The 57,671-nt window shown below is 69.7% G+C and carries 45 protein-coding genes (2 of these 45 cut by a window edge); 25 read left to right on the top strand and 20 right to left on the bottom strand.

The features are described 5' to 3' along the window. The 5 genes from OG782_RS35030 to OG782_RS35010 form a co-directional block, all read left to right on the top strand. Positions 1-738, top strand: partial view of an NUDIX domain-containing protein gene (locus OG782_RS35030; RefSeq protein ID WP_406458031.1) — the 3' end only. The gene continues 894 nt to the left of window position 1, outside the view; 738 of the gene's 1,632 nt are visible here — the last part of the coding sequence; its start codon lies beyond the left edge, outside the window; its stop codon occupies positions 736-738. 70 nt (positions 739-808) lie between these two features. Next, positions 809-1,219: a VOC family protein gene (locus tag OG782_RS35025; RefSeq protein ID WP_406458029.1), complete on the top strand. Its 411-nt coding sequence runs from the start codon at positions 809-811 to the stop codon at positions 1,217-1,219. Between the two features lie 292 nt (positions 1,220-1,511). Beyond that, entirely contained in the window at positions 1,512-1,976 is a 465-nt protein-coding gene (locus OG782_RS35020; RefSeq protein ID WP_406458027.1) for a helix-turn-helix transcriptional regulator, read from the top strand. A 5-nt stretch (positions 1,977-1,981) separates the two neighbouring features. Then, positions 1,982-2,608 (top strand): glyoxalase, encoded by a 627-nt coding sequence (locus OG782_RS35015; RefSeq protein WP_406458025.1) that lies wholly within the window; start codon positions 1,982-1,984, stop codon positions 2,606-2,608. A gap of 163 nt (positions 2,609-2,771) precedes the next feature. After that, complete coding sequence (locus OG782_RS35010) at positions 2,772-2,984, top strand: hypothetical protein (protein ID WP_406458023.1); 213 nt, start codon at positions 2,772-2,774, stop codon at positions 2,982-2,984. Between the two features lie 165 nt (positions 2,985-3,149). On the opposite strand, the gene OG782_RS35005 is transcribed toward OG782_RS35010, so the two are convergent. Both OG782_RS35005 and OG782_RS35000 read right to left on the bottom strand, forming a co-directional pair. After that, a complete protein-coding gene (locus tag OG782_RS35005) occupies positions 3,150-4,364 on the bottom strand; it encodes a TerD family protein (protein ID WP_406458021.1) in 1,215 nt (404 codons plus the stop codon). A gap of 92 nt (positions 4,365-4,456) precedes the next feature. Further along, on the bottom strand, positions 4,457-4,693 hold the full coding sequence (locus OG782_RS35000; protein ID WP_406458019.1) for a DUF6059 family protein: 237 nt from the start codon (positions 4,691-4,693) through the stop codon (positions 4,457-4,459). Positions 4,694-5,109: 416 nt separating this feature from the next. On the opposite strand from OG782_RS35000, the gene OG782_RS34995 reads away from it, so the two are divergent. From OG782_RS34995 to OG782_RS34975, 5 genes are all read left to right on the top strand, one after another. Then, positions 5,110-5,736 carry a hemopexin repeat-containing protein gene (locus tag OG782_RS34995; RefSeq protein WP_406458017.1) on the top strand — a complete coding sequence of 209 codons (627 nt, stop codon included), beginning with the start codon at positions 5,110-5,112 and terminating at the stop codon, positions 5,734-5,736. Between the two features lie 90 nt (positions 5,737-5,826). Beyond that, on the top strand, positions 5,827-11,100 hold the full coding sequence (locus OG782_RS34990; protein WP_406458015.1) for a hypothetical protein: 5,274 nt from the start codon (positions 5,827-5,829) through the stop codon (positions 11,098-11,100). Further along, the gene (locus OG782_RS34985; protein ID WP_406458013.1) at positions 11,097-14,195 is read left to right on the top strand and encodes a hypothetical protein; all 3,099 of its coding nucleotides are present in this window, start codon (positions 11,097-11,099) and stop codon (positions 14,193-14,195) included. Before OG782_RS34990 ends, OG782_RS34985 begins: the two co-directional genes overlap by 4 nt. Positions 14,196-14,479: 284 nt before the next feature. Beyond that, positions 14,480-15,700 (top strand): hemopexin repeat-containing protein, encoded by a 1,221-nt coding sequence (locus OG782_RS34980; RefSeq protein ID WP_406458011.1) that lies wholly within the window; start codon positions 14,480-14,482, stop codon positions 15,698-15,700. Next, the gene (locus OG782_RS34975; RefSeq protein WP_406458009.1) at positions 15,697-16,047 is read left to right on the top strand and encodes a hypothetical protein; all 351 of its coding nucleotides are present in this window, start codon (positions 15,697-15,699) and stop codon (positions 16,045-16,047) included. Before OG782_RS34980 ends, OG782_RS34975 begins: the two co-directional genes overlap by 4 nt. Before the next feature lie 185 nt (positions 16,048-16,232). Here the strand turns inward: OG782_RS34975 and OG782_RS34970 are convergent, their stop codons facing one another. Continuing rightward, complete coding sequence (locus OG782_RS34970) at positions 16,233-16,982, bottom strand: ribonuclease activity regulator RraA (RefSeq protein ID WP_406459438.1); 750 nt, start codon at positions 16,980-16,982, stop codon at positions 16,233-16,235. An 815-nt stretch (positions 16,983-17,797) separates the two neighbouring features. Here OG782_RS34970 and OG782_RS34965 point away from each other — a divergent pair. The 4 genes from OG782_RS34965 to OG782_RS34950 are packed head-to-tail and all read left to right on the top strand — an operon-like array spanning position 17,798 to position 22,806. Beyond that, entirely contained in the window at positions 17,798-18,928 is a 1,131-nt protein-coding gene (locus OG782_RS34965; RefSeq protein WP_406458007.1) for an ABC transporter substrate-binding protein, read from the top strand. Continuing rightward, positions 18,907-19,836, top strand: coding sequence for a carbohydrate ABC transporter permease (locus OG782_RS34960; RefSeq protein WP_406458005.1), 930 nt, complete (start codon positions 18,907-18,909; stop codon positions 19,834-19,836). The genes OG782_RS34965 and OG782_RS34960 overlap by 22 nt, the downstream gene beginning before the upstream one ends. Before the next feature lie 9 nt (positions 19,837-19,845). Further along, positions 19,846-20,757 (top strand): carbohydrate ABC transporter permease, encoded by a 912-nt coding sequence (locus tag OG782_RS34955; protein WP_406458003.1) that lies wholly within the window; start codon positions 19,846-19,848, stop codon positions 20,755-20,757. A 57-nt stretch (positions 20,758-20,814) separates the two neighbouring features. Continuing rightward, complete coding sequence (locus OG782_RS34950) at positions 20,815-22,806, top strand: right-handed parallel beta-helix repeat-containing protein (RefSeq protein ID WP_406458001.1); 1,992 nt, start codon at positions 20,815-20,817, stop codon at positions 22,804-22,806. 62 nt (positions 22,807-22,868) lie between these two features. Here the strand turns inward: OG782_RS34950 and OG782_RS34945 are convergent, their stop codons facing one another. From OG782_RS34945 to OG782_RS34935, 3 genes are all read right to left on the bottom strand, one after another. Then, positions 22,869-23,636, bottom strand: coding sequence for a GntR family transcriptional regulator (locus tag OG782_RS34945; protein ID WP_406457999.1), 768 nt, complete (start codon positions 23,634-23,636; stop codon positions 22,869-22,871). 67 nt (positions 23,637-23,703) lie between these two features. Beyond that, a complete protein-coding gene (locus OG782_RS34940) occupies positions 23,704-24,690 on the bottom strand; it encodes an acetylxylan esterase (protein WP_406457997.1) in 987 nt (328 codons plus the stop codon). A 106-nt stretch (positions 24,691-24,796) separates the two neighbouring features. Then, on the bottom strand, positions 24,797-25,636 hold the full coding sequence (locus OG782_RS34935; protein ID WP_406457995.1) for an amidohydrolase family protein: 840 nt from the start codon (positions 25,634-25,636) through the stop codon (positions 24,797-24,799). A 109-nt stretch (positions 25,637-25,745) separates the two neighbouring features. Between OG782_RS34935 and OG782_RS34930 the strand changes: the two genes are divergently transcribed. Next, positions 25,746-27,692, top strand: a complete 1,947-nt coding sequence (locus tag OG782_RS34930; protein ID WP_406457993.1) for a hypothetical protein — start codon at positions 25,746-25,748, stop codon at positions 27,690-27,692. Then, on the top strand, positions 27,689-28,636 hold the full coding sequence (locus OG782_RS34925) for an aldo/keto reductase (protein ID WP_406457991.1): 948 nt from the start codon (positions 27,689-27,691) through the stop codon (positions 28,634-28,636). Before OG782_RS34930 ends, OG782_RS34925 begins: the two co-directional genes overlap by 4 nt. A gap of 133 nt (positions 28,637-28,769) precedes the next feature. Here the strand turns inward: OG782_RS34925 and OG782_RS34920 are convergent, their stop codons facing one another. Then, positions 28,770-31,235 carry a beta-glucosidase H gene (locus OG782_RS34920; RefSeq protein ID WP_406457989.1) on the bottom strand — a complete coding sequence of 822 codons (2,466 nt, stop codon included), beginning with the start codon at positions 31,233-31,235 and terminating at the stop codon, positions 28,770-28,772. Positions 31,236-31,468: 233 nt separating this feature from the next. Next, positions 31,469-31,633 (bottom strand): hypothetical protein, encoded by a 165-nt coding sequence (locus OG782_RS34915; protein ID WP_406457987.1) that lies wholly within the window; start codon positions 31,631-31,633, stop codon positions 31,469-31,471. Positions 31,634-31,837: 204 nt separating this feature from the next. Here OG782_RS34915 and OG782_RS34910 point away from each other — a divergent pair, with 204 nt between their 5' ends. From OG782_RS34910 to OG782_RS34870, 9 genes are all read left to right on the top strand, one after another. Beyond that, positions 31,838-32,857, top strand: a complete 1,020-nt coding sequence (locus tag OG782_RS34910) for a LacI family DNA-binding transcriptional regulator (RefSeq protein WP_406457985.1) — start codon at positions 31,838-31,840, stop codon at positions 32,855-32,857. A gap of 205 nt (positions 32,858-33,062) precedes the next feature. Continuing rightward, positions 33,063-33,959 carry an aminoglycoside phosphotransferase family protein gene (locus OG782_RS34905; protein ID WP_406457983.1) on the top strand — a complete coding sequence of 299 codons (897 nt, stop codon included), beginning with the start codon at positions 33,063-33,065 and terminating at the stop codon, positions 33,957-33,959. 86 nt (positions 33,960-34,045) lie between these two features. Further along, positions 34,046-34,669: a DUF6000 family protein gene (locus OG782_RS34900; protein WP_406457981.1), complete on the top strand. Its 624-nt coding sequence runs from the start codon at positions 34,046-34,048 to the stop codon at positions 34,667-34,669. A gap of 541 nt (positions 34,670-35,210) precedes the next feature. Then, complete coding sequence (locus tag OG782_RS34895) at positions 35,211-36,422, top strand: FAD-dependent monooxygenase (RefSeq protein ID WP_406457979.1); 1,212 nt, start codon at positions 35,211-35,213, stop codon at positions 36,420-36,422. A 22-nt stretch (positions 36,423-36,444) separates the two neighbouring features. Further along, entirely contained in the window at positions 36,445-37,515 is a 1,071-nt protein-coding gene (locus tag OG782_RS34890) for a cupin domain-containing protein (RefSeq protein WP_406457977.1), read from the top strand. 33 nt (positions 37,516-37,548) lie between these two features. Beyond that, positions 37,549-38,415: a fumarylacetoacetate hydrolase family protein gene (locus OG782_RS34885; RefSeq protein WP_406457975.1), complete on the top strand. Its 867-nt coding sequence runs from the start codon at positions 37,549-37,551 to the stop codon at positions 38,413-38,415. Between the two features lie 101 nt (positions 38,416-38,516). Then, entirely contained in the window at positions 38,517-38,966 is a 450-nt protein-coding gene (locus OG782_RS34880; RefSeq protein ID WP_406457973.1) for a MarR family winged helix-turn-helix transcriptional regulator, read from the top strand. 113 nt (positions 38,967-39,079) lie between these two features. Then, the gene (locus OG782_RS34875; RefSeq protein ID WP_406457971.1) at positions 39,080-39,898 is read left to right on the top strand and encodes an IclR family transcriptional regulator; all 819 of its coding nucleotides are present in this window, start codon (positions 39,080-39,082) and stop codon (positions 39,896-39,898) included. A gap of 246 nt (positions 39,899-40,144) precedes the next feature. Then, positions 40,145-41,452 (top strand): MFS transporter, encoded by a 1,308-nt coding sequence (locus tag OG782_RS34870; RefSeq protein ID WP_406457969.1) that lies wholly within the window; start codon positions 40,145-40,147, stop codon positions 41,450-41,452. A gap of 119 nt (positions 41,453-41,571) precedes the next feature. On the opposite strand, the gene OG782_RS34865 is transcribed toward OG782_RS34870, so the two are convergent. The 12 genes from OG782_RS34865 to OG782_RS34810 all read right to left on the bottom strand — a co-directional run. Beyond that, positions 41,572-43,560, bottom strand: a complete 1,989-nt coding sequence (locus OG782_RS34865; RefSeq protein WP_406457967.1) for a hypothetical protein — start codon at positions 43,558-43,560, stop codon at positions 41,572-41,574. 72 nt (positions 43,561-43,632) lie between these two features. Continuing rightward, positions 43,633-44,304, bottom strand: a complete 672-nt coding sequence (locus tag OG782_RS34860) for a ThuA domain-containing protein (RefSeq protein WP_406457965.1) — start codon at positions 44,302-44,304, stop codon at positions 43,633-43,635. 86 nt (positions 44,305-44,390) lie between these two features. Next, complete coding sequence (locus tag OG782_RS34855) at positions 44,391-45,362, bottom strand: hydroxyacid dehydrogenase (RefSeq protein ID WP_406459436.1); 972 nt, start codon at positions 45,360-45,362, stop codon at positions 44,391-44,393. Positions 45,363-45,422: 60 nt separating this feature from the next. Then, on the bottom strand, positions 45,423-46,385 hold the full coding sequence (locus OG782_RS34850; RefSeq protein ID WP_406459434.1) for a carbohydrate ABC transporter permease: 963 nt from the start codon (positions 46,383-46,385) through the stop codon (positions 45,423-45,425). Between the two features lie 8 nt (positions 46,386-46,393). Beyond that, on the bottom strand, positions 46,394-47,290 hold the full coding sequence (locus tag OG782_RS34845) for a carbohydrate ABC transporter permease (RefSeq protein ID WP_406457963.1): 897 nt from the start codon (positions 47,288-47,290) through the stop codon (positions 46,394-46,396). Between the two features lie 114 nt (positions 47,291-47,404). Next, positions 47,405-48,709, bottom strand: a complete 1,305-nt coding sequence (locus tag OG782_RS34840; RefSeq protein ID WP_406457961.1) for an ABC transporter substrate-binding protein — start codon at positions 48,707-48,709, stop codon at positions 47,405-47,407. A gap of 114 nt (positions 48,710-48,823) precedes the next feature. Beyond that, positions 48,824-49,912 carry a substrate-binding domain-containing protein gene (locus OG782_RS34835; RefSeq protein ID WP_406457959.1) on the bottom strand — a complete coding sequence of 363 codons (1,089 nt, stop codon included), beginning with the start codon at positions 49,910-49,912 and terminating at the stop codon, positions 48,824-48,826. A 109-nt stretch (positions 49,913-50,021) separates the two neighbouring features. Beyond that, complete coding sequence (locus OG782_RS34830; protein ID WP_406457957.1) at positions 50,022-52,043, bottom strand: hypothetical protein; 2,022 nt, start codon at positions 52,041-52,043, stop codon at positions 50,022-50,024. 60 nt (positions 52,044-52,103) lie between these two features. After that, entirely contained in the window at positions 52,104-53,048 is a 945-nt protein-coding gene (locus OG782_RS34825; protein ID WP_406457955.1) for a heparin lyase I family protein, read from the bottom strand. Positions 53,049-53,387: 339 nt separating this feature from the next. Next, positions 53,388-54,773: an NAD(P)/FAD-dependent oxidoreductase gene (locus OG782_RS34820; RefSeq protein WP_406457953.1), complete on the bottom strand. Its 1,386-nt coding sequence runs from the start codon at positions 54,771-54,773 to the stop codon at positions 53,388-53,390. Positions 54,774-54,823: 50 nt separating this feature from the next. Then, positions 54,824-56,164 (bottom strand): MFS transporter, encoded by a 1,341-nt coding sequence (locus tag OG782_RS34815; RefSeq protein ID WP_406457949.1) that lies wholly within the window; start codon positions 56,162-56,164, stop codon positions 54,824-54,826. A gap of 53 nt (positions 56,165-56,217) precedes the next feature. After that, positions 56,218-57,671, bottom strand: the 3' portion of a protein-coding gene (locus OG782_RS34810; protein ID WP_406457947.1) for a hydantoinase B/oxoprolinase family protein. It continues 214 nt past the right edge of the window; only the last 1,454 of its 1,668 coding nucleotides appear in the window; its start codon lies beyond the right edge, outside the window — the gene reads right to left on this strand; the stop codon is at positions 56,218-56,220.

Below are 57,671 nucleotides of genomic sequence, written 5' to 3'. Positions count from 1 at the left end.
CGGCCCGATGACGTCGTCCTGCTCGGCACACTGCTCGACCACGTCGGCGGGACCGTGCGGATCACCGTGCCCGCAGTCGTGACCGCGTGGGAGGGGGAGCCCTCCGGGCAGCCCGGAGAAAGCGTGGATTCCTGGCGCTGGTATCCGACACGGCAACTGCCTGACGGTCTCTTCGAGTGCAGCGCCCAGATCCTCACCGCCTGGTGCCCCGACCTCCCCGTCGATCACCCGCCCGCCGCCTTCACCTCCTTTCTGCCACCGCACGAGAAGCCCGCCCGGCCGACCGGCGAAGACCTGTACTCGTCCGCCCACGCACCCGGCGCCGCCGATGCCCGCAGCACGGCCGTCCTGCTCGTGAACGACGAGGGCCGGTATCTCCTGCATCTGCGGGACGCGAACAAACCGATCTGTGATCCGGGCACGTGGTCCCTGGTCGGCGGCGGGCGCGAAGGCAGCGAGACGCTCGACGAGGCCATCGCCCGGGAGATCTCGGAGGAGACGGGGCTGGTCATCTCCGATCTGGCGCCGTACTCACGAGCCGAGGCGACGGGCCCGTACGTCACGGAGGGAAACATCCAGGTCTACCTCGGGCACTGGAACGGCGACGCCGAGACCCTGCCGGTCACCGAAGGGATCATGTTCCGTTGGTTCGACGTGGCCACGATGCAGCATCTGACCATGTGCGGCTGGGCGCACGAGGTGATCCTCGCCCACCACTCCGAACAGGCCGAGCGGTAGCAGCACAGGCAGCCGGATCGGTCAGGATTCGAGAAGCGCGGGTCCCGGGGCCGGACCTAGCATGATGTTCATGGACATCACGATTCACACCAGCGTCCTCCCCCATGACGACCCGGACGCCTCCGTGGCCTTCTACCGCGACATCCTCGGCTTCGAGGTCCGCAATGACGTCGGACAGGGCAAGATGCGCTGGATCACGGTCGGCCCCGCCGGTCAGCCCAGCACCTCGATCCTCCTGGCTCCGCCGTTCGCAGACCCCGGAATCACCGAGGACGAGCGCCGCACCATCGCCGAAATGATGGCCAAGGGCACCTATGGCTGGATCCTGCTGGCCACCCGGGATCTCGACGGCACATTCGAGAAGGTGCAGGCCGGCGACGCCGAGGTCGTCCAGGAGCCGACCGAGCAGCCGTACGGGATCCGTGACTGCGCGTTCCGCGATCCTGCGGGCAACCTGGTCCGTATCCAGGAGCTCGGCTGAGTCGTCATCCAGGAGCTCGGCTGAGTCGTCCGGGCGCATCGGCTCGGCCCCGACGGCCGCCGACATCGCGACCACCCGCGAAGGACCGGGCGGCCGGCGCTCTCGGCCACTGTCCTCACCCCCTTCCCCGGCGGTCACCTCATCGCGAAATGACTCGTGGTGAGGCGACCGCCGGGGCTGCGGCGTTCCCGCAGGTCGTTCCCCGGACCGGAGGCCGCCACAGGCCCCGCTCGCGCCACCGGGTGCTGCTGGGCCTGCCGGTCTGCCGGCCACCGACAAAAGGAGTTCCCACATGTGTCATCCCTCGTGGGGCGCCGCGCGCGCCGCGGCGCAGCGCCTGAGCGGCCTCACGGAGTTGCGCCGAGTGCGCGACCGCATGGACCGGGAGTACGCGCAGCCCCTGAACGTGGAGACGCTCGCCCACGACGCGCACATGTCCGCCGGGCAGCTCAGCCGCCGGTTCCGGTCGGCGTACGGGATATCGCCGTACGCGTACCTGACGGCGCGGCGCATCGAGCGTGCGACGGCGTTGCTGCGCCGTGGCGACCTCTCCGTCATCGAGGTCTGCCGCGCGGTCGGCTGCGCGTCGCCGGGCATCTTCCGTGCCCGGTTCGCCGAGCTGGCCGGCATGCCGCCCCACGCCTACCGAGGCCTCACAGCGACCGTTGGGGTAGGGGCGCCGCCGCGCGTGGCCGGACAGGTGACACGACCGGTCAGGAATCAAGAAGCGCAGGCCGCCGGGGCGCAATTAGCGTGAAGACCATGACTTCCATCGAATCCGTCACCCTCGAGGTGGCCGACACCGCAGCCGCCCACAGCTTCTACACCACCGCCTTCGGTCTGGACACGCAGATTCGCCTGCGGGCCTCGGACGCGCCCACCACCGGCTTCCGTGGCTTCACGCTCTCGCTCACGGTTTCCCAGCCCGCCACCGTCAATGCCCTCGTCGGCGCCGCTCTCGAAGCCGGCGCCACGCCGCTGAAGCCCGCGGCGAAGTCGCTCTGGGGTTACGGCGGTGTGGTGCGGGCTCCGGACGGCACGATCTGGAAGATCGCGACCTCCGCGAAGAAGGACACCGGACCGGCGACCCGGCAGATCGACGAGATGGTGCTGCTCCTGGGGGTCGCGGACATGGCCGCGAGCAAGCGGTTCTACACCGGGCAGGGCCTCACCGTGACGAAGAGCGTCAGCCGCATGTACGTCGAGTTCGCCAGTGGGCCGAGTCCCGTGAAGCTGGCGCTGTACCGGCACCGGGCCCTGGCCAAGGACGCCGGTGTGACTCCCGACGGCACCGGATCGCACCGGCTCCTGATCGGCGGCGACGCCGGGCCCTTCACCGACCCGGACGGGTTCGCCTGGGAGGCTGTGAAGCCGGCCCTCGCGCCCTGAGGTTTCGCTGCCACCCGCCCTGCCGAGGAGAACAGCCGCCGGATGCCGGGTTTCATGAACTCCGTCGGCTGACAACGGACGACGGCCGGAATTGCGCTGTACGTCACCGGACATGCCTCCATAGGGTCTCCCTTCGGCCTGCCCGCCCGTCTCAGGAGGTGCCGTGCCACGCGGTGACAAGTTCTGCTACACCTGCGACTCCGACGAACAGCATCGCCCCCTCACCGGCCCCGAGAAGACCTGGCTGAAGCAGCACACCAGCCGGAAGAACGTCGAGGGCTTCTTCATGTGCAAGGCGCCGGACTGCCGGAATGTGCGTACCGGCTTCGACAAGCGCCCCTTCGACCCCGTCGTCCGAATCCCCCTGCCCGACTGAGCACACCGCCGCACCTGCGCGGCCGCCCCGGACCACCGGACCACCCCCGGACCGTCGGCAGCGGCCGTCCGGGTGGCGGCCCGCCTCTCCTGAAGCGGCCGGTCCCCGGATCCCGCTCTGCTGACCTGTGCAGGGCCCGCACGGGTCAGCAGACCTCGCCCTTCGTCAGTCCTTACCGGCTGCGCGCCAGGTCAGTCCCCAGCCGTATTCGATGTCCGCTGCCTGCTGCTTGAGGACGCCGGGTGGCAGCACAAGGTATTTCGCCTCTCGGCGGACGATCAGTTCGCCGCCGATGTTCTCGATCAGTGCGATCGCAGCCACCTGGGACTCGTCCAGGAGTACCTCGATCGGCGGACCCGCGGGCGGATACAGCGTGGCGACCCCGTGCAGTCCCGCGAAGCTCGACGCCCCGGAGTAGATGACCACGAACACCAGGAGACGCTTGATCTCGACTGTGTGGTCAAGATTGATCATGAGGTTCTCGCCGGCCTCGCTCGAGCCGGTCCGGTCGTCCTGGCCGAGCTGGATGTAGGGCGCCTGGTCGAACGAGCCGAACTGATTGTTGATGGGGTGAACGATCCCCATCGCTCCGTTCTGGAGCTCCCACAGGCAGGAGAGGTCCAGGTCGATGTCCTCCAGCCGTACGGCGTCCTTCCCCTTGTTCATCCAGCCGCGCGGCGGCTGGGCAGCGCTCCATGAGAGATTGACCCGCATTCCGCCTGAGGTCGCGCCCTGCTTGGTCAGCGACACCGCTGGCGCCGCCTTCGTCAACGTGATCTTCGACAGTCGCACCGGCGTGGGCGCGGGCGGTCGCACCGGCGTGGGCGCCGCCCGGTGCACCGGCGCCGGCGCGGCGGGCTCGTCGACGGTGATGCCGAAATCGGTGGCCAGTCCGGCCAGACCGGTGGCGTATCCCTGGCCCACCGCGCGGAACTTCCATGCACCGTTGCGCCGGTACAGCTCACCGAGCACGAATGCCGTCTCCGTCGTGGCGTCCGTGGCGTCGAACCGCGCTGTCTCGACACCGCTCCGCGCGTCCAGCACACGCACGTACAGGCCGGAGACCCGGCCGAACGTACCGTCGGCGGAAGCCGCGACGACCACGGTCCCGATCTCCTGCTCCACCGCGGAGAGCGCCACCCCGATCGTCTCGACCGTGCCGGCGCCGTCCTGGCGTCTGCCCTCATGCCGCACCGCACCACTGGGATGCACCGGCTGGTTGCAGAACACGAAGTCGTCGTCGGACCGCACCTTGCCGGCCGATGTCAGCAGCAGAGCCGAACCGTCCACATCAGGAGTTCCATGGCCTGCGCGCCACCCCAACTCGACCCGGACAGTGGCACTTGGCACCGGTACGTTGGCGCCCTTCTGCAAGGACATAGGGTTCCCCTCCCTGCCCCTCCGACTCCCGCGGCGTACGAAACTCTGGCATGCCCTCCTCGCCGATGACGGGAACTGCCTCTGCTTCACCGTCACTTCTCACGCGGACGCGGATCAGCCCCGGAGGGCTCGAGCAGCTGCCTCCTCCAGGCCATCTCCGCCTCGCTGAGCGGGATTTCGGGGCAAAGCCGTTCGGGGTGGCCCGCCGGTGGCCCCGCGACGGGAACGCCGCCCGGCTCGGTGACCGGCGGTATGTGGACCCAGATGTGACCGAAGGCAACCACCGCGTCCATGACGGACCGCAGGTACCGGGCTAGGAGGATACGCATGCTCCCAGCCTTCCCACCGTCGCCGGAACTTCACCACCGTCGCCGGAACTTCACCACCGTCGGCCGACCGGAAGCAGCGCGCCGCCGGGCGGGGCCGGCGGCCGCGACCGGCCCGGACGGCAACCCTTCGCCCTCCCCGGGGTCGTCATCTGCCGCCAGGACGAGTGAGCAGTCGTGTGCCGGCCGCCCTCATGCACCGGGCAGACCGGTTGAAGCAGCAACGGCACAGCATCCGCGCTGAATTCCAGTCGCGCAGGCGGCCGTCCGAGGTGCGCCGCAGAGGCTTGGGTGAGACCGTGGAAACAGGGAATCATCGACCGGAAAGCTGCCGTCCGACTGGCAGTATCGGGTGAGTGACACTGCTCAGCGGGTAACCTCCCCTCCGGATTCGGCCGCCGCACGCTGAAGGGCGAGTCATGAGTGACCGAGCTGCCTATTTCTTCAAGGGCGACCGCTACCTCCGTTACGACATCACCACCGACACCGTCGACGTCGGACCCACCCGGATCTCCGACAACTGGCCCCAACTCCCCACCGAATTCCAGAGCGACCTGGACGCAACCATCAACTGGGGAGACGGCAACGCCTACTTCTTCAAAGCCGACCGCTACCTCCGCTACAACATCACCACCGACACCGTCGACGTCGGCCCCACCCAGATCTCCGACAACTGGCCCCAACTCCCCACCGAATTCCAGAGCGACCTGGACGCAACCATCAACTGGGGAGACGGCAACGCCTACTTCTTCAAAGCCGACCGCTACCTCCGCTACAACATCACCACCGACACCGTCGACGTCGGCCCCACCCAGATCTCCGACAACTGGCCCCAACTCCCCACCGAATTCCAGACCGATCTGGACGCAACCATCAACTGGGGAGACGGCAACGCCTACTTCTTCAAAGCCGACCGCTACCTCCGCTACAACATCACCACCGACACCGTCGACGTCGGCCCCACCCAGATCTCCGACAACTGGCCCCAACTCCCCACCGAATTCCAGAGCGACCTGGATACCGCCGTCGACTGGGACCAGGTCTGACCGGGACGCGCACCACCGGGCCGGTCGCGGCGCATGACTCTTGGCACATGACTCGCGGTGCGAGCGGGCGGGCACCAGAAGGGCAAGGCCATGACCACGCCGCTGCTCGACTTCGTGAAGCCGCTTCTGCCCGGTGTCTTCGACCGCATCGTCCTTCCGCCCGAGATCAGGGTTCTCCTCGACCACCTCTCCACGGATCTGCCGCTGCCGGCCGGTCCGTCGGCCGCACCGCTCTCGGGTGAGGCCCGGGCCACTGCCGACGATTCGGCCGGTGGGTTCGCGCAGCTCGCGATCGGCCCGATGGGCCCGCCGATCCCGTTCGATCTGCACCTGACCGGCCCCGCCGCCGCTCCCACCGGCTTCCGGCTCGACCTGTTGCCGGCGGACGGACTGCTGGAGCTTCCGGCCGCCTGCGTGCCGGCCGAGCCCCGGGTCGATGCCTCCGGCACGCGTACTCTCGTGGCGCGGCCCGGGGGCGGACGGGTCGCCCTCACGCTCAACGGTGCCGACCCGCTGGCGATCCGGATCGAGGGCGGCGTCGGTGTCCCCGCGACGCAGGGCATCGTGGCGCTCGACGCGGCCGGTGAGGGTCTGGGGACGGTCGGGACCAGCCCGCCCGCATTCCTCCTGGGCACACAGGGATTCGGCCTCCATCTCCCCGGCGGACTGACGGTCGATTCCTCCCCGGTCCTCGCGCCGGAACCGGTGACGGACGAAACCGGAGGTCCGGCACCCTCCGGGACGCCGGGCTGGCAGGGTGTGGCGCTCCGCAAGGCAGAGCTCTTCCTCCCGGAGACGACTCCGCTGGTGGGCAGCGGTCCGATCCCCGTCGAGCTGGACCTCGGCATGCCCAACGGGCTGTACGGACGGACGGAGGCGCACGTCCCCGCCCTGGGGTCGCGCCCCGCGTTCGACGTCACCCTCGTCTGGGACGATCCCGGCGCGACCTCGCTCGCGTCCGCGCTTCCGGCGTCGATCGAGATCCGTACGGAATGGAACCTGGGCGAAGCCGCGGGGCCGCCGGGTCTGGGCACCATCGAGTTCCTGGGCGGACGTCCCCTGCGCGTCACGGGCCGGTTCTCACGCAGGCCCGGGACGAGCGACTTCGACTTCGGCCTGGTGGTCGAGGCCGGAGGCGATCAGGGGCTGCTCTCCGTGTCGGGGCAGGGCGCCGCAGGGAAGGTCGTGGTCACGGCGGCAGCCCTGGCGACGGCCTTCATCGCCGACGCGGATCCCCCCACGGCCGCGCAGACCTCGTACGACGGCTTCGGTGCGACCCTGCACATGCTGCTGGTCGCCGCTGCCGGGCTGAGCGCCTTTCTGGATGACGGCACAGTCGTGCTGCACGCCGTGGAGGTGGACGCGGGGCTCGGTTCGGCCGGTACGAAGCTCACCCTGCGGGTGGACTACAGCGTCGATGTCCAGATCAAGACCATCGGGCTCGGGTTCATGAGCATCGGGATGAAGCCGAGCGTGCCCATGCGGCTGCGCTACCGCAACGTCCGGCTGCTCGTCGACTTCGCCCAGTCCGGCCTCGACCGCTTCCACCTCTCCTATGGGGAGGCGGACATCGATGTGGAGGATCCCGGTGGCTGGCGGATCCAGTCGCCCGGCACCCTGTCGGACCTCTTCGATGTGCTCGGCAGCCGTTCGGGCCACGGCTCCCAGTGGTTCGAGATCGATCTGCGCTTCGCGCTCGACCTCGGTCCGGTCAAGGTCAGCGGGGCAACGGTCCGTGTGACGCTCGGCCCCAGCGGCGCACTGCACCCGGAGGTACGCGGACTCGACGCCGCCCTTGTCCTGCCCGGGCTTTTCGAGGCCCGCGGCAAGGCGTCGCTGGGCGCCGGCAGGCTGGATCTCGCCCTGGCCGCCCACATCGTCCCGCTCAACGTCGCCGCGTTCGCCGACCTCAGCTACAAGGACTGCGGTGGCGGGGTCAACGAGCTGGTTCTCGCCCTGGGCGTCGACCTGCCAGGGCCGATCCCGCTCGCCAACAGCGGCCTCGGGCTCTACGGGCTCGGAGGCATCTTCGGCGTCAACGCCGCCCTGCCCTCCCCCGGCCCGGGAGACGATCCGATCCTCTTCCAGCTGGGGCTCGATCCGTTCGACACGGCCGGCTACGCCTGCGCTCCCGACGGGAGCGTGTTCGGCCTGGGTGTGGTGGTGGGGACCGCCCCGGACCTGGGCTTCACGTTCAGCGCCAAGGGCGTCGTGGTGATCGGACTGCCGGATGTCGCCGTCCGGGCAAGCCTCCAGGGCCGCGTGCTGTCCCCGCGCGTGAAGATGACCGACAGCCTGGGCCCGCCGGAGGAGGGCGCCTCGTTCATCGGCGCACTCGCCGTCGCCGGAGACGGTGTCACCATCGCGATGCGGGGCCACTACGAAGTGCCCGTCCTGTTCACCCTCGACGTCCCCTTCGGCGCCCGCTTCCCGGCACACGGGCGCGACTGGTACGTCCGGCTCGGCTCGGACGGTCAGCCCGGCCGCGGCCCCGGCCTCATCCAGGCCAAGGTGCTCCCGGACTTCCTGAACATCAACGCGTGGGCGTTCTTCATGGTGGAGGGCGACGGCATCCCGCATCTGGGCGGCATACCGGCGCTCTCACCGGCCGGGTTCTCGCTCGGCCTCGGAGCCGGCTTCACCGCCGTCTACGGCATCCCGCTGATCCACGTCGACATCACCGCCTCCGTCATCCTCGCGCTCGGCACCCGTCCGCTGCTGCTCGGCGGAGTCGGGCACCTCTCCGGCAGTCTGCACCTGGGCCCTGTCTCCATCGGGGCCAGTGCCGAGGTCAGCTTCCTGATCGCGCCCGAACTCGGCGACACCTGGGTGCGGTTCGAGGTGTGCGGTGAGGTGGACCTCTTCTTCTTCAGCCTGGAGGGCTGCGTCACCATCGAACTCGGCAGCAAGGGCTCGGAGATCCCCGATCCGGTCGACTGGCCCCTGGAGTCGGTGGCGCTGGCCGATCACCGCTACACCGAACTGGCCAGCGCCGTCACCGCCCCTTCCGCGCCCCCCGTCCATGACCTTCCGGTGGTCTGGCCGGACGTCATCCCTCTGCTCCAGTTCACCAACGGTCCGGCCGACGGCCTGCAACCCGGCCCGTTCCACGACCGGCTCGCCTGGAACCCGGCGGCGGTCGGCAGCGGCGTCGTCGGCAACGACCGCCTCAGCTACACCTACACCCTCACCTCCGTCGACCTCACCGCGATCGACCCCGCCACCGGGCACGAGACGCCGGTCCCCGGTCAGCTCGAAGCCGCCTGGCAGGAAGCCAGGACCGGCGCCCCGGGCGAGCCGGGGGCTCGGGAACTCGCCCTCCTCACCTGGGAATCGGCGCTCTGGACCCGCAAGCTGGTGGACGGTGCGGTCAACGACCCGAACGACCCGGTTCCCGCGATCGCGCACCGCTGCCGCGCGGAGTTCACCGCGCAGCCCGGCTGGGCGCTGGGAGGCCTCGGCAACCGCCACGGTCCCGGCGAGGACTGGAAGCTGCCCACGGAGGCGGCACCCGGACCGTTCGCGTCGGTGTTCGACGTCCGCGCCGCGGCGCAGTGGTGGGGCGTACCGATCGATGACGCGACGGCCGGGTTCTTCCCCTATGTCTTCCCGCTGGTGCTCGGCGCGCCCGCGGTGTTCGACGAACCGCTGCCGGTCATCGGCCGCGAATTCGCCGGTGACTTCGTACTGCCGCACGTGGCAGGGCTGCCGCTCGACCGTGAACCGGACGAGAGCGCCCCGGGCATCGGCGAGGTGCCGGTCAGAGCCGTGCTCACGTTCTCCGAGCCGTTGCTCGATCCCTGTCTCGCCCTGCGCCTGCCCGACTGGCCTCCGGGCCGGACGGACCGGGTGCGGGTCGGCCTGATCGGCCCGGACGGCACCGTGCCGGTCTCCGACACCGGCGCCGAGCCCGTACCCGGCGGCGCGGAGGTCCGCAGCTACGAGGCGCAAGGAGGCCCGTACACCGGGATCGTGGTGGAGTATCACGCCGCTCTCGCTCCCGAAGTCCTCGGTGTGCGGGCCGTATCGGTGCGTGCGCGGGACAGTGCGGAGGCGGCCACACGGGCGGCCCGCACCGCCGGCCAGGCCGCCGCCGCCAAGACGCACTCGGTGACGCCGCGGCCCATGCTGTCGCCCGGCACCGTCTACCGCATCGACATCGGCCTCGAGGGCCAGGGCCGGCGCGAGGGCGCGACCGGCCCGGTGGTCGCCCGTACGCAGAGCTACTGGTTCCGCACCGCGGACATGTCGGGCCCCGCGCCGAGCAACGGCACGCAGTACCCGCAGGGCACCACCTCCGCCATCGCCCTCAAGCACTACGAGGACTATGTCGCCGCCCCCGCCGTCCTGTTGCGGACGGACAGCTTCGACCCGGCCTATCTGGAGCGCTACATCCTCTCCTGGATGCCGGCGGACAAGGCAGGGTCCTGGTTCGCCGACGACCCCGTCGGGGTCCAGCTCGAAGTCAGTCATGTGCCGGATCTCGCCGCCGCCTACGACCACGACACGCTCGTACGTGTCCGCCGCACCGACCCGACCCGAGGGCACCCGGACCCCTTCGAGGAACAGGCGTTCCCCGCCACCTCCTTCTGGCAGGCCGCGGTCTCCGCACTCCAGTCGCAGGCCGATCTGCGCCTGTACGAGGCGACGACCGCGGCGGGTTCCTGCCCCTATCCGGGACCGGGCGCGACGCTCGGAGGCCGGCCCGCCCTCCAGCAGCTGTCCGGCTACGAGCTCTCCCTGGCCTTCCCCTTCCTGGATTCGGCCGGCTCCGGTCAATCGGGCGGAGCGGCCATCCGCGGCGGGGTGTTCACCACCTCCCGCTACCGCAGCCCCCACGCCCTGCTGGCCGGCCTCGGCTTCGTACCCGAAGGGGCGGAAGGCGGCGCGATCAGCGGTGATCTGCGGGTCGACGCCATCCCGGTGGCCGTTCGGGACACCACCGCCGACGGCGCGCTGGAACACGCTCTCGCCCTGCTCGCGCTCGACCGCTCCGCCCCCGCGCACGAAGCCCGCACCACAGCCCTGTGGACGGACGACAACGGCACCTGGGCGCTGCACGGAGTGCTGCTGGAGGCTCCCGAGCCGATCCACCGGCCCGACTCGCTCGGCCTCGTCAACTTCGGCGGCCGGCTCCGGGTCAACGGCCTCTCCTGCGGTGGGCAGTCGTTCCCCGGCATCATCCGTTCCGCCTCCGGCGACCGTCTTCTCTTCCTGACCGCCCGCCCGTTCGTGCCCACCGGCCCGCTCAACCTCGGCGTGACGCTGCAGGACGTACCGCTTGAGGCCGCCACCGTGCCGGTGGCAACGGCTCTCATCTGCCCGGTGCCCCCGGTACCCGGCTTCGCGAAGGATCTGCCATGAGCCTCGACGCCGCCCCGCCCACGCTGTTCCGGGCCAGTGCCATCGCCGCCGAGGGCCTGCCCCGGCTCGCCGACGGATTCCACCTCCGGGTGAAGGCGAACCCCTGGATCGGCTTCCCGGTCCACCCCTTCGCCGCCTGGCGACTGGGGTTCGACGAGGAGTTGAACGAGCTGCCGGTCCAGTGGCGCGATGCCTACGGGAACGGACTGACCGTCCCCTTCGATCTGGAGCAGGCCGGTGGCTTCGCCGAAGGCTCGCTGTTCGGATTCTCCGCCGCCGATCCGTACATCTGGGCCGAGATCGACGTCGAGGACCGCGGACTGCGCGTCGACCTGCTGGACGCTCTGCAGGGCCCGGCCGGGAGTGCACGCGTCCTCGCCACACGCCGCCGCGCGCCGTTCCGGTTCGGCCACACCGCCATCGCCCGTCTCCAGGTGACCGGCGCGGGAACCGTCACTGCGGCATGGGGCCTGCGGCAGAGTTCCGTCCTTTCCGAGCGGGCGATCTCCGACCGGCCGCCGGACCTCGTCTTCGGGCTGCCGGTCCCCCTCGGGCCCTGGTACGCCCCCGACGCGAACACCGACCCGCTGAGCGCCGCAGCCGACCGGGTCGCCCTTGGCGCGCCACGTCGGCTGAACCCGCCGGACAACCCCGACGGACTGCTCCCCGACGACACCGATCCGGACGAGGAGACCCGCCGAATCATGGAGCGGATCGCGCCGGAGTATGTCGACCCGTGGCTCCGGGGCGGCTGGGGAGACCCGGACGTCGCGCCCGCCCGGGCCACGTTCACCGACTCCGTGACGAGCGAGGACGGCCACCCGGTCAAGGCCACCGCCGCCATCACCCCGTCGCTCCTGACGATGGCCGTCGACCCGCAGATCGCCCGCTATCTCGGCCTGGCCACGACCGTCCCGTTCGGCGCCACCGCACCGGTCCAGCGGGCCGATGTCTGGGTGGTCGCCGGACGCTGGGCGGTGCAGCGCGAACGCGTCCTCCACGAGCCGGGCGACACACCCGGCGCCCCGCTCACCCTCGGCGACGTACTCGGACCACCCGCCGGGACCGGCTGGCTGGACGGGCAGCTCGACTACGTGTTCCCGGACGCGCCGCAGCTCATCGGCGAGCTCCCCGGACGACCCGGCGGTGAGGCGGGCCCGTGGTCCGCCGCGACCCTGCTCGCGGTCGCGGTCGCCGCCGGTGACGCGCCGCCCGACCCGCCGGACCCGTTCCGGCTCAGCGCGGCGGAACCCGGCGGGTGGAACCCTGCCGCCGGTCCGGACGATCCCGGCCCGGAGAGCTGGCGGCAGCCGGTCTCTCTCGGCGGGCAGCCGGCGCGCGGCATGGTGGGCTTCGCCCGGACCGGCCCCGACGGCCCCGTCGCCCTGCACCGCTTCGCACCCCAGCCGGGCCAGGGCTACGTCACCCGCGCCCTGCCGCTCGTACCGAACTGGGCCGGCAACAACCGGCGTGTCGTGGAGGACCGCACCGTTCCGGCAGGTCCGGCCGGTGCGAGCTGGCGGGTCTGGGGGGCCGACGAGTTCGGCCAGTGGTCCGACGGCGCCGACCTCGACGTACCCCTGCCGATGCGGCCCGCGCCGCCGCCGCCCGTGCCGGAGGCCACGTTCCGCGCCGGGCCGGCCGACGGTTCGACCGGGCCGCGGGTGCCAGGCTCCATCCTGCTCCGGTACACCGTGCCCCGCCCCGGGTCGACGGCGCCGGGCAGCCTTCCGGTCGCGGAGCTCCGGGTCGAGGCCGACGGGGTTCCGCTCCCGCCGAGACCGGTCGTACCCGGCGAGACCGTCGTCCTGGAGGCGACACCTCGGCCCTTCGATGTCGGCGAGCAGCGCAGCATTCGCATCGTCTCCACCTACGTCGACGGCGACGGTACGGCGTCGCCCGCTTCCGAGGACGACTGCGCCGCCTACGACGCACGCGCCCCACAGGCCGTTCCCACCTCACCGATGATCCTGTGGACTGGGCCGAAGGACTCGACCGGTCTGGCCGAACTGGCCCTGCGCTGGCCGCCGCAGCCGCACGCCGCCCGCTATCGGATCTACCTCGGCGACGCCCGCCGCCTCGCCGGCGAACTCGGCCTCTCCCTCCCGCCCACCCCGGTCCGGGCGTCCCAGGCGCACCCGGTCCATGCCGCCGGCAACCGGCTCACGGCGAAGCGGGCCTTCACCTTCCTCGGTGAGACCGGGGGCGCCCCGTCCGGGGACGGTCTCGTCCACTTCGCCACCCGGATCCCCGGCGGTCTGCGCAGTGTCCAGTTCGTCCGTGTGGTCCCCCTCACCGCCGGCGGCGCCGAGGCCGACTTCCGGGACTGCGGCCTCGTCCCCATCGCCGTCCCGGGTCAGGACCGTCCGCCGCCGCCGCTCCTGGACGCGGTCACCGACCCGGCCCTCGGTCTCACCCTGACGCTGCGCGCCCATGGCCTGCGCCCCGAACTGCTCGGTGCCGCACCGGGCGGCGCCCCGGAGTACCGCCTGCGCCGCACCGGCCGCGGTGTGGACGGCCGCTATGCCCCCGTACACCTGACCGGGGTTCTGTCCGGCCCCGACGCCGACGGTGTGTGGACGGCGACGGTCAATGTGCCCGCCGTCGAGCTGGCCCCCTTCGTCCACCGCGTCTGGTACGCCGACGTCCGCTACCCGGCTGAGCCGGCCCTGCCTCCAGGTGTGGTCGAGCTCCCCGCGGACGGCGGGATCGAGCCGGTGTGGAGCGTGGTGGGAAGTGCCTCGGAGAGCCTGTGGAGCGAGCCGTCCCTCGCCGTCGAGTCGCTGCTCGTCCCTCCGGACGGACCGGGGGCACCTGCCGTGCCTGACGTGACGACGGGCGCGGACGGCTCGGTGGCCCTGTCGTTGGGCGGTCTGCCGACGGTGGTCGCCGCTGCGGACGCCCCCTATCTGCTGGAGATCTACCGGGGCACGGCCGGCACCGCCGCGGAGCAGCAGGCAGTCGTCCCGGTGCTCGGCCCCGCCCTGTCCTGGACCGACCCCTCACCGGTCCCCGACGCGCACTTCGACCTCGTCGTGGTCGACCCGGTCGGACGCCGCAGCCCGGCGACCCGCGCCCCGGGAGCTGTTGTCTAGTCCCGGCGGACGGGAGGGGAGCGCCGATACTCCGGCATGCCGCGGTCGCGCCCGCCCGGGTAGTCGCCCGGACACCCTGAGTCTTCATCACATCCGTCTCATGCCCTTCCACTTGGGGATCGGCGGGCGTCGTGCCGGTGCCAGGATGCGCTGTTCATCGCGGCGGTGTTGTGTGGGGAGGGAGACACCTCATCCGTCTCCCGGACTCGAACAGGAAGTTCGGCCAAGAGGACCGGCCGGCCCCCGCCCGGGCCGGTGAGTGCCCCGTCAGGCCAGGAGGAGTCATGGCAACCCGGACGGCGTTCTTCTTCCGCGGCGGCACATACGTCCGCTACGACGTGAATCCGAGCACCGGCGACACCGTCGACACCGGGATCTACCCGCGCGGCATCGGAGATGGCTGGGGCGCCATGCCCGTCTCCTTCCGCAGCGACATCGACGCGGCCGTGACGTGGCCCGACGCCTTCGTCTACTTCTTCAAGGGCAGCACGTACGTGCGCTGGGACGCCACCGCCGACACGGTGGACGCGAACATCTATCCGCGCGACATCGCTGACGGCTGGACAGCGTTTCCCGCGTCGTTCCGTACGGGGATCGACGCCGCCATCAACTGGGGCGACGGAAACGTGTACTTCTTCAAGGGACCGAAGTACATCAAGTACAACATCGGCGCCGACACGGTGGACGCGAACATCTACCCCCGCGACACCGCCGAGGGCTGGACAGCATTCCCCGCGTCGTTCCGTACGGGGATCGACGCCGCCATCAACTGGGGCGACGGAAACGCGTACTTCTTCAAGGGACCGAAGTACATCAAGTACGACATCGCCCACGACACCGTCGACGCGCACGTCTACCCGCGCGACACCGCCGAGGGCTGGACACAGCTCGCCGGGGCCGGATTCACCGACCGGATCCAGGAGGCGATCGAGTGGCCCCAGGCCGAAGTCGCTACCTACAGTGCCCCGGTTTCCTTCACCGCCTGCACGCACACGAACCAGCCGGTGGTGTCGGCCGGCCGCACCTTCGACATGCAGGCGACCATGCGCCAGGCGCATCCCTCCCTGTGTGCCTGCGGGGAGTACCGCCAGTACGTCCGCGGTGACTTCCTCTACGACGGCACGCGAAAGAACTTCCTTCTGCAGGACGGCACGGGCGTCCCGCCCGTCCCCCTGCTCCCACGCCCCGAACCCGGTGCGGCGGACGACAACTTCCGCGAGGACGGCAGACCCGCCTCACAGAACCTGTTCACACACGTGGACGCCCACTACGGACACCGGACGGGCCCCACGGCGACGGTGGATGTCAACGATGTCTACCAGCCGTTCCCCCGGCGTACGGGATGCGCGTACACCGGTCATGACACACCCATGACGCAGGCTGCGCCGGGTGCCTTCATCCGCATCGACGTGGATTTCCGCGGCCGGGTGATCGACACGTGCAACGGGGGCGCGGTCCTTCAGCAGAGTGACTGGACAGTGAAGTGCGAGGTGCCTGAGCCATGACAAAGGGAATCCCGGACTATCCGGCACAACAGGCGGGAGACCACTGGGTCCTGCCGACCATCGAAGAGGTCGCGGACGGACTCGTGAAGATGCACGTCAGCGTGACGGTGTCCGCGCAGGACCACCTCCAGGACTCCGACCTCCAGGCCGAAGTGACCGCCGGCGGCCGGACTCTGGTGAGGCAGAGCGGACCCCTTCCCGGCCCTCTCGCGACCATGGAGCTGCTGAGCATCAACGCGGTCGGAAGCTTCGCCTTCGCCAACCCCGGCGACCCGCCGCCGTCCACCGTGGTGGTGACGGTCCGCGGCTCGCAGGCGTCCTTCGACGTCAGCGACGGCTCCGTGTGAGACGGATTCGGCGCGTGGTGGGCCGGGTCCACCGCGCGCGGGAGAGCGGGGTCGGGCACGGTGCGGCCCTGGTACCCCAGAGCTCGTACCGTGCACCTACCCACAGAGCTCGTACCGTGCACCGGCACCGCTCCACCGCCTCCGGCCGGCTGAACCCGCCGCTCAGCCGGGCACCGGACCCGGGCTCAGGTGGCGGTCCGGCTCGCCAGGTACTCGGTCAGCCCCTCGCCGGTGAGCGGGTAGTAGTCGGAGAGCCGTCCGCCCTCGTCGAGGCGCCGGCGCGCGAACTCCTCCCGGTCCTGGTGCAGCAGGGAGTCCTCGGCGAGCGGGATCGCGTTGCGCTGCGGCACGACGACGGCACCGTCCTCGTCGGCGACGATCAGGTCGCCGGGCGTCACCAGGGAGCCGCCGACACCGACGGGCACATTGAAGGCGGACGGGAACAGCTCGGTCTGCGAGGCGTAGTGCGGGGTGACGCCGGTGCACCAGACGGGCACGCCGAGCGCACGGATCCGGGCCGCGTCCCGCACCCGTCCGTCCACCACGATCCCGGCTCCGCCGCGCAGCTTGAAGTAGCGCACGAGCATGTCGCCGAGACAGCCGGTGAAGTGACTGCCATGGGCCGAGATGACGAGCACGTCGCCGGGCCGGATGGACTCGAGGACACCCCACAGCGCGGTCTTGCGCTCGATGTCCTCCTGCTCCGCGCCGTTGAAGACGTCCTCGCGCTGCGGCAGGAACTGGAGCGTGACGGCCCCGCCGGTGACCTTGACGTCCGGTTCGCGGTGCAGCGGCACGGGACCGTCGATGAAGGTCCGGGTGATGCCCATCTGATGCAGTTTCGCGCAGGCCGTCGCCGCGCTCACGTGCCTGAGGGCTTCCACCATCTGTGAAGTGGGCCGTACGTAGGCCGCGGTGTGGACCGGCGCCCGCATCGACTCATAGGTACGGGTGTCCTCCGTCGCGCCGGGGCGGGTCCCACCCCTCGGCGGCGCTTCCTGATCCCCAATCGGGTGCATGCACGTGCCTCTCCGCGTGCTCGTCGCACGCAACGCCAGTGACATCATCGTCTATCGATGGTAGATAACAGCCAATCGATTAGTGATGTCAATGCGTCAGGAGCCGCACATGACAGCCTCGTCCGGCATCCGTCAACTCACGTACACAGCCAGGGAGTCGGGGACGCGGCACTCATCTGAGGCATCCGGAACCGATCCGGGCGTGACGAAGCGATCCCCCCGGTGAAGCCGTTGATCGAGCGCCTCCCGCCTTGTCCGGACGGGAGTTGGGGACCCGGCCTCGCACCGCTCACACCCACTGAGCACACCCCGGACCCCAAGGCGGCGTCACCGTACGGGAGTCCGCTCACCGGTGCAGCCGGCCGGAGCGCGAGAAACAGTACGCAGAGGTTGCGGCAGCACTCTTGAAACGAGCGGGATGCCACCCCTAGCATCAGCAATCGATAGACGATAGGCGCCGAGACAAACGGCTCGTCCGCCTCCGCCGCATCACACCACCCCGCCGGGCGGTCCGCACCACCGGCCGCCCGCACCCCCTCCCGCCGCTGCTCCACCGGAGCTCTGCGGCTGGACAACACCTATCGATTATTCACGACTACGCAACGGAGCGTGTCCCGATGAAACCAATGTGGCGCCGTACTTGCGGACTCGCCGTGGCTCCCCTGGTGATGGCATCGGCCGTCGCCTGCGGCGGTGGCTCCGACCAGGCCTCGGATGGCACGACTCTCCGCGTGATCGTGAACATCACGCCGAACCTGACGGAGAAGTACTGGAACGACCTCTTCGACTCGTACGAGAAGGCCCACCCCGGGGTCGACATCAAGCTCGAACTGACCGGCACCATCTCGGCGGACGCGAAGCTGCGGCAGGACCTGGCGGCGGGCGATCCGCCGGATGTCGCCCAGCAGATCGTTCCGACCGCCGACACCGCCTCGCTCTTCACCGACCTGTCCGACCAGCCCTGGACCGCCAGGACACCGCTGGCCGACCAGTACTCCATCGGCGGCAAGCACTACGTCGTGGGCGTGGGTGAGCAGATCCAGTCGCTCGTCTTCTACAGCAAGGCCGCCTTCGAGAAGGCCGGGCTCGACGCGTCGAAGATCCGGACGATGGATCAGTTCACGACGGCCATGGGTGACTTGAAGGACGCGGGCTACAAGCCCCTGCAGGCCGCCGGCCAGTGGGTCACCGGAGCACAGTTCTCGATGATGGCCGACGCCGGGGTGCTCACCGCCGACCCCGAATGGACGGCCAAGCGCAACGACGGCAAGGCGTCCTTCGCGAAGAGCGGCTACCTGCCCTACCTGGAGCAGTACAAGGGCTGGATAGACAAGGGCTACCTGGAGAAGAGCGCGCTCGGTCTCACCTACGCGGACGGTCAGACGGCCTTCCTGAACGGCAAGTCCGCGATGTACGTCATGGGTTCGTTCTTCGTGCCCGCCGCTGACGCCGCCAAGAAGAGCGACGACATCGGGGTGTTCACCATGCCGACCGACGGGGCCTACCCGTCCGGCCAGTTCGGCAACATCTCCAACCCGTATGTCGTGGTGAACAAGTCGCGGCACAAGGCCGAGGCGATCGAGTTCGTCAAGTGGGCGACGACCGACCCGGCGGCCATCAAGAGCCAGCTCGCCTCCGACGCGAACCTGCGGGAGGGCTTCACGTACAAGATGTCCAGCCTCGGCACGTCCGTGCAGCAGATCCTGGACAGGGCGCCTTCGGTGATCGTGAAATCCGGGAAGAGCCAGCCGATCGCGGGCTTCAGCGACGAACTCAACAAGCAGGTCCAGTCCCTGTACACGGGCTCGTCCGCCTCGGGTGCGGCCGACGGATTGGACAAGTGGTGGAACTCGCAGAGCTGACCGCGGGACCGGATCTGCGGGCACGGCGCCGGGCACGGCTGCGCGAATCGGCCGTCTCCTTCGGGATGATGGGCCCGGCGGTACTGCTCTACACGGTGATGACCGTCGTCCCGGTGGGAGTCGCGGTCTACCTCAGCTTCACCGACTGGGACGGCTTCTCCACCGCCGCGTTCACCGGACTCGACAACTACAAGCACCTCTTCGACGACCCGAGTTCATCGGACGCCTGGTACGTGACGGCACTGATCGCCGCGTTCGGCACGGTCCTCATGGTGGGCCTGGGGCTCGTGTACGCGCTCGCGCTCAAGGGCCGTTCGCGCACGAACTCGTTCTTCCGTGCCGTCGCCTACTTCCCGCATGTGATCAGCGCGCTGATCCTCGGCTATCTGTGGGCGGCGATCCTCGGCACCAACGGTGCCATCAACAACACGCTCGCCAAGTTCGGGATCGAACCGGTCGGCTTCCTCTTCGACGAGCAGTTCGCACTGATCTCGCTGATCGCCGTGATCGTCTGGGCCGGATTCGGTTTCAACGTCGTGCTGTTCGTGGCCGCCCTGCAGACGGTGCCGGCCGAGCTGCTGGAGGCGGCGGCGATCGACGGCGCCTCCAAACGGCAGATCAACCTGCGGATCGTGATCCCCATGATCGCGCCCGTGGTGACCGTGGCGACCGTGCTGAACCTCGTGGGGCTCATCCGGGCGTACGACATCGTGGTCAGCCTCACCGGAGGCGGTCCGGCCGGGTCGACGCAGACGTTCACCTATCTCATTCTCGCCCGGTCCTTCGAGGGCACCAAGGTCGGCTACGCGACCGCGCAGGCGGTGTTCCTGATGGTGGTGTCCGCGGTGTTCGCCCTCGTGGTGACTGCGCTGCGCAACCGTCAGGACCAGGCCGCGACAGGAAGTTAGGAGCCGTTGGTGGTTGTACTGGAAGCAGAGGTCCGCGACAGGCCGAAGGCCGCGCCGGCCAAGGCGGACGACGCACCGCGGGCGGATCGCGAGGAGTCGCGCTCGCCCGTGCGGTGGGCCCTTCTCGGTGTGCTCCTCGTCGTCATGATCGTGCCGGTGTACCTGCTCGTGGTGAACGCCTTCAAGTCGCAGCAGGACATCCTCGACAACCCGTTCTCGATCCCGCTCGGCGGGCTGACCTTCGAGCACATGTCGGCGGCGATCAACAGCCCGCAGTTCAACGTCATCGACGGCTACGGCTTCACGCTGTTCCTCGTCGTGCTCGTGGACGTGCTGTGCATCCTGCTCGCGGGCCCCGCCGCGTACGCGATCGCGCGCAGCCTCAAGCGGCGCACCCAGCTGGTGCTGCTGTACTTCCTGGCCGGCACGTTCATCCCGGGTGCCGCGGTGATCATCCCGGTGATCTACGTGCTGCGCGAGATCGGCCTGGCCAACACGGTGACCGGCCTGGTCGCACACGATGTGGCGTCCACCCTGCCGGTGAGCATCTTCCTGTTCGTCGGATTCATCCGCACCATCCCGGTGGACATCGACCACGCCGCGACGATCGACGGCGCGGGCCGCAACCGGACGTTCTGGTCGATCATCTTTCCCCTGATGCGCCCGGCGGTCGTCACCGTGCTCATCCTCAACTCGATAGGCATCTGGAACGACTTCATCTCCCCGCAGATCCTGCTCAGCCCCTCTTCGGGTCACTACACGGTCACCACGGCGGTCTACGCCGGCATCAGCCAGTACTCGACCGACCTGACGAAGGTGTTCCCCAACCTCCTGCTCGCCATCGCACCCGTCGTCATCTTCTTCATCTACATGCAGCGCCACATCATCAGCGGTCTCACCGTCGGCGCCGTGAAGGGCTGAGCCCGGGTGCGACACCCCCGTCCGAGAACGAGCCGATCCCAGAGAAAGGACTCCGGAGTGCTGAGGAGAAGGAGGCCGCCGTCCCGCACGGGACTGTGGCCCGCAGCCGCCCTGCTCGCATCCCTGACCATGGTGGCCGCCGGCCACCCCGCCACCGCCCATCCGGTCAGGGCCAAGGCGGGACAGACCTACTACGTCGCGCCGGCCGGCCAGGACACCGCCAACGGCAAGACCGACAGGACCCCGTTCCGGCACATCCAGAAGTGCGCCGATGTGATGGTGCCGGGCGATACGTGCCTGGTCCTGTCCGGTACGTACGAGGAGACCGTCGTGCCGGCGCGCTCCGGCACCGCAGAGCTGCCCATCACCTACCGCGCCGCCCCGGGTGCGAACGTGACGGTGAGCGGTGCCTCCAGGATCGGCGGATTCTCACCGGTCACCGCCGCCGATCTCACCGAGATCGCCGCGACGGACCCGTTCGCACAGGACTCGGAGTTCAGCGACGCGGTGGCGGCCGGGCACATCTACAGCACCGATGTCGACCTCGGCCCGGACGTGACCACCGTCCAGGTGTTCACGGACAAGCGGATGGACATCGAGGCCCAATGGCCCTACCCCGGCCTCGATCTGCTCGCCCCCTCGCTCCAGTACGCCGGTGACGGCAGCGCGGACGCCACTGTCGCCGACGCCGCCCTGACCCGCCCGGCGGGGTACTGGGACGGCGCCCGCGCACTCACCGGATACTGGTACGTCTCGGCCACCACCACGGTCAAGAGCTCGGCCGTCGGCTCGGTGACACTGGACGCGGCGCCGCCGTGCGTCCACAAGGTCGTGCCCAAGGAGACCCGGTACGCGCTCTCCGGCAAGATCGGTGAACTCGCCCGTCCCGGCGAGTGGTTCTACGACCCTGCCGTGAAGCGCCTGTACGTGTACGGCACCGACGACCCGGACACCCACACCGTCGAGGTCAAGCGCCGCACCTTCGGCTTCGACCTGACGAACACCTCTCACACGACGGTGGACGGGATCGGCCTGTTCGCCACCACGATCCGGACGGGCGCCGCCAGCACAGGTGTCACCCTGGACGGCATCAACGGCCGGTACCTCTCTCACTACACGGACATCACCCGGGGTGCGACGGACTGCGGCAGCACGGTGACGCGCGGGGTCGGCGACACCGGCATCATCCTCGACGGCACCCGGAACAGGATCGTGAACAGCGATCTCTCACTGAGTGCCGGCAACGGCGTCGCGCTCCGCGGACAGAACAACACCGCCACGGACAACGTGATCCACGACGTCGACTACATGGGTACCTACGCGGCGGGCATCGCCGTGCAGGGCAACAGCCAGACGGTCACCCACAACACGATCTCCCGCGTCGGCCGCAGTGGAATCAACCTCCAGTGGAACGAGGTGCCCGGCCTCGCTCCGGGCAAGGACGTGATCGCGTACAACGACATCTCCGGGTACGCCCGGCTGAGTCTCGACGTCGCCGCGATCTACACCTGCTGCAGCGCGTGGATGATGGGCTCCTCCCTCGACCACAACGTGCTGCACGACCCCGCACCGATCACGACGTCCACCACGTTCGGGGTGTCGGGAATCTACGCGGACAACGGGCAGAGCGATCTCGTGATCGCGAACAACGTGGGCTGGGGCAACCGGGAGGGCACGGTGATGCTCAACGGTCTGGGCACCGGATCGCACGACAACGGCGTCTACAACAACACCGGTGGAATGACGCTGTTCTACGTGAAGGAACCGGGTCAGTCGACCGGCACCAGGATCTACAACAACCTCGGTACGATCCGGGGCCTGAGCGGTGCCACCGACGGCGGGCTCGTTCTCTCCAACAACCTTGATCCGGCGGTCGATCCGCTGTTCGCCGACGCGGCGAACCATGACTACCGGCTGACCGCCCCGTCACCGGCACGCAATCAGGCGATCGCGCTTCCGGGGATCAACGACGGCTCGACGGACGCGACCCCGAGCCTGGGGGCCTACCAGTACGGGGCTCCCCCGTGGACCGCGGGCGCCCGGAGGTAGCCCGCACACGACACGGCCACGGGCCCGGTCCGGAGACTCCGGACCGGGCCCGTGCCGTTCGATCACTTCGACTTCGGCGCGGCCCTCCCGGACGCGGTCCTCTTCGTCGCAGTGGCCTTCCTCGCCGGCTTCTTCGTCTCCCGCGCATCCGGTACGGGTCCGCGGCCGGCGGCATGGTCGGCGAACGCCACGGCCGCTTTGGCGGGCTCCCCCGATCGCAACAGATCCACGAGACGTCCGTGTTCCTCCGCCATGGCGCGCCAGTCGCCGTCGAAGAGCGGGTCGGAGATGGCCCGCAGGGTGCGCAGGCTCGGCTCTATGACCTCCCACATCCGGGCCAGGAACGGATTGCCCGCGAAGTGGCTGACCAGGGCATGGAACTCTATGTCGGCGTCACGGAAGCTGCTGACGTCGCTCGCGGCGACCGCCTCGTGCATCCGTTCGACCTGCGCGTCGAGCTCACTGAGCTGTTCCTCGGTGATGTGCTCGGCGGCGAGCTGCGCGGCAAGGCTCTCGAGCGGTTCACGCACCTGCCGGGCGTACTCCGCGTCCCGTGAGGAGATCTCGACGACGAAGTGGCCCCGGCGCGGCACGTGCGAGAACACGCCCTCACGGGCGAGCCGCTTGACCGCCTCGCGCACCGGGGCCTGGCTCACGCCGAGCCGCCGCGCGATCTCGGATTCGACCACGCGGTCGTTCGGCGCGAGATCGCCCTCGACGACGGCCTGGCGGAGCAGGTCGTACACCTGGTCCGAGATCAGGGTCTTGCGGAACCGGTCCTTGTTGGTGGCCAGCGTGGAGACGAATCCACCCGACGCGTTGGATGCCATGAATTCCCAATCCTGCACTGGGGCACGTCAGTTGCGACATATTACGCGCCCGGCTCTCTCGATGGAATCACACCGAGGTTTCCAGCTGCTTGGCCAGCCACTCCAGTTTGACTACTTCGTGGTCGGGTCCGCCGCCTTCGTGGTCGTTGAACGGATAGGCCCGTATCTGCTTGTCGGCCTGATCCACGTTCCGTTCGGCGCCGTAGTGGTTGAACGCCGCGTACACGGTGGAGGGCGGGCAGATGTGATCCATCAGGCCGGCCGAGAAGAGCGTCGGCGCGTTCGCCCGGCGGGCCAGGGTGGCGCCGTCGAAGTAGGACATGGTGCGGGTAACCGTAGCCGCGTGCTCGCGGTGCCGCTTCACGAACGAGGCGACTTCGACGTAGGGCGGCTTGTCGGTGATCGTGGTGGCGCGCGGAAAGTGGCACAGGAACGGCACGTCCGGCATGACGGCCACGAGGTCGGGGACGAGGCCGGCGGCGGCGAGCGCGATGCCGCCGCCCTGGCTGATGCCGGCGACCACGGTGCGGGCCGGGTCGACGTCCGGGTGCGTGCGCGCCGCGGCGACGGCGCGCACCGCGTCGGTGTACAGGCGCCGGTAGTAGTACCGGCGCGGATCGAGCACACCACGGGTGAGGAAGCCGGGCGCAGCGATGTCACCGGTGGCGGGGTCCGGATCGGGGGTCTCGGCCCCCTGTCCGCGGGTGTCCATGACGAAGTGCGCGTACCCGGCATCGGCCCACAGCCGCCACTGATGCGGTGCGCCGCGCCCGCTGCCGTAGCCCAGGTACTCCACGACGACGGGCAGCGGGCCCGTGCGGGTCACCGGCAGATGGAACCAGCCGCGCACGGTGTGGCCGCCGTAGCCGGCGAAGGACACGTCGTAGGTGTCGATGGTCGCGAGCCCGTTGCTCACCGGCTCGAACGCCGCGTCGAGGGCGAACTCCTCCTGCTGCGCGAGCGTTTCCCGCCAGAAGTCCTCGAAGTCGTCCGGCTCGGGCAGAGCCGGGCAGTATCTCTCCAGTTCGTCCAGGGGAAGGTCGAAATGTGCCATGGGAATCTCCGCGGAGGTCGGGACCGACTCTCGGCGAGGCGGAGCCGGTCACTTTTCATCGCCTATCGATCATCGAGTGAATCGAAGCAGGGCCATTCGAGCACTGTCAACCACGCGGGCGGCCGGCCCGGAGCCCGTACACCCGGACCGCGTTCGTGAGCAGCACACGGTCGCGTTGATCATCCGTCAGGTGGGCCAGCCCCGGCCGGGACGCGGCGAGCGAGTCGGCCCGTGAGCCCCGGGGCAGGCAGATCGGCCAGTCGGAACCGATGAGACAGCGGTCGGGGCCGAGCAGGTCCACCACATGCCGCACCAGGTGCGCGAGGCGCTGCCCACGGAGCCCGTTCTGCTGGGTGAGGAGCCCGGATATCTTCACCACCACGTTCGGGCTCGCGGCGGCGCGCTCGGCATCGCGGTACCACTCCCCCGCCGCCGGCGTACCCGGGGCCGGAGGGTTGCCCAGGTGGTCGACGACCACGGTCAGCCCCGGGTGCCGCGCGGCGATGTCGGCTGCCGCGCCGAACGCACCTTGATGCAGGTTGAGTTCGAGCACCGTACCCGCATCTTCCAGTACGGATACGAGCGCACGGGCCGGCTCGGGGACGTCCGCCCACGAGGCGCCGCCGAGCCTCATCCCGTTCGGGCGGAGGTCACCCAAGTCGGCCAGGAGGGTGCGGAACCGGTCGGGCCCGGCGGCTCCGTGGACGTGCAGGTTCGCCACGTACCCGGCGACCAGGTCCGGGCGCCGCCGGCGCAGCTCGCTCAGGGCCATCGTCTCTCCCGCGTCTCCGCGCGACGCCTCCACCAGGACCGCCCCGGCCAGACCGAGGCCGGCTCCCGACCTCTCCAAGTCGCCCTCACCGAAGGTGTGATGGTGCTCACTGCCCGGCCGGATCCACGGGAACCCCGCGGCCGGATCCCACAGGTGGACATGGCAGTCGATCACGGTGCGCCTCCTCATCGGACGTGCGGGGCCGCTCCCGAGTATTGACACGTCGGCTCCCCGCCGGTGAGTCTAACCATCGGCTATCGATGGGCGATTATTCAATGCTTACGTGACGAGGGAGCAGGTGTTCTCGATGCTCAGGCCTGAGCGGACCAGCGGCACGCACACAACGGGACAGGCGCAGGGACCTGTACTGACCGCCACCCGGAGCGTCACCGACGTCCCCCGATGGGCGCACCTGGAACGGCAGTTGTTCGATGTCCAGGAAAAGGCGTGGCGCCTCTTCGCCGACCGCTTCACCGAGGGCGACGGCCGGCTCGTCTTCCGCGACACCCTCGGACAGGGGCTGGACGGCCGGGACGGCGTCGACGACTTCTACGAGCCGTTCTTCAACTGGCCGACGCTCTATCTGCTGGGCGGAAGCGAGGAGTTGCTGTCCGCGGCACGACGGCACTGGCGCGGAGTCACCGCGCAGCTCACCGAGATGGGCATGCTCCTCGACGGCCTGGAGCGCGGCTACGACTGGTTCCACCAGGGCGAGGGCCTCCTCCTCTTCTACGGCCTGTGCCTGGCGGACCCGGACGACGCCGAGCTGCGCGAACTCGCCTGCCGTTTCGCCGACTTCTACCTGCCCGGAGGGCCCAACTACGACGCCCGGCACCGGGTCCTGCGCGCCCCGCACAACGGTTCTGCCGGACCGCGCTTCGGCTTCAGCGACGAAGAGGCGTACTTCCCCTGGAGCCCGGCCCTGCGCCCGTACGGTCTTCCGCTGGACGGAATCGACGGCATCACGTCCTTCGACGACCTGGCCGCGTCCCCCGAGCGCGCCCGCGCGTACGGCCGCACGATGTGGGACCGGATGGGCCGCGGTGACACGATCGTGAACCTGGCTGCCACCGGCCTCGCCACGCAGGCGTTCCTGCTCAGCGGGGAACAGCGCTACGCCGACTGGGTGGCCGAGTACGTCGGCGTGTGGCAGGAACGGCTCGCGGGGCGCGAGGTCGTGCCGGACAACGCGGGCCTGAACGGTGTGGTGGGCGAGTACCTGGACGGCCGCTGGTACGGCGGCCACTACGGATGGTCATGGCCGCACGGCCTGTCTCCCGTCGGCAGCGCCGCCGTGATCGGCGCGGCCAACGCGACACTCCTCACCGGCGACCGGGGGTTCCTGGACCTCGCCCGCAACCCCCTCGACGCGGTACTGCGCCACGCCGAACAGCGGGGCGCCGACGGCATGGGAACGCTCGGTGAACGCTGGGAGCCGCACCTGCGCGCGATGACGGCCGAGCGCACCCTCATGGTCCCCCAGCGGCACAACGACTCCGGCTGGTTCGACTTCACCGTCATGCCGGGGCAACTTCCCCACGCCCTCTGGCACTTCAGCCGCGACCCTGCCGACCGGGACCGGATCGAGCACTTGCGCGCCGAATCCCGCTGGGACTGGACCGCCGTACACACCCAGCGCATCAAGGACGAGGCCGGGCACGAGGAACCCTGGTACGAGTTCCTGCACGGGAACAACCCGCACTACCCCGAGCGGATGCTGCGCACCGCCCTCGCGAGCTGCTCCGAGCGGGTCGAGGCCATCGAGAACGACACCGTCGACCCGGCCGTCGGCCCCGACGCCCTGGACATCCATCACTGGCAGCACCTCAACCCCGTGGTGACCGAAGCCCTGCTTCAGCTGACCACCGGCTCCCCGCAGGTCCTCTACAACGGCGGCCTCCACCACCTGCACGTGCGCTACCACGACGTGGCCACCCGCCGTCCCGGCCTTCCGCCGGACGTCGCCGCGCTCGTGTCCGACATCCGCCCGGACCACACGGTGGTGCAACTGGTCAACCTCGGTGACGCGGCGCGCTCCCTGCTGGTGCAGGCGGGCTCCTTCGCCGAGCACCACATCACCGGTGTCCGCATGGACGACGGCCCCGATCGGCCGGCCGACGGACCGTACTGCCGCGTCGACCTGCCCGGGAACTCACAGATCCGGCTCACCCTGACCATGACGCTGCGCGCCAACCGCGCGGCCTGCGCCTCCCCGTGGGAGAAGGCATGACCGACCGACCGGCAGCGAACCGGCTGCCCTTCACGCTGCCCCGCCTCGGGCTGGGCACCGCTCCCCTGGGCGGTCTCTTCGAGGAAGTCAGCGAAGAGGAGGCCGCCGCGACCCTCACGGCGGCGACCGAGGCCGGGATCACGTACTTCGACACCGCTCCCCGCTACGGACACGGCCTCGCCGAACAACGCCTGGGCCGGCTGTCCGCGGATCCGGCGCCGGTGATCTCGACCAAGACGGGCTGGCTGCTGCGCCCCCGGCCGGACGGCTCCCCCGGAGAGGTGATCACCGACTGGACGGAGCGCGGCATCCGCGAGTCCCTGGAGGCGAGCCTGACGCGTCTGGGCCGCTCCGCCGTCGACATCCTGTATCTGCACGACCCGGACAACTACCCGGACGAGATACGCCGCACGGCCTATCCGGCGGTGCGCAGACTGCGTGAGGAAGGGCTGATCCGGGCCATCGGATTCGGCATGAACCACAGCGGTCCACTCGCCGCGTACGTGGAGGAGTTCGAGGTCGACGTCGTGCTCATCGCGGGCCGCCTCTCGCTCCTGGACCACGAGGCGCTCACCACTCTGCTGCCGCTGTGCGCCAGAACGGGCACCGCGGTGGTCGTCGGCGGCGTCTTCAACACCGGCCTGCTGGCCGACCCGGCTCCCGGCGCCATGTTCAACTACCGGCCGGCCCCCGCACACGCGCTGGAGCGGGCCCGGCAGTGCCGCGCCCTGTGCGACGCGTACGACGTACCGCTGCCCGCGGCCGCGATCCAGTTCCCGCTGCTGCATCCCGCCGTCAGCTCGGTCGTCCTGGGCTGCCGTTCGGCGGCCGAGGTGACGGCGAACGCGGCGGCCGCCCGGTTCCCGGTCCCGGACGAGCTCTGGCAGCGGCTCGCCCGGAACGGCTTCGTCCCCGAGCAGTTGCTGGCCGGGCGCGCCGGATAGCCGCTGCCTGCGGCCCCGGGCGACTCGGTCCGGTGTACAGACGTCCAGTCCCACACAGCGGGTACCGCCCCGGCCGACGCGCTTCGCGAACGAGCGCGCGCAGCCGCGGGCGGTACCCGTGCGTCGCCGCCGGCTACGCCTCGATGCGGGCCTCGGCGCGCAGTGCCACCGCGGCGGCCGAGGAACCGACGTGGACGTCGAAGGTACCGGGTTCGGTCTGCCAGGCGTGGGTCTCGACGTCCCAGTGCGCGAACGCGCGGTCCGGCAGGGGGATCCGTACCTGGACGGTCTCCCCGGGCAGCGCTGTCGTGGCGGCGAAGCCCGCGAACCACCGCACCGGGCGCTCGACGGCGGACACCGGCCGGCTGAGGTAGGCCTGGACGACCTCCCGGCCGGTCCGTGTCCCGGTGTTGGTCACCTCGACGAGCAACTCACGTTGGCCGGCGGCGTCCTGACGCACAGTGAGGGAGTCATAGGACCACGTGGTGTAGCCGAGACCGTGGCCGAACCAGAAAGCCGGCTGCGCGCCGCTGCGCAGCCACGCCCGGTGGCCGACGTGCAGGCCCTCGCTGTAACGCAGCACCCCGTCGGCGGGAGTGACGTCGATGACCGGGACGTCTTCCTGACGGGCCGCCCAGGTGGTGGGCAGCCGGCCGCCGGGCTCCCGGTGGCCGAGAAGGACGTCGGCCAGGGCGTTGCCGTACTCCTGGCCGGGGAACCAGTTGAGCAGCAGCGCCGGAGCCTGCTCCGCCCAGGGCATCAGGACCGGCCCGCCGGAGTTGATGGCGACCACGGTGGCCGGGGCGACGGCCAGGACGCGGGCGGCGAGCTCGTCCTGTCCGTCGGGGAGGGCGAGGCTGGTGCGGTCGTAGCCCTCGCTCTCGACCTGTTCGTTGGTGCCCAGCACCAGCACCACGGCGTCGGCCGAGGCGGCCAGCTCGACGGCGTGGCCGATCTCGGCCTCGGCGTCCCGGCGCGGGGTGCGCAGTGCGGCGGTCAGGATGACCGCGCCGAGGCCACTGCTGACCGCGGTGTGGACCAGCCGGTAGGCCACCTCCTGGCCCGCGTCCAGGTGTGTCTCGATGTAACGCTGCGGGGGGTTGAGGAAGGCCTCGACGGGGTCACCGGTCTCCAGTGCGACGACCTCGTCGATACGGACCTCGCCGTCGATCTCCAGCCGCATCGGACCGGCGCCGGCCAGGCCGATCCGGTGGACGCCGGACTCCGTCGCACGCAGGCGCGCGGTGACCTCGACCTCGGCGGTGCGATCCAGGGCGTCGACGCCCAGGTAGATGAGCCGGCCGCTGGTGCGGTGCTCGCTGAGAAGCTCCCCGCCGTCGGCATCCAGCAGCCGGGCCCGCAGTCCCGGCAGTCCGCTGACCGGATCCAGGACCTGGTCGGCGGTGAAGGCGGCCAGAGCCGTGCTGGAGTAGGTACCGGGGGTGTGGACCACCTCGACGCCGTGTGCGGACAGCGCGTCGGTGATGCCCTGGACCGGGGAGATCGCGTAGGGGGGATTGACGGTGGCACTCCCGCCGCCCTGGATACGGGCTTCGGCGGCGTTGGGGCCGATCACGGCGACCCGGCGCAGGGCGCCCGGATTCAGCGGGAGGGTGTCGGATTCATTGCGCAGGAGGACCATGCCCGCGGCCGCCGCTTCGCGGAGCTGAGCGGCGATGTCCTGTTCGGCCACGGGTGCGGGGGCCGGGGCGGCCGGGGCGAAACCGTCCAGGGCGCCGACACGGGCGGCGAGGCGGAGCAGCCGGCGTACCTTGTCGTCGATCGCCGCCTGCGGGACACGCCCTTCGCGTACAGCGGTCACCAGGGCATCGCCCCAGGGGCCGGCCGGTCCGGGCATGGCCAGGTCGTTGCCCGCGGCCCCCGCCGCGTCGGTGGAACGCACCGCGGTCCAGTCGGAGACGACGGCGCCGTCGAAGCCCCACTCCGCCTTGAGGACATCGTTGATCAGCGGGTTCTCCGTCATGGTGGGACCGTTGACGGCGTTGTAGGAGGCCATCACGAGCCAAGGCCCCGCGTCGGCGACGATCTGCTCGAACGGGGCGAGGTAGAGCTCGCGCAGGGTGCGCTCGTCGACACGGACATCGACGGTCATCCGGTCGGTCTCGGAGTCGTTGCCGACGAAGTGCTTCGGCGTGGCGGCGACACCGTGCTCCTGTACACCCTTGACGTAGGCCGAGCCGATGAGGGAAGTGAGCAGCGGGTCCTCGGAGAAGCACTCGAAGTGGCGGCCGCCCAGGGGGCTGCGGTGCAGGTTGACGGTGGGACCGAGCAGGACGTCCACGCCCTTGCGGCGGGCCTCGGCCGCCAGCAGTGCGCCGAGCCGGTGCACCAGTTCCTCGTCCCAGGTCGCCGCCACGGCGGTGGGAGAGGGAAGGCTGACCGAGGTGTCACGCTCGTCCCATGCCTCACCGCGGACACCGGCCGGGCCGTCGGACAGCACCATGCGGCGCAGACCGGCCGCTTCCTCGGGATGGGTGCTCCACATCCCTTCGCCGGTCAGCAGGCGGACCTTGCCTTCGAGGTCGAGTCCGGTGAGCAGTTCTTCGATGCGGGCCTCGACGGCCTCGGGGTGCTGCATGAGATCTCCTTGCGGTGGTACGGGGCCTGCCGTCGACCGGGGTCAGGTCCGGCGGGCGGCAGGCCCCGGCATGGGGGAAGGGCGGCGGACACGGTGACATCCGTGTCCGCGCCTGCGCTGGTCAGAGGGGCCAGGGGGCGGTCCGGGGTGACGGTCGGGGTCAGGCGAACCGACTGCTGGTCCGGAGGGGGCGGTCGGGGTCAGCGGTCCGGCCCCAGCCGATCGGGGCGGCGTCAGCGAACCGACTTGATCGGTTGCACGCTCAGCGCCGCGGCCACGACCAGGACGATCGCTACGGCGAACAGGGAGCGGTACCCGCCGAGCAGGCCGATCACGGCGGCGGACAGGGCCGGGGCCAGGGCCTGGGGTGCGGAGTTGGCGATGTTGAGAACGCCCATGTCCTTGGCCGCGTCCCCCTGGTTGGGCCTCGTTGTCAGTCATGCGGAGGGCGTCGGGGTCCTGGCGCGGTTCGCGCGTTTCGTACGGTCCCGGAGCCGACTGCTCACACGAGTGAGCAGTCGCCACGATGCTGACACGTGTGAGCAGGTTTGGGAAGTCCCCGCTAGGATTCGGGACCAAAGCCACAGACCGCAGGAGACGTCGTGAACGCCGTGAACTCAGCCGCCGGACGGGCTCCCACCAGCGCGGACGTCGCGCGACTGGCAGGCGTGTCGCGCTCCACGGTCTCGCTGGTCGTCAACGACGTCCCGAACTCGCGCATCGCGCAACCCACACGCGATCGCGTCCTGGCGGCCGTGCAGGAGCTCGGCTACGCCCCGGACGTGTCGGCGCGCCAGCTGCGTGCGGGGACCAGCCGGCTGGTCCTGATGCCGCTGCCCCGGCTACCGCGCGGCACCATGATCGACACCACGGTCGAGCACCTCTCCGAGAAACTCAGCGGCCAGGGCCTGACCCTGCTCGTGCACGGGGATCGCAAGACCACGGGCACGACGGCGGCGCGCATGTGGGCCGAGCTGCGCCCCGCGGTGGTCCTGGTGGACGTCGACCGGTGCACGAAGCCCTCGGTCGCCCTGCTGCGCCGCGCCGGGACCGAGGTCCTGATGATCGCCGCCCGGCCCACGCCCTGGGGCGACACCCTGGAGTTCGACCAGGGACGGATCGGTGCCGCGGCGGCGGCGCACCTGCTCGCCGTCGGGCACCGGCGCCTTGCGGCGATCGTCCCCACGGGACCCCTGGAGGGTATCGGCCGCGCCCGTGCCGACGGGCTGGCGAACGCCGCTCGCGCGGCCGGCGTGCCCTGTGAGGACATCGCCATGGAAGCCACCCATGAGTCGGCGGCTGCCGCAGCCTCCGTCGTGCGGCGGCCCGGCGGCCCGACCGCCGTGTTCACCTACAACGACGAGTACGGGGCGCTGCTGCACCGCGCGCTGGGCGACCAGGGGGCGACGATGCCGGACGACGTGGCCCTGGTGGGCGCCGACAACCTGCCCATCGCCACGTTCCTGCGGCCGGCCCTCTCCTCGGTCGCGCTCGATCCCGTGGAGATGGCCGACCACATGTGCACCGCGGTTCGCTCCATGCTCGAACGGCCCGCACGATCGGAATCGGTGGTGAACGGCGTACTGGCGACACCCCTCCTGGTGCGCCGCGAGACGTCCTGAGCCGCCCCGCTCCGTACCGCCGGCGCGGGGCCGCCACCTCCCGGCTCAACGCCACCGGCACGTCAGCGACTTTGTGTGCCATTCCGTCACAAAACGTCTGATTCACAGCCCCCTGAAACGGAATTGGTGATGCCAGAAGAATCACAGCGCGATGTTCCGGAAAGCGCGAGCAGCTCCGCCTGCCACCTCAGTAGTGTGAGTCGCCATGAACGACACCGAGACCGAGATCACCGCGGAACTGGTCCGCGACCTGCTGCGGGAGCAGCATCCGGACCTTGCGGGGCTGACCATCCGCGAGGTGCCGGGCGGCTGGGGCAACCAGATGTGGCGCCTCGGGGACGAGCTGGCTGTGCGCATGCAGCGCATGGACCCCACCCCGGAGCTCCAGCTCAACGAGCGGCGGTGGCTGCCCGTGCTGGCCCCGCGCCTGCCGCTCCCGGTCCCGACGCCGGTGCGGTTCGGGGAGCCGTCCGAGCGCTTCCCCAAGCACTGGACCGTGATGACGTGGGTTGCCGGTGAGCCGCTGGACCACGGCTCGATCAGCCGCGGCGCCCACGCGGCCGACACGCTGGCGGGCTTCCTCCGGGCGCTCCACGTGGAGGCGCCCGCAGAGGCGCCGGCCGCCGCCGACCACCGCGTCCATCCCGGAAACTGCACAGACGGCTTCGAGAGCTTCTTCCGGGCCGTTGCCCCCGATGACCTGGCTGCCGACGTCCGGGCCGTCTGGGACGACGCCGTTGCGGCCCCCGCGTGGGAGGGCCCGCCGGTGTGGGTGCACGGCGACCTCCATCCCGCGAACGTCGTCGTCTCGGACGGAACGCTCTCGGGCATCGTCGACTTCGGTGACGTGTTCGCCGGCGATCCGGCGTGGGACCTCTCCGCCGCATGGGTGCTGCTCCCCGCGGGCATGGCCTCACGGTTCTTCGACATGTACGCGCACGCGGACGAGGCGGCGATCCGGCGCGCCCGCGGGCTGGCCGCCATGAAGAGCCTTTTCCTGATGCTCATGGGGCAGAACGGGGACCGGGGCCTTCCCGGCGGCAAGCCGAACTGGGGACCTGCAGGACGGGCGGCACTTGATCGGGTCCTGAACGGTGTTTGAGGCCCGCTTCCCGGAACCAGCGATCGCTACTCGATGACCTGGGTAAACCGCTGGTGGTCGGGTCCTCGCCGGGCAAGGATGCAGCCATGCGCTACGCCGGCACCGACCCCGAGCTCATGGACCTGGTCCGACGATTCGTCACGCCCGGCCGGCGCTACCTTCGGCTGGGTGGAAGCCTGCTGCGGTTGAGCGGGCCTGAGCGCGAGTTGTTCGTGAGGGAGCTGGTCCAGGCTGCCGGGGAGATCACTCCCGCTGAACTGGGCATCCTTTTCGAGGGCGGGTGGCGAGAGTGCAGGACCGCCTCCTGGCTGGTCGCCGTGGCCGGCAGGACCGATTTCCGCAGCCGCATCGGCGAACTCCTGCTGGCCAGTGGAGGCCCCTACACCGGGTCCTACAGCATCACTCTCGCCACCTTCGGTACCGGCGCGGACGCCGACCTGATCTGCAGGTACCTTGATCGCTACTTGCCTCGACCCGACTTCGTCTGGGACCAGACCGCGGTTCTCAGCACGCTGCTTCACCTCGATGCCGTCCTCGGGACGGAGCGGGCAGCCCCGTACCTAGCCCCCGGTGGCCTGTGGCAGCAGTGGACCGATGCCACGCCGAACAGGGTGCGGGATCCGCAGGAGTACCGGCAGGTCGTGGACCAGCTCTGTTCCTTCGCCGGCGAGTGCGCAGAGCTCTTTGCCGGAACGGAAACCAGGCACTGAGCCTCCCGGCCCGAGCGCTGGACGCCGACTGCTTCGGACCTCTCGGCGGAGACGTGCTATCGGCGTCCCAGCGGTTCCCGCGGACCGACTGGAACCCGGCATTCCGGGCTGGACCCCGGCCGATCGCCTTTCGGCCGGTGCGTCGACGTGGGCGAGCCCGTCTTCGGTGCCGGCTCCACCACCGGCCTCCACGAACAGCCGGCCGCCCGCGGTATCGACACCCTCGTCCTCGCCGGCAATCGGCAGGGATGACCTCGCACACGGCCGGGGGCGACGACGCGGCCACCGAACCACTCGGCATCCGCCGCAGGGAGCGCGATCTCCACGGGCAGCAGTGCCCCATCCGCCGGCCCGGACGGAAGCCGTCCGAAGCCGATCCCCTCGAACGCCACCTCCACCGGATCCGAAGAACCATTGACACGGAGGAAACACCCTCGCAATATGATCCGTACACCAATGATTGATGTACGGATCATTGCGGAGCCGTATCCGAGCGCCTTCGCTTCTTCGGTGCCACCCCGTGCTGACCTATGGAGGCCATATGCCCGTCACCACCCCCCTCCGCATCACCGTCGTCGGCGGTGGCATCGGCGGACTGGCCGCCGCGCTGGCGGTCGCCCGCTCCGGTCACCATGTGACCGTCGTGGAACAAGCCGCCCGGTTCGGTGAGATCGGGGCCGGACTGCAACTCGCCCCGAACGCCTCACTCGCCCTCGAAGAACTCGGCGTTCTGCCGGCCGTCCAGCACACCGCCGTGGCACCGCCCCGCCTCGTGATGATGGACGCCCTCACCGGAAACCAGGTCACCGCCCTCGACCTGCGCAGCGCGGCCTACACCGAGCGCTTCACCCACCCCTACCTGGTCACACACCGCACGGACCTGCACGCCGCACTGCTGACCGCCTGCCAGGAACACCCGGACGTGACCCTGCGCACGGGACACACCGTCACCCACGCCGAACAGGACGGCTCCGGAGTCCATCTGCACTTCGCCGAGCCGCACGCGCCGCTGATCGCCGACGCGGTCGTCGCCGCCGACGGACTGCACTCCCCGCTGCGCCGGGCGCTGGTCGGCGACGGTGAGCCGGTCTGCTCGCGCTACGTCGCGTTCCGAGGGGCCCTGCCCACCGAGAGGATGACCGGGCCCATGTCCCGGCACGCCGCCTCGGAGGCGGTGATGGTCTGGGCCGGGCCGCGTATGCACCTGGTGCAGTACCCGCTGCGCAGGGGCGAGCTGTACAACCAGGTAGCCGTGTTCGAGAGCGACCACTTCACACCGGACTCCGACGACTGGGGCACCGAGGCCGAACTCGAGGAGCGCTTCGCCGGCACCTGCCAGGCCGTGCGCGACGCCCTGCCCCTCGTGTCGCGCGACCGCCGCTGGCCCCTGTACGACCGAGCCCCGATCGACAACTGGGTACACGGCCGGATCGTCCTGCTCGGCGACGCCGCCCACCCGATGCTCCAGTACCTGGCGCAGGGAGCCTGCCAGGCTCTGGAGGACGCCGTCGCCCTGGGCCGGGCACTCGGCCGGTCCGGTGATCCCGCCGAAGCGTTCAACGCGTACGCCGACCAGCGACGCGAACGAGCCGCACGCATCCAGACCAACGCCCGGCGCTTCGGCGAGCTCTGCCACCTGGAGGGCATGGGCGCCACTCTGCGCAACATGCTCCTCTCGTCCCGCGGCCCCGATGAGTTCGACGACATCTCCTGGGTGTGGACCCCGGCCACCACCCCCGTTCCCGCCCTGTGAGCAGCACCCGTAGGAGGACACCGTGACGACCGACGAGCCGAAGCAGAGCACCGTGACGACCGACGAGGTCGCCTACAAGGCATTGGAGGGCCTGGCCGCCGCCCCGCTGTGGCGCTTCTACGGCAACCTGTTCCCCGCCCAGCCCAGGAGCCGGGCCGTTCCGCACCGCTGGAGCTGGCAGCAACTGCGGCCCCACCTGCTGCACTTCTCCGAGACCCTCTCGCTGGACGAGGCCGAACGGCGGGTCCTCATGCTCGTCAACCCCGGCCTCACCGACCCTCCTGCGACCGTCAACACCCTTTACGCAGGACTCCAGATCATCCTGCCCGGCGAGACCGCGCAGGCACACCGGCACACCTCGAACGCCTTCCGCTTCATACTCGAGGGCGACGGCGCCTGGACGACCGTGAACGGCGAGCGCGTCTTCATGACCCCGGGCGACCTGCTGCTCACCCCCGGATGGCACTGGCACGACCACACCCACGAGGGCGACGCGCCGATGATCTGGCTCGACGCGCTCGACTATCCCCTGGTCAACGCTCTCGAAGCCGGCTTCTACGAGCAGTACCCCCAGCGGCTCCAGCCCGTCACCCGGCCCGACGACGCGGGCAGCAGGCAGTTCCTGCACGGCCGTCTGAACCCTGCCTGGCTGTCCCAGGACGGGCCCAACTCCCCCGTCTCCCGCTACACCTGGCAAGAGACCCAGCAGGCCCTGGACGCCATCGCGGACACCGCCGACGGCAGCGACGTCGACGGCATCGTCCTGGAGTACACCAACCCCTGGACGGGCGGCCCCGTGATGCCCACCATCGGCTGCCGCATCCAGCGACTGCGCCCCGGTTTCGAAGGGGCCGGCCGCCGGCACACGGCCTCGACCGTCTTCAACGTCGTCCGCGGTGAAGGCGCCACGATCGTCGACGGCGAACGGCTGGAGTGGTCCGAGAACGACACCGTCGCCATCCCCGGCTGGGCCTCCTACCGGCACCTCAACACCTCGTCGTCGGCGGACGCCGTCCTGTTCTCCTACAGCGACGAGCCGGTCATGCGCTCCCTCGGCCTCTACCGCACGGAAAGCGCCGACCCCGGCGCCTGATCCGCCCCACCCGACACTCACAAGGAGGCCATCATGCGTCTGGCCCTGTTCAACGAGGGACGTCTCGGAATCGTCGACGGCGACGACCTCGTCGACGTGACCGAACAGCTCACCGGCACGAACACCACCGGTGCGGCCGGTGCGCTCCAGCAGCACATCGAGAACGTCGCGCGCGGCGTGTCCGCACATCTCGACCTCGACGGCCGTGCCCGCGTGCCGCTCACCGAGGCAGTCCTCGATGCTCCGCTGCCCCGCCCCGGGAAGATCGTCGGCGCCCCGGTCAACTACCTCGACCACAAAGCCGAGATGGAGTACACGACGTCGATCGCCGACCTCGGCGTCTTCCTCAAGGCGAACTCATCGGTCATCGGTCCGGGCCAGGACATCCTCCTGCCGTACACCGACCGGCGCACCGACCAGGAGGGCGAACTGGGCGTCGTCATCGGCCGCACCGCGAGCCACGTCAGCGCGGACGACGCGCTGGACCACGTCTTCGGCTACACCTGCGTACTGGACATCACCGTCCGCTCCGGTGAGGACCGGTCCACCCGCAAGTCCTTCGACACCTTCACCCCCATCGGCCCGTGGGTCGTGACCGCCGACGAGATCCCGGACCCGGACACCCTCGGCCTGCGCTGCGATGTCGGCGGCAGCACCCGGCAGCGCACCAACACCGCGGACCTGATCTTCGGCGTCCGCGAACTGATCGCCTACACCTCGTCCGTCATGACCCTGCACCCGGGCGACGTGATCGCGACCGGAACGCCGGCCGGAGTGGGACCGCTCAGCCACGGCGACCGCGTCGTCCTGGAGATCGAGCGGGTCGGCCGCCTGGAGGTGGGCGTCGACGGTTCCCGGGCCACCCCCTACGAACAGCGCCCCGGCCGCCGGAACCGCTGACCGCGCGGTCGCACGCCAGGTGGTGCCGGGCACTCGTAGACTCCCCCACACGGGCCCTCTCCCCGACCGGCACCATCTCGGCGACAGAAGAACGGAACACTGTGGCGCGCGCACTGGACCTGCACAACTATGTCGGACACCTGATCCGGCGCGCGGAACAGGTGCACACCGCCCTGTGGTACCGGCATGTGTCACGGGAGATCACCTCCCAGCAGTTCGCCGTCCTCAACGCCCTCCGCCGGGACCCCGGAATCGACCAGCGCACGCTCGCGCGTTTCACGTCTCTGGACCGTTCCACGGTCAACCACATCGTCCGCCGCCTGACCGACCAGCACTACGTCACCCAGGTACGCGACGAGGAGGACCGCAGACGCACCCTGCTGAGTCTCACCGCCGAGGGAGCCGGCCTGCTCGACTCCCTGATCGGCCCGGCCGAACACATCAACGAACAACTACTCAGTGCTCTTCCCGGGAACGAACGGGAACAGGCCGTCGGCATTCTCCGCAAGATCGCTTCAATGGATGACGAGTCGATTCACGGCGGCCCGTAGCGGCCGGCGTGAAAGGGCCCCCGCGGGCCCTGCACCGGCTCCGGTTCCGCTGCGAGGTGTGAGTTGCGGAACGAAGCGCCGAGGCACCGCCGGAGTGACGAAGGAGTCACACCATGCCTCACCACAGCCTGCAGACCGCGGCCCCTCCAGTAGCGCCGCAGGAGGCAAAGCCCATGCCGGTCACGGGTACGGGACCCGTCATCGGCCGCGCCCTGCAGATCCTGGGCGCGTTCACCGCACAGCACCCCCATCTGTCCCTGAGCGAACTGGCGCGCCGGTCGGGGCTGCCGGTGTCCACCGTTCACCGCATGCTGGGCGAACTGCTCGCCTGGGGGGCGCTGGAGCGCGACGGGCAGGGGCGCTACCGCATCGGGCTGCGTCTGTGGGAGGTCGCGTCCCTGGCACCTCGCAGTCAGGGCCTGCGCGAGCGCGCGCTGCCTCATCTGGAGGACCTCTCCTCCCTCGTACGGGAGAACGTGCAGCTCGCCGTCCGCGACGGCAGCGAGATCGTCTTCATCGAACGCATCGGCCCCAGTGGCGCGGTGCCCACCCTTACGCGAGTGGGCGGGCGGCTCAGCACCACGGCGACGGCGGCGGGGCTGGCACTGCTCGCGCACGCCCCGGCGGCCGTACAGGATGATGCGCTGGCCCGGGTGATTCCCCGGCACACCCCGTTCACGCTGACGGACAGTGGCCGGCTCAGGGCAGTCCTCGCCCAGGTACGCACCTGCGGATACTCGGTGAGCGACCGCCAGCTGTCCACCGAAACGCTCTCGGTCGCCGCGCCCGTCATGGCGGCCGGCGGTGAGGTGATCGCAGCCGTTTCCGTCGTCGTCCGGCACGGGTCCATCCCCGTAGGGGCGCTGGCGGATCTCGCCCGCTCCACCAGCCGGGCCATCTCACGGACGCTTCACACTCCGGCAGCCGCCTGACCTGCGCTCTCCCGTAACAACTTCTTTCCCGGCATCCGGAAATCCGCCTGGCCGCCCGAGGCCGCCGCTCGGACGATGGCTGCCCCGACAGCCGATCCCCACTGGCCGCCGCCCGGCGGGCCTCCGTGGCATTCGGCCCCACCGCAGACGACAACGGAGTACCGCCATGGACAAGTGCCCCGACCGCCCTGCCGCACAGCGGGCCGCCCGATGACGCGCCTCGAAGAGGCTGTGGACAACGGTCCGATGAGCCGTTTCCAGTGGTGCGCCATCGCCGTGTGCGTACTCCTCAACACCCTCGACGGCTTCGATGTGCTGGTCATGTCGTTCACCGCGAAGACCATCTCCGGCGAATGGCATATCGATTCCGGCACCCTCGGGCTCCTGATGAGCAGCGGACTGGCCGGCATGGCGCTGGGCGCCCTGCTCGTCGCCCCCTGGGCGGACCGGATCGGCCGCAGGCCGGTCATTCTGATCGGCCTGCCCGTCGCCGCGGCGGGCATGATGCTCTCCTCGGCCAGCCAGAACTGGCAGCAGCTGGCGATGCTCCGCCTGCTCACCGGCGTCGGCATCGGCGCTGTTCTCGCCTGCAGCAACGTCATCGCGGGCGAGTTCGCCTCCCGCCGCTGGCGCGGCCTGGCCGTCAGCCTCAACTCCACCGGGTACGCCGTGGGCGCGACGATCGGCGGCATCTCCTCAGTCGCGCTCATCGACCACTACGGGTGGCGGTCGGTGTTCCTGGCCGGCGGACTGGCCACCCTGGCCGTCATCCCCGTCGCCTTCCTGCTCCTGCCGGAGTCACTCGACTTCCTCCTCAGCAGGAGGCCGGCGAACGCCCTGAACCGGGTCAACTCGCTCGCCCGCCGCATGGGGCAGCCGATGCTGCCGGAACTCCCGGAACGGGACGCGTCGAAACCTCGCTCCGCAGGCGGTCTCCGCCGCCTCCTCGCACCGGATCTGCGCCGCTCCACTCTGGTGCTGTGGGGAGCGTTCTTCCTCGTCATGGCAGCGTTCTACTTCGTCACGAGCTGGACGCCAACCTTGTTGGTGGAGGCCGGGATGTCCTCGACGCAGAGCCTGACCGGCGGAACGCTTCTCAACCTGGGGGGCGTCTTCGGCACCGCGCTCCTGGGTGCGCTGGCTGCCCGATACGCGCTCAACAGCGTGCTGCGCGTGTACCTTTTCGTGTCCGCGGCCCTGGTCATGATCTTCGCGGCCTCCACCGGCACCCTCGTCCTGGCGTTCTGTATCGGTGCGGTCATCGGAGTCGCCGTCAACGGGTGCATCGCCGGCCTCTACGCGCTGACACCGAGCGTCTACCCGACGCCGCTGCGGGCCACCGGCGTGGGAGCGGCGATCAGTGTCGGCCGCGTGGGCGCCATCATCGCGCCCTCCGCAGCGGGCCGGCTGCTGGACGCGGGCTGGACACCGCTGGCCCTCTACGTGGCAACGGGCGCCGTGTTCCTCGCAGCGGGGCTGCTCCTCTTCGGCATGCGGCGAAAGCAGCCGGCACCGGCGGCGAGTCGGCAAGTGAGCCCGGCACGTCAGTCGTAGCCCTTCCAGGCATGAGGGACGCCCGGCGAGAACCGTGCGTCCCTCACGACAGGCCGACTACGACACACCGCCGGCCAGGCAGGCATGTCCCGGCCGCACCATGCGTCACCAGGAGTGGCTCAGCAACGGCTGACGTCGATGCGGATCAGGTTGCGCTCGCGGATGGCATAGAACCTGCCCCGCTCGTCCACGGCGGCTCGCGGGATGCCGTACCAGTCGGCGTCGAGCGCGACCAGGTCGGTACGGGCGAACGTCTTCGGGTCGTAGCGTACGAAGTCGGAACTGGACGCTCCGTACACATACCCCCGGTCGGCGAGCAGCGTCCCGTAGTTCGGCACCACCGGGCCGTGGTTGGCGGAGTGGATCACCTTTCGGGTGTGCAGGTCGATCACGAAGAAGTCACCCCTGTAGCACATGACGTACAGGTGCCGGCCCAGCACGGTGAGGCCGGATATCCCGGTGGGCTTGGACTGCGGCGTCATCCGCCACAGCTCTCGCTTCCGGACCGGGTCCCACGCGACCAGGGTGCCGGCGGTGGCGGGGACGTTCTGGCCGCCGAGATAGGCAACGCCGTCGTGCGCGACGACCGCACGGATCATCTGGTCGTCGGCGATCGGGTTGACCGCGACGGTGGTGGCGCCGTTCTTCGGGTCGAACGTCATCAGCGATCCGCCCAACGTGTAGTCGGACTGCAGCCCGATCAGCATCAGCCGGTGGCTGTCGTCCCAGACGATCTGGTGCGGGCGGTTCTGCTCCGGCGGCAGATCGGCCAGCTTGCGGGCCCACTCGTCGTCGGTGTGCGGGTTGTACGCGAGGAGGCCGATCGCGTTGTACTGGGCGAAGTGGGCAGTGCCCCGGTGCAGCAGGATGTCCTTGGCTTCGCTCGTCGCCAGCACCCTGCTCTGTTCCCCGGTGCGCAGATCATGCCGTGCCACCGAGTTCGTCCCGCCGACGTACACGTTGTGGGTGTCGGCTGCTATGGACATCGCCAGCTGGGGCCCGATGGGTGCGCCTGCCTCGATCAGGTCCCATGAGGTGTCCGAGCCCGTGCTCGGATCCACCTCGAAGATCAGGCCGAAGGCCGAGACGACGATGACCTTGTCGTTGCGGATCCACAGGCCCCAGAGCTCGCCGAAGTTCCCTTCCTTGGGCTTGATCTCGCGGAACGTACCGGTGCTCAGCGTCAGCTCGATCAATGCGGCACCGTTGAAGTACATCTTGTCGCCGAGCTTGCGGGGCAGCCGGAGGAAGTGCTGCTCACTCTGCACGAGTGTGTACTGGGCCGGGTCGTCGGCGTCCATGATCGCGACCGCTGCGCCGGCGTCGGTGGTGGAGCACACGTACAGCGTGCCGTCGAAGAGTCCGACGTCACGGACCTCCACCTGCCCCGCGAACTCCTTCGGCAGGATCGATGTGATCTTCTTCGTGGCGCGGTCCATGACGAAGAGTCCGGCCTTGGTGCTGGTCGGCGTGGCTCCGAGCGACGCACCGGTGCCGATGTAGATCCTGTCCTGCGTGGCCAGCAGACAGCGGATCATCGGAACGTCCGGATCGGGGATCGCGATCTCGGTGAGCTCACCGGTGGCCGGGTCGTACTGGCGCAGTTTGGGCTGCGGCTCTCGTCCACCGAAGAAGATCTTGTTGTCGGGTGACGCGCTGATCGCGTACGGATCGAGGCCGGGGATCGAGTGGAGATCCTCCTTGGGCGCGCCGGCCGCGGAGAGGTCGAGCCGGATGAAGCCCGGGCCCGGGGCGGAGTCGTACTCCCGGACCGCTGCGTACAGATACCGCTCGTCAGGGTCGACGGCGAGCAGCTGGGTGCTGATCCCGGGCCCCTCGGTGACACCGGTGACCTTCTCGGTTTCGAAGTCGAAGCCGATGATCCGCATCGGATCGATGTTGCGCGAGGCGATGTACGCCTTGTTTCCCACCGGAATCGCAGCAGCGAGAGAGAAGTTGTTCACTCCCGGGCCGAGGTCCGTGACCCGCACCCCTGACCCCGGCGTCGCCAGGGCGTCGGTCGCGGGGAGGCCGGCGACGGCCAGCGCACCCGCACCGGCGGCCCCCCACTGCATCATCTGACGTCGTGTGATCGATCCGTCCTGCATGGTTGTGTACTCCTTCGTGGGATTCTGAGGATGCGCACGGGGAGCCCATGGACCGCCCCGTGGCTGGAGGGATCAGCCCGCAGTCCAGCGCAGGCCGCCCAGGAGGTGGCCCCGGAAGGCCGGGGCGGTGTAGGCGTCAGCGGCATGGCCCAGCGATGTGTAGAACGAACGGCCGGCGCCTGACTCCTTGCACCACACCAGGGGGTGATCGGCGCCCATGCCGCCGCCTTCGTAGCCGGCTTCGTCGATGGTGGCGAGGACCTGTACGCCGGGGCCCCGCGGATTGCTCCGGAAGTCGTACCACTCGTCGTTCCAGTCCCACCGCGGCGGCAGATGGCGCGTCGACGGATGGCTCCGGTCCTCGACCAGTACGGTGCCGGGCTGGAACTCCGGGTGGCCGGCGAAGCGTGCGCCGAGCAACTCGCCGTAGTACGGCCAGTCGTACTCGGTGCACGCTGCGGAATGGATGCCCATGAAGCCGCCACCGCCCGAGGTCCAGCGCCGCAGCGCCAGCTGCGCGTCCGGGGTGAGTACCTCGCCGCTGGTGGACAGGAAGACCACCGCGCTGCGCCCCGCCAGTGAGGCGTCGGTGAAGACCGAGGGGTCCTCGGAGGTCTCCACGGTGAAGCCGTGCTCCTCCCCCAGCTCACGCAGAGCAGCCTGCCCGGCGGGGATCGAATCGTGGCGGTAGGCCGTGGTGCGGGTGAAGACGAGAACGTCCGACAGGCGGTCGGTCTGGGGCATGCTGCACTCCGGGTTCTGACGCGCTGGGTGGTCGCGGTGATCGGCACACTCTCGTGTGGCGGGCGGCCCGGCAGCCGCCCGGATGCTCAGGCCGAGGTGGTCAGGGCCGCGCGGATCACGGGATGGGCGAACTCCCGCCCGGCGCAGTAGCGTTCGACCTCATCCAGCGCACTGCGGGTGATGCGCAGGAGTTCACCGCCGAGCGAGCCGGCGATGTGCGGAGTCAGCAGCACATTCGGCAGTGAGTACAGCGGTGAGGCCGCCGGCAGCACCTCGGGCTCGGTGACGTCGAGGACGGCGTGGAAGCGTCCCGACAACGCCTCGTTGGTGAGGGCCTCGGTGTCGATGAGGGAGCCGCGTCCGGTGTTGATGAGGGTGGCGCCGTCCCGCAGGAGCGACAGTCTGCGGGCATCCAGCAGGTGGTACGTCTCGGGCAGCGCGGGCGCGTGCAGCGAGACGACGTCGGAGACGGCCAGCAGTTCGTCGAGTTCGACGAGCCGGGCGCCCATCGACCGGGCCGACTCGGGATCGAGGTGGGGATCGGCCAGCAGGATGTCGAAATCGTGGGGCCGGAGGAGCTCCAGCACCCTGCGTCCTACGAGGGACGCGCCCACCAGGCCGATCGTCCTGCGGTAGTTGCCGAAGCCGGGGAAGTGAGCCGCCCAGTCCAGGGCGTTCCGGTGCTCGCGGTAGAGTCCGCCGATCTCCAGGACGCGCTTGTTGGCGAAGAGGATGGCGGCGAGCGTGTACTCGGCGACGGGTACGGCGTTGGCTGCGGCTGCCGTGGAGATGCGGAGCCCGCGGTCCCAGCAGGCGTCCGTCACATGGTGTTTGACGCTTCCGGCTGCGTGCACGACTGCCTTCAGCGCCGGCATGCGGGCCAGCACGGCGTCGTCGAGCGGGCGGCATCCCCAGGATGTGATCAGGATTTCGACAGCTGCCAGACGGGGCACGTCGTCGAAGTCCTCGGCGACGACGTGCGGTTCGATGTCGACGAGGCGGGTCAGACGGTCGATCGCGGCCCGTGGGAAGAGGGCGTCGCGGTGCGGGCGGCCCATCGCGAACAGGGCACGCGGTCGGGGCTGGTTGGTTGGCATGGAGATCCTCAGAACGATGGCCTACTTGACGGCGCCGGCAGTCATGCCGGACTTCCAGAACCGCTGGAGCATCAGGAAGAGGACGACCAGCGGGACCACGGACACCAGCGATCCGACGATGGCCAGGAGGTAGTCCTGCGGGTGGCCCTGGGAGAGCGCCGAGGAGTACCAGACGTACAACCCGAGGTTGACCGGGAAGAGGTCCTTGTCGGACAGCATCACCAGGGGAAGGAAGAAGCTGTTCCAGATCTGGGTGAACTGGAAGAGGAAGATGGTCACGAAGCCGGGCGCGATCATGGGCAGGGCGATCCTGCAGAAGGTCCTGAACTCACCTGCCCCGTCCACACGAGCGGCTTCGAGGACCTCGTTGGGGATGTACGAGGCGCTGAAGACGCGGGCCAGGTACACCCCGAACGGGAACACGAGGCCGGGGATGAACACGCCCCAGAAGGTGTTCACCAGACCGGCTTTGGCAGCGATCAGGTAGAGCGGGATCGCCATCGCCGTTCCGGGCACCATCACGCCCAGCAGGACGAAGGAGAAGAGCTTCTCCTTGCCGGGGAAGTTCAGTTTGTCGAACGCGTACCCGGCGGCCACGCTGAACACGGTCGCCAGCAGCGAGCCGACACCGGCGTACAGGACGGTGTTGAGCAGCCAGCGCAGGAAGATCCCGTTGTCGACCTCGAACAGGTACTTGAGGTTGTCGACGAGCGCGAAGTCCTTGCCCGGGGCGAAGCCGTTGGTGGCGAAGAGGTCCTGGCGGCTCTTGGTGGACGAGAGGACCAGCCAGAGCATCGGCAGGAGGGTGTAGAGGGCGGCGAGAGCCAGCATCGCGGTCACACCGGCTTTGGACAGCAGGACCGATGGACGGTTTCCGGGGCCGCGCCGGCCCGGCCGGTTCTTGTCCGTCCGGATCCCGTCGTTCCGGCTCCTGTCCGTCCGCTCCGGAGTCGGACCGGAGCCGGCCGGGGCAACGCGTGTCATGGTCTTGGTCACGGCTTGCTCCTGCTGCGCGAAATGCGGGTGACGAGGAATGACAGCAGCGCGGCGAACAGTGCGATGAGCAGCGAGGCCGCTGCTGCCAGTCCGAAGTCGTTGTGGGTGAACGCGGCGGTCTGGACGAACATGTTGGGCGTCCAGCTGCTGCCGATCGAACTGGAGGCGCTGTAGATGACCTTCGGTTCGGTGAAGAGCTGGACCGAACCGATCACGGTGAACAGCACGGCCAGGGCGATGGCCGGGCGGATCATCGGCACCTTGATCGACAGAGCGGTACGGATCTGGCCGGCACCGTCGATCTTCGCCGCGTCCAGGGCCTCGGTCGGCACCGCCTGGAGGGCGGCGTAGAAGATCACCATGTTGTACCCGATCCACTCCCAGACGGCGATGTTCGCCGCGGAGAGGACCGCGTTGTCCGCCGACAGGAAGTCGATGTCGAGGCCCCCGGCGCTGAGGAAGTCGATCACCGGGCTCAGTCCGGGCGTGTACAGGTAGACCCAGATGAGTGCCGCGATCAGACCGGGCACCGCGTGCGGGAGGAACAGGGCCAGTTGGAAGAAGGTCCGCGCCTTGGTCAGTGCCGAGTCCAGCAGCAGGGCGAGGACGAGCGCGCCACCGATCATCACGGGGATGTAGATCGCGACGTACGCGGCGATGGTGAGGAACCCGCCGCGGAAGGCCGGGTCCGCCAACGCGCGGACGTAGTTGTCCAGTCCTGCGAATACCTCTTCGGTCCCGCCGAAGCCGAGGCCGGAGGTGTGGGTGGTGAACAGGCTCATCCAGCCCGCGTAGACCAGCGGGGCGAGGGTGACGGCGGCGAACAGGATGAAGAAGGGTGCCAGGAGCAGTGTGGCGGTGCGGCGCTGGGCGCGGGCTGACGGAGTTGTCATACCGGGCCTTTCTCGAGGGGAGCGGGAAGCGTCGGGGCGGGAGCCGATGCCGGCCTCGGCCTGCGGGCACGCATGGGCCTGCGGAACGGGCATCGGTTCACCGGGGTTCGCGTACTACGGGGCGACCTTCATCCCGCGCCGCTCCATGTCCTTCACCGTCGCCTCCTGGGATCCGGTGAGGACGTCGAAGAGCTTCACCTTGCCCTGGGCGACCTTCGGGAGCTGATCGACGATGGCCGTGTTCGTGGTCCCCATGACGGGTCCCCACGTCCAGCCTGGCCGGACCGCCGCGTAGGACTTGCTGCCCACTGCGTACACGTCCTGGCCGCCGAAGTAGTCGGTGGGGAAAGCGGCCTTGGTGACCGGCAGGAGCTTGGGATCGGCGGGGAACATGCTGCTGGTCCCGGAGGAGACCCACGCCTTCATGCCCTCGGGGTCAGTGGTGATCCACTTGATGAACTCCTCGGCGGCGCCGCTGTTCTTGGCGCCCTTCGGTATGACGAACGAGGAGCCGCCGTACATGGCCGAGGCCGGCTTGCCGTCCCAGGTGGGCACGGGGGCCACCGACCACTTGCCCTTCTGGTCGGCGACGGTCGCCTGCTGTGCCCCCGCGCACCAGCTCGCGCAGACGTAGGCGACGGTCCGGTTCTGCTGGACGCTCGTCCAGAACGGGTCGAGCGAGCTCACCGAGCTGACGAGGTCCTTCCGGGCGAGGTCACCCCAGTAGTCGGCGACCTTCCGGGAAGGAGCGTCGTCGAGCGACACCTTCCAGGAGTCCTTCTCCGTGCCGAACCACTGCGAGCCGGCCTGCCAGGCGAGGGCGGTCAGCAGGCCCGGGTTGTCGGTGTAGAGAACCCCGCCGCGGGCCTTCGGGTCCGCCTTCTTCACCTGAGCGGTCATGTTCCGGTACGCGTCCCATGTCTTGGGGACGCTGATCCCGTGGCTCTTGAAGAAGTCGTTGCGGTAGTACAGCATCAGCGGAGCCGCGTCGCGGGGAACACCCCACGTCTGGCCCCCCAGCTCGACCAACTGCCTTACGGACTTCGGGAAATGGTCCTTGACCAGGGGCCCGAGCGAATCGCTCAGTGTCTCCAGCTTGCCCTGAGTGGCGAACTCCGGCAGCTGCGGGTACTCGACGACCGCGGCGTCCGGGGCGGTGCCGGCCTTCACGGCGTTCGTGAGCTTGGAGTAGTACTCCTGGCCCGAGGGCACCGCCTCGAAGGTCACCTTGATGTCCGGGTGGGTCCGGTTGAAGGCCTTCGCCACTTCGTCGGAGCCCTTGACGAAGGACCAGAAGGTGACCTTCCCGGTGCCCTTCTCCGCCGTGGAACTCCCGCTGTCGGAGTCTCCACATCCCGTGGCGAGAAGGCCGATTGCTGCGACGGAGCAGACCACTGCTGTCAGTCGTCTACGAAACATGATGTGCCACCGATCGTTCGCTTGGGTGTCACCGCAATCATTCGTTACGTACGACAGCACGTCAATGCATCTGATTTCGTTTTTTGGATAACGAAACCACATGACGTCACATGGTTACGCGTCGGTCCGGTGGTTGGCACCGCAGGACGCGCGCACTCGCAGTTCCGGGCGGAGCAGGATCTCGGCCAGCGGGGTGGCCGGGTCGGACAGCCGGCGGACCGCCAGGTCGAGCGCCCATGCCCCCACCGCCTGCTTGGGGGGCGCGACGGCGGTGAGCGGTACGTCGCTCAGCTCGGCGACCTCGTCGTCGTAGGTGACCAGTGCCAGATCTTCCGGCACGCGCATGCCGCGTGCGCGCAGGATGCCGACGAGCGCGATGGCATCGATGTCGTTGTGCACCAGCGCGGCCCGGACCTCGCCGGATTCCACGGCTCGGACCACTTCTTCGAAGCGCGCGTCGGCCGGAGCCCCGTCACCTGTGGTGCTGATGAGGAACTCCGGCCCCGGCGTCAGCCCCATGGCCTGCACCGCGTCGGCATGACCGGCGCTGAGCAGAGCCGTGTTGGGGCTCTCGATCCTGGCGACGAGGGCCACCTTGTCGTGCCCGAGCCCGGCCAGATGGCGCACCGCGAGGGCCGCGCCGTAGGCGTGGTCGGAGGCCACCTGCTCCAGCCGGCCGGCCCGGATCCCGGCGCGGCGCTCCACCAGCACAGCCGGCACCTCGAGGGTGCTCAGCCACTGCTCGGCCTCGTCCAGCGGGCGCAGACCCGGGTGCAGCATCAGCAGCAGGCTGTCGATCCCGCCGGCCACGAGCTGGCGGACCTGCTCCTGGTTCTCCGCCAGCGACTCCCCGGAGACGGTCAGTGCGACGCGGACGCCACGCGCGCGGGCCGCGTTCTGGACGCCCCGGATCACTTCCGCGTAGTAGTAGCCGCCGGGCGGCACCACCAGCCCGACAGCGTACTTCTCCCCGGTGGGCTCCGGGGCGGGGGCCGGGGCCTCGACGGGAGCCGGAGCCTCCGAGGTCAGGGCCGTGGCGCCGCCGTGCACCCGGTTCAGCAGTCCCTGGCCGGCCAGCTCCCGTACGTCCTGGCGCAAGGTCACGGCGGAGACGCCCATCTCCTCCGCCAGCGCCTTCACGGTGATCGAGCCCTGGCGCTCCACAGCGCGCAGGATCGCTTCCCGCCGCTCGTTAGCCAACACCTTCAGTCCCCTCTCGACAACGAGTGAGTCATCGATCTTCACTCGACAATCGAAAAGATATCAATCAAAGGTCAAACGATGGCCTGGAGCAGCGGATCCCGTGACGGGGTCAGTGCGACGGCCTGTCGTCGACGGAGACGAGGTTGCCGCCGCGGAGCGTGTAGAGCAGCCCCTCGTCGACGTTGACATGCGGGCCGCTGTACCAGGCCCCGTTGATGTCCGCGACGACGGTGGTGACGGCGAACGTCTTCGGATGGAAGCGGAAGAGCGTGGTGTCCGAGACGCCGTAGACCGCGCCCCGGTTGGTGACCATGGCGGCGAAGCCCTTGCTGACGCTGCTGACGTCCGCGGTGTGCACCACCTTCCTGGCCCGCACGTCGATGACGAACAGCCCTCCCTTGGTGGTGAGGCCGTAGAGGTTCCGGCCCTGCACCGCCAGAGCCGCCACGCCCGCCGACTGCTCCGTGTCGACGCGCCACTGCTCCTTGCCCGTGACCGGATCGACGGCGACGACGGTGGCGCGCGGTCCCTCCTTGGCGGCGTTGTCACCGCCCAGGTAGGCGACGCCGTCCCGGTTGGCCACCGCCCGCACGAGTTGGACGTCATCGATGGGATTGACGTAGGACGCCGACTTCCCGGTCCCGGGAGAGTACGTCCACAGGGCGCCGCCGCCCTCGGTGTCGGACTGCACACCAACGAGGAGCAGCTTGTTCTCGGGGTCCCACGAGAGGTCCAGCGGGCGGTTCTGATCGCTGGGGAACTTCGCCGCCTGCTGCGGCTGCCGCCGCCGGGAGGAGTCGTATCGCCAGATGCCCTGTGCGTTGTACTGGCCGGTGTACAGGACGCCTTCGATCACCTCGGCGTCCTTGGCCTCACCCGGTGCCTGAAGATTGACGACCTCGCCGGTCTTCAGGTTGCGCCGTGAGATGGCGCCGTTGCCGCCGAGGTAGGCATACCCGTGGCCGACGGCTATGCCCATGCCTGCCTGTGGTCCGGCCTCGGCCCCCGCCTCGTGCAGATCGGTGACCACGGAGGTCTTGGCCGACACGTCGATCTCGGCGACGAATCCGTAGCCCGAGACGACAGCGAGCCTTCCCTCGGTATGGTCCAGCCCCCAGATCTCACCGAGGTCCGGACCGGTGAACTCCACAGGGGAGATGGTCCTGTCGGCCTTCGAGTAGGCCTGCACTCCCGACTCGGAGGCGAAGTAGATTCGCTCGGCATCGGAGGTGAACGTCTTGATGACAGCGCCTTCGGTCTTCACCACGGTGCAGGAGGAGAAGTCCGTCAGGTCGATCACGGCGAGCTTCGCGGGATCGACCGCACCCGATGTGCCGACGATCAGTTTCCCGTCATGGACGGCGAGTTCCCGCAGGCTGGGGTCCTTCTCCATCTCCTTGGGCACGATCGAGGTGAACTCGTGGCTCTGGCGGTCGAAGGCGAACAGGGATGCCTTGCTCGCGCCGCTGCCGCCGGAAAGGACGCTGCCCGCGCCGAAGAAGACGGTGGTGTCCGTGGCTGCGACCGCCCTGGCCAGCGTCGCCTTCGGATCGGGGGCACCCAGATTGGTCACGGCACCTGTGGCGGGGTCGTACTGCCACAGGACCGGTGGCTTGTCCGGCACGCCGCCCACGGCGAAGACCGTGCCGTCGGGGGCGACGGCCAGATCACGGATGTCGCGGTCCTCGGTCCTGCCGATGGGCACGGCGGGCTTCTCGGGCGTCTCCAGGTCCCACCGGTAGAGATTCGGCTTGCCCTGGTCGGACTTGACCAGGACGCCGATGTAGAGGTAGCGGCCGGTGGGATCCGCCGCCAGTGCCTGGATGGAGGGCTCCGGCCCCGCGTCAAGGCTGGTGGACGACACCACCTTCCGGCTCGGCAGATGGAAGCCGACGACGCTGGAGGGGGTCAGGTTGCGCGAGCCGATGTAGACGGTTTCGCCAACCAGCACCCCGCTCATCAGCGAGAACTGGACCAGCCCCGGTCCGAGGTCGGTCACCTTGGCCGTGGCCGCCGCCTCGGGTGCCGCGCCGGCCTGCGGGGCGAGAAGGGTTCCGGCGGCGGTGGCCAGCCCGAGCGCGCCACCTGCCTGGATGAGCCGGCGCCTGCTCAGGGAACGAGTATGGGTCATCTGTACTCCAAGGGATGCTGAGTCTGCTGTTCCACACATCCGGGGATCCGGGGATCCGCGTCAGGACAGGTCGAGAATGCGGATGTCGTCGTGCTGGACGATCCGCGTGGGTACGTCACCGTTCTCGATCGACTCCGAGGGCCGGTAGAGCCCCCACTTGATGTAGCCGTGGTCGGCCGGGTTCTCCGGCTGGTAGGTACGCACGTTCTCGTACGAAGCGGCCGGCTTGTAGTCGGACTCTCCCGGCAGCCGCACGGAGACCTTGAAGTAGCCCGTCTCGTCGGTGGTCCAGCGTGCGTCCACGCGGAAGCTCATCCACTTGTTCACGTACGGACGGAGGTCCGCCACCACCGCCGTCTGCTGGTTCAGGTGCGGTGACCTGAACGCGACCTCGTTGCGCTTCGCCATGAGGTAGAACGCCGGAACGTTGCCACCCGCGTACTTCCCCTGGAAGAGGATGTCTCCGGTTTCGCTGTCACCGGGCGTGTAGGTCTTCCAGTCCTTGAGCAGCACGCTGAACTCGTAGCGCTGCACGTCACCGATGTCGAACTGCCCGGACGGAAGCAGATCCGTCGCGCTCTCGCTACGCGGCGCGCCGTTGGACTCGTATCCCGCCTCGCCGAGTGTCACCTTGTGCTGAACCGCGTACGAGCCCTCGTGCCCGGGCTGAACGACGCCGGAGGCGTCCGGTGCCGTCGCGTGCGTGGTGCTCAGACCGTCCACTCCGGAGTTCAGGGCTCCGTTCTCGTAGTCCACCTTCAGCTTCTCCGTGGCGGACTGCGCGGGCGCGGCGCCGGCGAGTGGGGCGCCGTCCGGTTCGGCTCCTGACGAGTACGACACCAGAACGGGGACCATCAGCGCCCCTGCACATAGGGCGGCGGACACCTTGAGAACCTTGATCATCTTCCACTCCTCGACATCGTGGGGCTGCGAGAACCGGTCGAAGGCCACCCAGGGGTGTTCCTCCAGCACCATCACACCGTGTGGCCGAAACTCAAACGGCAAGACGACATCGTTTGCTGGGAACTGGGGGCACCTCGAACCGCCTGCATGCTGACACGCTTGCGAATGAAACCGGAAGACCGGTGGCGAAACTTCATTCAAGCCAAGGGGTGGTGAGGTTCTGGCCATGTTTTCACAGATTCACAGGGGCGAGTGGTCATCGATTCGATGATCCCGCTCACCATGGGATCTTCACCTTTCGATGGCATGCGATGTCGAATGACGCAAGATGACGAGACCGCTGGATCGTGGAGGCGTGAGGTATTGGGGTCCGTAACCGCCGAGGCGCAAGAGAGGCGCCCCCGCACTCCGGCCCCCGCCCTCTCCCCTGGCTCGTTCCGGTCAGCGCCCCGAGATCAGGTCCGCCACCCGGGCGAGGGGAGACGTGCTGGTGCGGTGCCCCTCCACTTCCTGGCGGTCCGCGGCCCGGTAGACCGCGTACATTCCATGGACCCCCATCCAGCGGAGCGGCTCCGGTTCCCAGCGCGGCGAGGTGCGGCCGGTCCACGGCAGCCGGGTGCGTTCCGTGTCCTCTCCGATGACCAGGTCGGTGAGGGTGCGAGCCGCGAGATGCGAGGCCGTCACGCCCTGCCCCACGTATCCGCCCGCCGAGCCGATGCCGGTGGCCCGGTCCAGATGGACCGTGGGACACCAGTCACGGGGTACCGCGAGCACACCCGACCAGGCGTGAGCGACGGGAACATCGGCCGCCGCCGGGAAGAGTGCGGCCAGCGTCCGGGCCAGTGAGGCCACCGTCCGCGCGCTGGTGCCGCCGTCCCCGTCGACCCGGGATCCGAACCGGTAGGGCACCCCCCGTCCCCCCAGGGCGATACGGCCGTCGGCGGTACGCTGCCCGTAGAGGTAGGCATGGGTCTGGTCGCTGAACAGTTCCTGTCCTTCCCAGCCGATGCTCTGCCAGGCGGCCCGGGACAGCGGCTCGGTCACGAGCATCGATGAGTTCATCGGCAGCCAGGTGCGCTTCTCACCGGGCAGTTCGGAGGTGAAGCCCTCGGTGCAGCGCAGCACGTGGCGTGCGCTCACCGAACCGAATGGTGTGGTGGCCTCGTGCGGGGCGATCGCGGTGACGGGCGTCGACTCGTACAGGCGCACTCCCAGACGGACGACGCTCTCGGCGAGGCCGATGACCAGACGGGCGGGGTGGATACGCGCGCAGTGCGGATTGAAGGCCGCGCCGAGGCCGCCGGCGACCTCGACACGCTCCTTCAGCTCCGTTGCGGAGAGAAGCCTTTCGTCTGTGTTGCCCCATTCCTGGTCGTGTACGACGGAGGCCCGCAGCCGGTCCAGCTGCGCCGGCGCGTGGGCGACGCGCAGATAGCCGCTCTTCACCGCGTCCGCCGCGATGCCCTCACGCCTGAGCGTCGAGAGCACCACATCGACCTCCTCGTTCATCAGGGCCTGGAACCGCAGGACGGCCTCCTTGCCGCGTTCCCCGGCGAACCGGGCGGGCGAGCCCGGGATCTTGCCGGACAGCCAGCCGCCGTTGCGGCCGGAGGCACCGAACCCCGCGAACTCCCGCTCCAGAACGACGATGTCCCAGTCGGGCCGGGCCTTCTTGAGGTGGTAGGCGGTCCAGAGCCCGGTGTATCCGGCGCCGATGACGCACACATCCGCGGTGATCGGACCGTCGAGTGGGGCGCGTCGCGAGGGGAAGCCGGTCTGGCTGAACCAGAAGGACACCTGGCCGTTGGCCGGGTCAGAGGTGGACATGGCAGAACTCCGGGAGGGTGCGATCAGGGGTGTGGTGAGGGGACGGCGGATCAGTGGGCGGAGACGGCCGCGTCGGTCCGTGGGGTCCCGGGCAGGACCTCGCCCTCGCCGCGGCGGGGCAATGCCAGGCAGGCTGCGGCCATCCCCAGGGCGACGACACCGGTGAGGACGGCCACCGGGGTCGTGCTGCCACTTCGGTCGAGCAGGTAGGTGGAGAAACTGGGGGCGATTCCACCGATGGAGCCCGCGATTCCGTAGCTGAGGGAGGCGCCCGTGTAGCGGACCTCGGGGCGGAACAACAGGACGACCTCGGCGGCGAGGACTCCGTAGCCGGCTCCGACGAAGGCCATGCTGACGGCGACGCCCAGATACAGCAGCGCCGCGTTCTGGGTGCCCACCAGGGCGAAGGCGGGCCACGCCCAGATGACCAGGCCGATGGCGGAGGCCAGGGCGATCCTGCGTGCGCCGAAGCGGGGTGCCAGGAGGGCGCCGATGAGAACGAAGAGCCCCTCGCTGACCGCGGCGATCAGGTTTGCGGGCAGCGTGATGGAGGTGCTCATCCCGAGTGTGCCGGTGGCGTAGACGAGCGTGAACGTGGTGAGCAGGTAGTAGGTGACGAAGACCCCGGCGAACGCGCCCACTCCGATGAGGACGCGCCGCCAGTCCTGGCGCAGCACCTCGACGACGGGGAGCCGCGCGGGCTTCGGTGCTTCGTGGGCCGCGGTGAAGTCCGGAGACTCGTGGATCTTCGTGCGGATCGCCATGCCGATGGGGATCAGCAGGACGGAGGCGAGGAAGGGCAGGCGCCATCCCCAGCTGTGCAGCCAGGCGTCCGAGCCCGCGGTGACGGCCATGAAGACGAGGGTGGCGAGGACCAGGCCGAGCGGTGAGCCCAGTTGGGCGAAGGCGCCGAAGAGGGTCTTGCGGCGGGGCGCGGCGTGCTCGATTCCGATGAGCGCCGCGCCGCCCCACTCGCCGCCGACGGCCATCCCCTGCACGATGCGCAGGAGCAGCAGCAGGAGCGGGGATGCGACCCCGATGGCGTCGTAGGACGGCAGAAGACCGACCGCGACGGTGGCGCCGCCCATCAGGAGCAGCGTGACGACGAGGGTGCGCTTGCGTCCCACGCGGTCCCCGAAGTGCCCGAAGAGCACGGCACCGAGCGGACGGGCGAGGAAGCCCGCGCCGAACGTGGCGAGGGAGAGCAGCGTACCGACGAGCGGCGGGAGTTCGGGGAAGAAGACGTGGCTGAAGACGAGCGCGGACGCCGTGCCGTAGATGAAGAAGTCGTACCACTCAATGGTGGTCCCGATGATCTGGGCCGAGGCGAGCCGTCTCGTGGAGAGGGCGGGCGCGGATCCGGCGGGGGCCGGGGTCGTTCCTTGACGCATGACGTACTCCTGGCGAGGAGGCAGGACGGGCGGCGAAGGCAAAGGCGTCCGCGCTAGGCGGACGGGGCGAAGGGGGTGAAGGGGGCGGAGGCGACGCCGTCGCGATGGTCCGCTTCACTGCGGTGTGCGGCGCGGTCGGACGGCTCTCCGTGGCCGCCTCCGCCGCCGGTGACCACGCTGACGCGGTCGCCGGCCCCCAGCTTTTCGTGGAAGACCACGGGAAGTTGTTCGACGGTGCCGTCGGCGCGGGTGATGGTGAACGAGCCCGGTCGTCCGGAGCCCGCGCCGTCCAGGCCGGGTGCACCGGTGCGGTGGCGGTCCGAGTATCCGGCGATGTCGACACCGTCGGCAACGGCCTCGTAGGTGCGCCGGATACCCAGGCCGCCTCGGTGCTCGCCGGCGCCGCCGGAGTGCTCATGGAGCGCGTACTCGACGATCCGGAAGTGCGAGTAGTCGGACTCCAGTGCCTCGACGGGGGCGTTCGCGCAGTTGGAAATGGGGTTGTCCAGGGCGTCGGCACCGTCGTGTGCGGCGCAGGCGCCCCAGCCGCCGCCGAGGATTTCCAGAACGACCTGGTAGTTGCTGGTGCCCCGGTCGAGATGGCTGACGGTGAACGCGGTCGTGGTGTCGTAACCGGTCGCGGCGGCTCGTTCGGGAACCTGCCGCCCGAGAGCCTGGACGATCGCGTTGAAGACCCGGCTGGCCGGAGTGAGCCGGCTGCGTACGGCGGCGGGAGACCGCGGGTTGAGGATGCTGCCGAACGGCGCGTGCACGGTGATGGGCCGGTTGCAGCCCTCGTTGAAGGGGATGTCTGGCTCGTCGAGCAGGCAACGAATGGCGCTGATGGCCGAGGAGACCGTTGAGGCGAGGGGACAGTTGACGTTGCCGTCGATCTGGTCGCCGCTGCCCGTGAAGTCGAGATGGATTTCCTCGCCCGCCACGGTGACCTTGACCCGGATGTCGACCGTTCCGGCATCCCAGGGTGTGCCGTCGAGCGTCTGCACCGACTCGTAGACGCCGTCGGGGATGCGGCCGAGCGCCGCCCGGGTGCGTCGCTCCGAGTAGTCCTTGAGTTCGTCCATGGCCGCGAGGCAGTCGGCGGTCCCGAATCGGGTTGCGGCCTCCTTGAGGCGGGTGGCGGCCGTGCGGTTGGCGGCGAACTGCGCGTTGAGGTCGCCGACGACGAGGTCGGGCACGCGGACATTGGCCCGCACCATCTCTTCGACGAATCCGCCGCGCCCCCAGTCGCGCGAGACGGAGAACCGGCTGAGCGGCAGGCGGAGGCCCTCCTGGTAGATCTCGGTCGCGGTGGCGTTGAGGCCGGGGCTGCCACCGCCGATGTCGACGTGGTGGGCGACGCTCGCCGCGAACGCCACGAGTTGCCCGTCGGTGAAGACGGGGGTGAACAGGTAGATGTCCTGGAGGTGCTGGCCGCCGTTGAACGGGTCGTTCATCAGGAGCGCGTCGTCCTCGGTCAGGGTGGAGAGGTCGACGGCGTCGGCCAGAC

The organism is Streptomyces sp. NBC_00876, assembly GCF_045207435.1.
Classification (GTDB): Bacteria; Actinomycetota; Actinomycetes; order Streptomycetales; family Streptomycetaceae; genus Streptomyces.
The sequence above is the reverse complement of the archived record's forward strand: the minus strand, read 5'-3'. Positions and strand labels throughout refer to the sequence as shown.

Bases quoted from the DNA above. Each gene is read 5' to 3' on its own strand.
- OG782_RS35025 (WP_406458029.1), top strand. From the start codon at position 809: ATGGACATCACGATTCACACCAGCGTCCTCCCCCATGACGACCCGGAC.
- OG782_RS35020 (WP_406458027.1), top strand. From the start codon at position 1,512: ATGTGTCATCCCTCGTGGGGCGCCGCGCGCGCCGCGGCGCAGCGCCTG.
- OG782_RS35015 (WP_406458025.1), top strand. From the start codon at position 1,982: ATGACTTCCATCGAATCCGTCACCCTCGAGGTGGCCGACACCGCAGCC.
- OG782_RS35005 (WP_406458021.1), bottom strand. From the start codon at position 4,364: ATGTCCTTGCAGAAGGGCGCCAACGTACCGGTGCCAAGTGCCACTGTC.
- OG782_RS35000 (WP_406458019.1), bottom strand. From the start codon at position 4,693: ATGCGTATCCTCCTAGCCCGGTACCTGCGGTCCGTCATGGACGCGGTG.
- OG782_RS34995 (WP_406458017.1), top strand. From the start codon at position 5,110: ATGAGTGACCGAGCTGCCTATTTCTTCAAGGGCGACCGCTACCTCCGT.
- OG782_RS34990 (WP_406458015.1), top strand. From the start codon at position 5,827: ATGACCACGCCGCTGCTCGACTTCGTGAAGCCGCTTCTGCCCGGTGTC.
- OG782_RS34985 (WP_406458013.1), top strand. From the start codon at position 11,097: ATGAGCCTCGACGCCGCCCCGCCCACGCTGTTCCGGGCCAGTGCCATC.
- OG782_RS34980 (WP_406458011.1), top strand. From the start codon at position 14,480: ATGGCAACCCGGACGGCGTTCTTCTTCCGCGGCGGCACATACGTCCGC.
- OG782_RS34975 (WP_406458009.1), top strand. From the start codon at position 15,697: ATGACAAAGGGAATCCCGGACTATCCGGCACAACAGGCGGGAGACCAC.
- OG782_RS34970 (WP_406459438.1), bottom strand. From the start codon at position 16,982: ATGCGGGCGCCGGTCCACACCGCGGCCTACGTACGGCCCACTTCACAG.
- OG782_RS34945 (WP_406457999.1), bottom strand. From the start codon at position 23,636: ATGGCATCCAACGCGTCGGGTGGATTCGTCTCCACGCTGGCCACCAAC.
- OG782_RS34940 (WP_406457997.1), bottom strand. From the start codon at position 24,690: ATGGCACATTTCGACCTTCCCCTGGACGAACTGGAGAGATACTGCCCG.
- OG782_RS34925 (WP_406457991.1), top strand. From the start codon at position 27,689: ATGACCGACCGACCGGCAGCGAACCGGCTGCCCTTCACGCTGCCCCGC.
- OG782_RS34920 (WP_406457989.1), bottom strand. From the start codon at position 31,235: ATGCAGCACCCCGAGGCCGTCGAGGCCCGCATCGAAGAACTGCTCACC.
- OG782_RS34915 (WP_406457987.1), bottom strand. From the start codon at position 31,633: ATGGGCGTTCTCAACATCGCCAACTCCGCACCCCAGGCCCTGGCCCCG.
- OG782_RS34905 (WP_406457983.1), top strand. From the start codon at position 33,063: ATGAACGACACCGAGACCGAGATCACCGCGGAACTGGTCCGCGACCTG.
- OG782_RS34900 (WP_406457981.1), top strand. From the start codon at position 34,046: ATGCGCTACGCCGGCACCGACCCCGAGCTCATGGACCTGGTCCGACGA.
- OG782_RS34895 (WP_406457979.1), top strand. From the start codon at position 35,211: ATGCCCGTCACCACCCCCCTCCGCATCACCGTCGTCGGCGGTGGCATC.
- OG782_RS34885 (WP_406457975.1), top strand. From the start codon at position 37,549: ATGCGTCTGGCCCTGTTCAACGAGGGACGTCTCGGAATCGTCGACGGC.
- OG782_RS34875 (WP_406457971.1), top strand. From the start codon at position 39,080: ATGCCTCACCACAGCCTGCAGACCGCGGCCCCTCCAGTAGCGCCGCAG.
- OG782_RS34870 (WP_406457969.1), top strand. From the start codon at position 40,145: ATGAGCCGTTTCCAGTGGTGCGCCATCGCCGTGTGCGTACTCCTCAAC.
- OG782_RS34865 (WP_406457967.1), bottom strand. From the start codon at position 43,560: ATGCAGGACGGATCGATCACACGACGTCAGATGATGCAGTGGGGGGCC.
- OG782_RS34860 (WP_406457965.1), bottom strand. From the start codon at position 44,304: ATGCCCCAGACCGACCGCCTGTCGGACGTTCTCGTCTTCACCCGCACC.
- OG782_RS34855 (WP_406459436.1), bottom strand. From the start codon at position 45,362: ATGGGCCGCCCGCACCGCGACGCCCTCTTCCCACGGGCCGCGATCGAC.
- OG782_RS34850 (WP_406459434.1), bottom strand. From the start codon at position 46,385: ATGACACGCGTTGCCCCGGCCGGCTCCGGTCCGACTCCGGAGCGGACG.
- OG782_RS34845 (WP_406457963.1), bottom strand. From the start codon at position 47,290: ATGACAACTCCGTCAGCCCGCGCCCAGCGCCGCACCGCCACACTGCTC.
- OG782_RS34840 (WP_406457961.1), bottom strand. From the start codon at position 48,709: ATGTTTCGTAGACGACTGACAGCAGTGGTCTGCTCCGTCGCAGCAATC.
- OG782_RS34830 (WP_406457957.1), bottom strand. From the start codon at position 52,043: ATGACCCATACTCGTTCCCTGAGCAGGCGCCGGCTCATCCAGGCAGGT.
- OG782_RS34820 (WP_406457953.1), bottom strand. From the start codon at position 54,773: ATGTCCACCTCTGACCCGGCCAACGGCCAGGTGTCCTTCTGGTTCAGC.
- OG782_RS34815 (WP_406457949.1), bottom strand. From the start codon at position 56,164: ATGCGTCAAGGAACGACCCCGGCCCCCGCCGGATCCGCGCCCGCCCTC.